Origin of the sequence: Mesorhizobium sp. B2-5-3, from assembly GCF_006441005.1 — a bacterium.
Lineage (GTDB): Bacteria > Pseudomonadota > Alphaproteobacteria > Rhizobiales > Rhizobiaceae > Mesorhizobium.
In genome coordinates this window covers 1-54,488 of sequence record NZ_VFUS01000014.1, presented here as the reverse complement: position 1 = coordinate 54,488, position 54,488 = coordinate 1, and the positions used below count along the sequence as shown (strand labels likewise).

Annotated in this window: 58 protein-coding genes and 2 pseudogenes (1 of these 60 running past the window's edge); 18 read left to right on the top strand and 42 right to left on the bottom strand. The window is 62.7% G+C overall.

What is annotated here, in order from left to right; genetic code table 11:
• Together FJ867_RS25135 and FJ867_RS25130 are read right to left on the bottom strand one after the other, a co-directional pair.
• On the bottom strand, positions 1-8 hold the 5' portion of the coding sequence (locus tag FJ867_RS25135) for a metalloregulator ArsR/SmtB family transcription factor (RefSeq protein ID WP_140520669.1). 340 nt of this gene lie to the left of the window's left edge; 8 of the gene's 348 nt are visible here — the first part of the coding sequence; the start codon lies at positions 6-8; the stop codon falls past the left edge of the window.
• 121 nt (positions 9-129) lie between these two features.
• The gene (locus FJ867_RS25130; protein ID WP_140517828.1) at positions 130-1,497 is read right to left on the bottom strand and encodes a LysM peptidoglycan-binding domain-containing protein; all 1,368 of its coding nucleotides are present in this window, start codon (positions 1,495-1,497) and stop codon (positions 130-132) included.
• 128 nt (positions 1,498-1,625) lie between these two features.
• Here FJ867_RS25130 and FJ867_RS25125 point away from each other — a divergent pair, with 128 nt between their 5' ends.
• Positions 1,626-2,237, top strand: a complete 612-nt coding sequence (locus tag FJ867_RS25125; RefSeq protein ID WP_140517827.1) for a TIGR00730 family Rossman fold protein — start codon at positions 1,626-1,628, stop codon at positions 2,235-2,237.
• Positions 2,238-2,282: 45 nt separating this feature from the next.
• Here the strand turns inward: FJ867_RS25125 and FJ867_RS25120 are convergent, their stop codons facing one another.
• Positions 2,283-3,179 (bottom strand): LysR substrate-binding domain-containing protein, encoded by an 897-nt coding sequence (locus tag FJ867_RS25120; RefSeq protein ID WP_140520670.1) that lies wholly within the window; start codon positions 3,177-3,179, stop codon positions 2,283-2,285.
• Between the two features lie 121 nt (positions 3,180-3,300).
• Between FJ867_RS25120 and FJ867_RS25115 the strand changes: the two genes are divergently transcribed.
• Both FJ867_RS25115 and FJ867_RS25110 read left to right on the top strand, forming a co-directional pair.
• Positions 3,301-3,591 carry a muconolactone Delta-isomerase family protein gene (locus tag FJ867_RS25115; RefSeq protein WP_140494522.1) on the top strand — a complete coding sequence of 97 codons (291 nt, stop codon included), beginning with the start codon at positions 3,301-3,303 and terminating at the stop codon, positions 3,589-3,591.
• A gap of 177 nt (positions 3,592-3,768) precedes the next feature.
• Positions 3,769-4,765: pseudogene (locus tag FJ867_RS25110) on the top strand (transporter).
• On the opposite strand, the gene rarD reads toward FJ867_RS25110, so the two are convergent.
• The 8 genes from rarD to cysS all read right to left on the bottom strand — a co-directional run bounded on the left by rarD (position 4,743) and on the right by cysS (position 11,938).
• Positions 4,743-5,669: an EamA family transporter RarD gene (rarD, locus tag FJ867_RS25105; RefSeq protein ID WP_140818862.1), complete on the bottom strand. Its 927-nt coding sequence runs from the start codon at positions 5,667-5,669 to the stop codon at positions 4,743-4,745. The pseudogene FJ867_RS25110 and the gene rarD overlap by 23 nt on opposite strands.
• 83 nt (positions 5,670-5,752) lie before the next feature.
• Entirely contained in the window at positions 5,753-7,369 is a 1,617-nt protein-coding gene (gene cimA, locus FJ867_RS25100; protein ID WP_140818860.1) for a citramalate synthase, read from the bottom strand.
• Between the two features lie 197 nt (positions 7,370-7,566).
• Positions 7,567-8,526, bottom strand: a complete 960-nt coding sequence (gene pip / locus FJ867_RS25090; protein WP_140818858.1) for a prolyl aminopeptidase — start codon at positions 8,524-8,526, stop codon at positions 7,567-7,569.
• On the bottom strand, positions 8,523-8,999 hold the full coding sequence (locus tag FJ867_RS25085) for a GFA family protein (RefSeq protein ID WP_140520673.1): 477 nt from the start codon (positions 8,997-8,999) through the stop codon (positions 8,523-8,525). Before FJ867_RS25085 ends, pip begins: the two co-directional genes overlap by 4 nt.
• On the bottom strand, positions 8,996-9,487 hold the full coding sequence (locus FJ867_RS25080; RefSeq protein ID WP_140818856.1) for a GFA family protein: 492 nt from the start codon (positions 9,485-9,487) through the stop codon (positions 8,996-8,998). Before FJ867_RS25080 ends, FJ867_RS25085 begins: the two co-directional genes overlap by 4 nt.
• A gap of 6 nt (positions 9,488-9,493) precedes the next feature.
• Complete coding sequence (locus FJ867_RS25075; protein ID WP_140555781.1) at positions 9,494-9,880, bottom strand: VOC family protein; 387 nt, start codon at positions 9,878-9,880, stop codon at positions 9,494-9,496.
• The gene (locus tag FJ867_RS25070) at positions 9,877-10,233 is read right to left on the bottom strand and encodes an endonuclease domain-containing protein (protein WP_140818891.1); all 357 of its coding nucleotides are present in this window, start codon (positions 10,231-10,233) and stop codon (positions 9,877-9,879) included. Before FJ867_RS25070 ends, FJ867_RS25075 begins: the two co-directional genes overlap by 4 nt.
• A 256-nt stretch (positions 10,234-10,489) precedes the next feature.
• A complete protein-coding gene (cysS, locus tag FJ867_RS25060; protein WP_140818854.1) occupies positions 10,490-11,938 on the bottom strand; it encodes a cysteine--tRNA ligase in 1,449 nt (482 codons plus the stop codon).
• 415 nt (positions 11,939-12,353) lie between these two features.
• On the opposite strand from cysS, the gene FJ867_RS25055 reads away from it, so the two are divergent.
• Complete coding sequence (locus FJ867_RS25055; RefSeq protein ID WP_140494544.1) at positions 12,354-12,509, top strand: hypothetical protein; 156 nt, start codon at positions 12,354-12,356, stop codon at positions 12,507-12,509.
• Positions 12,510-12,574: 65 nt separating this feature from the next.
• Here FJ867_RS25055 and FJ867_RS25050 read toward each other — a convergent pair whose 3' ends face one another.
• Positions 12,575-13,351 carry an SOS response-associated peptidase gene (locus FJ867_RS25050; RefSeq protein ID WP_140494546.1) on the bottom strand — a complete coding sequence of 259 codons (777 nt, stop codon included), beginning with the start codon at positions 13,349-13,351 and terminating at the stop codon, positions 12,575-12,577.
• Positions 13,352-13,474: 123 nt separating this feature from the next.
• Between FJ867_RS25050 and FJ867_RS25045 the strand changes: the two genes are divergently transcribed.
• The 4 genes from FJ867_RS25045 to FJ867_RS25030 all read left to right on the top strand — a co-directional run bounded on the left by FJ867_RS25045 (position 13,475) and on the right by FJ867_RS25030 (position 15,855).
• Positions 13,475-13,909, top strand: a complete 435-nt coding sequence (locus FJ867_RS25045; RefSeq protein ID WP_140494548.1) for an NUDIX domain-containing protein — start codon at positions 13,475-13,477, stop codon at positions 13,907-13,909.
• Positions 13,910-13,971: 62 nt separating this feature from the next.
• Positions 13,972-14,346, top strand: coding sequence for a TIGR02301 family protein (locus FJ867_RS25040; RefSeq protein WP_140559466.1), 375 nt, complete (start codon positions 13,972-13,974; stop codon positions 14,344-14,346).
• A 387-nt stretch (positions 14,347-14,733) separates the two neighbouring features.
• Positions 14,734-14,991 carry a hypothetical protein gene (locus FJ867_RS25035; RefSeq protein ID WP_008874920.1) on the top strand — a complete coding sequence of 86 codons (258 nt, stop codon included), beginning with the start codon at positions 14,734-14,736 and terminating at the stop codon, positions 14,989-14,991.
• Between the two features lie 69 nt (positions 14,992-15,060).
• Positions 15,061-15,855, top strand: a complete 795-nt coding sequence (locus FJ867_RS25030) for a hypothetical protein (RefSeq protein WP_181168440.1) — start codon at positions 15,061-15,063, stop codon at positions 15,853-15,855.
• A 19-nt stretch (positions 15,856-15,874) separates the two neighbouring features.
• Here the strand turns inward: FJ867_RS25030 and FJ867_RS25025 are convergent, their stop codons facing one another.
• From FJ867_RS25025 to FJ867_RS25015, 3 genes are all read right to left on the bottom strand, one after another.
• Positions 15,875-16,606 (bottom strand): nucleotidyl transferase AbiEii/AbiGii toxin family protein, encoded by a 732-nt coding sequence (locus tag FJ867_RS25025; protein ID WP_140633375.1) that lies wholly within the window; start codon positions 16,604-16,606, stop codon positions 15,875-15,877.
• Between the two features lie 66 nt (positions 16,607-16,672).
• Positions 16,673-16,900, bottom strand: coding sequence for a hypothetical protein (locus FJ867_RS25020; RefSeq protein WP_140580909.1), 228 nt, complete (start codon positions 16,898-16,900; stop codon positions 16,673-16,675).
• 51 nt (positions 16,901-16,951) lie between these two features.
• Entirely contained in the window at positions 16,952-18,283 is a 1,332-nt protein-coding gene (locus FJ867_RS25015) for a dihydroorotase (protein ID WP_140818852.1), read from the bottom strand.
• 82 nt (positions 18,284-18,365) lie between these two features.
• Between FJ867_RS25015 and FJ867_RS25010 the strand changes: the two genes are divergently transcribed.
• The 3 genes from FJ867_RS25010 (at position 18,366) to FJ867_RS25000 (ending at position 22,063) form a co-directional block, all read left to right on the top strand.
• Positions 18,366-19,226 (top strand): folate-binding protein YgfZ, encoded by an 861-nt coding sequence (locus FJ867_RS25010; RefSeq protein WP_140818850.1) that lies wholly within the window; start codon positions 18,366-18,368, stop codon positions 19,224-19,226.
• Positions 19,226-19,858 carry an HD family hydrolase gene (locus FJ867_RS25005; protein WP_140517817.1) on the top strand — a complete coding sequence of 211 codons (633 nt, stop codon included), beginning with the start codon at positions 19,226-19,228 and terminating at the stop codon, positions 19,856-19,858. Before FJ867_RS25010 ends, FJ867_RS25005 begins: the two co-directional genes overlap by 1 nt.
• A 63-nt stretch (positions 19,859-19,921) precedes the next feature.
• A complete protein-coding gene (locus FJ867_RS25000; protein ID WP_140580898.1) occupies positions 19,922-22,063 on the top strand; it encodes an EAL domain-containing protein in 2,142 nt (713 codons plus the stop codon).
• Positions 22,064-22,072: 9 nt separating this feature from the next.
• Here the strand turns inward: FJ867_RS25000 and FJ867_RS24995 are convergent, their stop codons facing one another.
• Complete coding sequence (locus FJ867_RS24995; RefSeq protein ID WP_140517815.1) at positions 22,073-22,963, bottom strand: fatty acid desaturase family protein; 891 nt, start codon at positions 22,961-22,963, stop codon at positions 22,073-22,075.
• 115 nt (positions 22,964-23,078) lie between these two features.
• Here FJ867_RS24995 and FJ867_RS24990 point away from each other — a divergent pair, with 115 nt between their 5' ends.
• A complete protein-coding gene (locus FJ867_RS24990; protein WP_140818848.1) occupies positions 23,079-23,996 on the top strand; it encodes a LysR substrate-binding domain-containing protein in 918 nt (305 codons plus the stop codon).
• An 18-nt stretch (positions 23,997-24,014) separates the two neighbouring features.
• Here the strand turns inward: FJ867_RS24990 and FJ867_RS24985 are convergent, their stop codons facing one another.
• The 8 genes from FJ867_RS24985 to FJ867_RS24950 form a co-directional block, all read right to left on the bottom strand.
• Positions 24,015-24,287 (bottom strand): DUF3303 family protein, encoded by a 273-nt coding sequence (locus FJ867_RS24985; protein ID WP_140517813.1) that lies wholly within the window; start codon positions 24,285-24,287, stop codon positions 24,015-24,017.
• Positions 24,288-24,307: 20 nt separating this feature from the next.
• Positions 24,308-25,771, bottom strand: a complete 1,464-nt coding sequence (locus FJ867_RS24980; protein ID WP_140494569.1) for a RimK family protein — start codon at positions 25,769-25,771, stop codon at positions 24,308-24,310.
• A gap of 5 nt (positions 25,772-25,776) precedes the next feature.
• The gene (locus tag FJ867_RS24975) at positions 25,777-26,874 is read right to left on the bottom strand and encodes a GNAT family N-acetyltransferase/peptidase C39 family protein (protein WP_140494571.1); all 1,098 of its coding nucleotides are present in this window, start codon (positions 26,872-26,874) and stop codon (positions 25,777-25,779) included.
• Between the two features lie 205 nt (positions 26,875-27,079).
• A complete protein-coding gene (locus FJ867_RS24970) occupies positions 27,080-27,871 on the bottom strand; it encodes an anti-sigma factor (protein WP_140517812.1) in 792 nt (263 codons plus the stop codon).
• Positions 27,872-27,873: 2 nt separating this feature from the next.
• Positions 27,874-28,386 (bottom strand): RNA polymerase sigma factor, encoded by a 513-nt coding sequence (locus FJ867_RS24965; RefSeq protein ID WP_140494575.1) that lies wholly within the window; start codon positions 28,384-28,386, stop codon positions 27,874-27,876.
• 157 nt (positions 28,387-28,543) lie between these two features.
• Entirely contained in the window at positions 28,544-28,960 is a 417-nt protein-coding gene (locus FJ867_RS24960) for a type II toxin-antitoxin system VapC family toxin (RefSeq protein ID WP_140494577.1), read from the bottom strand.
• Complete coding sequence (locus FJ867_RS24955) at positions 28,960-29,202, bottom strand: type II toxin-antitoxin system VapB family antitoxin (RefSeq protein ID WP_140494579.1); 243 nt, start codon at positions 29,200-29,202, stop codon at positions 28,960-28,962. The genes FJ867_RS24960 and FJ867_RS24955 overlap by 1 nt, the downstream gene beginning before the upstream one ends.
• 61 nt (positions 29,203-29,263) lie before the next feature.
• Positions 29,264-32,002 carry a DUF2339 domain-containing protein gene (locus FJ867_RS24950; protein ID WP_140818846.1) on the bottom strand — a complete coding sequence of 913 codons (2,739 nt, stop codon included), beginning with the start codon at positions 32,000-32,002 and terminating at the stop codon, positions 29,264-29,266.
• 254 nt (positions 32,003-32,256) lie between these two features.
• Here FJ867_RS24950 and FJ867_RS24945 point away from each other — a divergent pair, with 254 nt between their 5' ends.
• On the top strand, positions 32,257-32,721 hold the full coding sequence (locus FJ867_RS24945) for an NUDIX domain-containing protein (protein WP_140495041.1): 465 nt from the start codon (positions 32,257-32,259) through the stop codon (positions 32,719-32,721).
• 45 nt (positions 32,722-32,766) lie between these two features.
• On the opposite strand, the pseudogene FJ867_RS24940 reads toward FJ867_RS24945, so the two are convergent.
• The 9 genes and pseudogenes from FJ867_RS24940 to FJ867_RS24900 all read right to left on the bottom strand — a co-directional run bounded on the left by FJ867_RS24940 (position 32,767) and on the right by FJ867_RS24900 (position 40,293).
• Positions 32,767-33,283: pseudogene (locus FJ867_RS24940) on the bottom strand (PaaI family thioesterase).
• A complete protein-coding gene (gene recO / locus FJ867_RS24935; RefSeq protein ID WP_140565009.1) occupies positions 33,280-34,050 on the bottom strand; it encodes a DNA repair protein RecO in 771 nt (256 codons plus the stop codon). The pseudogene FJ867_RS24940 and the gene recO overlap by 4 nt, the downstream one beginning before the upstream one ends.
• Before the next feature lie 132 nt (positions 34,051-34,182).
• Positions 34,183-35,319, bottom strand: coding sequence for a porin (locus FJ867_RS24930; RefSeq protein WP_140818844.1), 1,137 nt, complete (start codon positions 35,317-35,319; stop codon positions 34,183-34,185).
• Positions 35,320-35,901: 582 nt separating this feature from the next.
• Positions 35,902-36,792: an aminoglycoside phosphotransferase family protein gene (locus tag FJ867_RS24925; RefSeq protein WP_140818842.1), complete on the bottom strand. Its 891-nt coding sequence runs from the start codon at positions 36,790-36,792 to the stop codon at positions 35,902-35,904.
• A 5-nt stretch (positions 36,793-36,797) separates the two neighbouring features.
• Positions 36,798-37,730: a GTPase Era gene (gene era, locus FJ867_RS24920; protein ID WP_140494591.1), complete on the bottom strand. Its 933-nt coding sequence runs from the start codon at positions 37,728-37,730 to the stop codon at positions 36,798-36,800.
• On the bottom strand, positions 37,727-38,452 hold the full coding sequence (gene rnc / locus FJ867_RS24915; protein WP_140494593.1) for a ribonuclease III: 726 nt from the start codon (positions 38,450-38,452) through the stop codon (positions 37,727-37,729). The genes era and rnc overlap by 4 nt, the downstream gene beginning before the upstream one ends.
• 4 nt (positions 38,453-38,456) lie before the next feature.
• Entirely contained in the window at positions 38,457-39,206 is a 750-nt protein-coding gene (gene lepB, locus FJ867_RS24910) for a signal peptidase I (RefSeq protein ID WP_140494595.1), read from the bottom strand.
• A gap of 77 nt (positions 39,207-39,283) precedes the next feature.
• Positions 39,284-39,697 carry a holo-ACP synthase gene (acpS, locus tag FJ867_RS24905; protein ID WP_140494597.1) on the bottom strand — a complete coding sequence of 138 codons (414 nt, stop codon included), beginning with the start codon at positions 39,695-39,697 and terminating at the stop codon, positions 39,284-39,286.
• On the bottom strand, positions 39,694-40,293 hold the full coding sequence (locus tag FJ867_RS24900; protein WP_140494599.1) for a DUF2062 domain-containing protein: 600 nt from the start codon (positions 40,291-40,293) through the stop codon (positions 39,694-39,696). Before FJ867_RS24900 ends, acpS begins: the two co-directional genes overlap by 4 nt.
• A gap of 216 nt (positions 40,294-40,509) precedes the next feature.
• Between FJ867_RS24900 and FJ867_RS24895 the strand changes: the two genes are divergently transcribed.
• Positions 40,510-41,031, top strand: coding sequence for a GNAT family N-acetyltransferase (locus FJ867_RS24895; RefSeq protein ID WP_140818841.1), 522 nt, complete (start codon positions 40,510-40,512; stop codon positions 41,029-41,031).
• Positions 41,032-41,037: 6 nt separating this feature from the next.
• On the opposite strand, the gene FJ867_RS24890 is transcribed toward FJ867_RS24895, so the two are convergent.
• The 4 genes from FJ867_RS24890 to rpoZ form a co-directional block, all read right to left on the bottom strand.
• Positions 41,038-41,418 carry a VOC family protein gene (locus FJ867_RS24890; RefSeq protein WP_140559458.1) on the bottom strand — a complete coding sequence of 127 codons (381 nt, stop codon included), beginning with the start codon at positions 41,416-41,418 and terminating at the stop codon, positions 41,038-41,040.
• Between the two features lie 10 nt (positions 41,419-41,428).
• Complete coding sequence (pyrE, locus tag FJ867_RS24885) at positions 41,429-42,007, bottom strand: orotate phosphoribosyltransferase (RefSeq protein WP_140520690.1); 579 nt, start codon at positions 42,005-42,007, stop codon at positions 41,429-41,431.
• A gap of 28 nt (positions 42,008-42,035) precedes the next feature.
• On the bottom strand, positions 42,036-44,264 hold the full coding sequence (locus FJ867_RS24880; RefSeq protein WP_140494607.1) for a bifunctional (p)ppGpp synthetase/guanosine-3',5'-bis(diphosphate) 3'-pyrophosphohydrolase: 2,229 nt from the start codon (positions 44,262-44,264) through the stop codon (positions 42,036-42,038).
• 128 nt (positions 44,265-44,392) lie between these two features.
• Positions 44,393-44,794, bottom strand: a complete 402-nt coding sequence (rpoZ, locus tag FJ867_RS24875; protein ID WP_140494610.1) for a DNA-directed RNA polymerase subunit omega — start codon at positions 44,792-44,794, stop codon at positions 44,393-44,395.
• A gap of 332 nt (positions 44,795-45,126) precedes the next feature.
• Between rpoZ and FJ867_RS24870 the strand changes: the two genes are divergently transcribed.
• Both FJ867_RS24870 and FJ867_RS24865 read left to right on the top strand, forming a co-directional pair.
• A complete protein-coding gene (locus tag FJ867_RS24870; protein WP_140494612.1) occupies positions 45,127-45,708 on the top strand; it encodes an NYN domain-containing protein in 582 nt (193 codons plus the stop codon).
• A gap of 11 nt (positions 45,709-45,719) precedes the next feature.
• Positions 45,720-46,382 carry a uracil-DNA glycosylase gene (locus FJ867_RS24865; protein ID WP_224646739.1) on the top strand — a complete coding sequence of 221 codons (663 nt, stop codon included), beginning with the start codon at positions 45,720-45,722 and terminating at the stop codon, positions 46,380-46,382.
• A gap of 14 nt (positions 46,383-46,396) precedes the next feature.
• On the opposite strand, the gene FJ867_RS24860 is transcribed toward FJ867_RS24865, so the two are convergent.
• From FJ867_RS24860 to dapA, 3 genes are all read right to left on the bottom strand, one after another.
• Entirely contained in the window at positions 46,397-47,107 is a 711-nt protein-coding gene (locus FJ867_RS24860; RefSeq protein WP_140494614.1) for a GH25 family lysozyme, read from the bottom strand.
• 83 nt (positions 47,108-47,190) lie between these two features.
• Positions 47,191-47,670, bottom strand: coding sequence for an SsrA-binding protein SmpB (smpB, locus tag FJ867_RS24855; RefSeq protein WP_006202221.1), 480 nt, complete (start codon positions 47,668-47,670; stop codon positions 47,191-47,193).
• Positions 47,671-47,695: 25 nt separating this feature from the next.
• Positions 47,696-48,577 carry a 4-hydroxy-tetrahydrodipicolinate synthase gene (gene dapA / locus FJ867_RS24850; protein ID WP_140494617.1) on the bottom strand — a complete coding sequence of 294 codons (882 nt, stop codon included), beginning with the start codon at positions 48,575-48,577 and terminating at the stop codon, positions 47,696-47,698.
• 303 nt (positions 48,578-48,880) lie between these two features.
• Between dapA and FJ867_RS24845 the strand changes: the two genes are divergently transcribed.
• Complete coding sequence (locus tag FJ867_RS24845; protein ID WP_140818839.1) at positions 48,881-50,926, top strand: lytic transglycosylase domain-containing protein; 2,046 nt, start codon at positions 48,881-48,883, stop codon at positions 50,924-50,926.
• A gap of 176 nt (positions 50,927-51,102) precedes the next feature.
• Positions 51,103-51,999: an alpha/beta hydrolase gene (locus FJ867_RS24840; protein ID WP_140657973.1), complete on the top strand. Its 897-nt coding sequence runs from the start codon at positions 51,103-51,105 to the stop codon at positions 51,997-51,999.
• A gap of 134 nt (positions 52,000-52,133) precedes the next feature.
• Here FJ867_RS24840 and FJ867_RS24835 read toward each other — a convergent pair whose 3' ends face one another.
• Together FJ867_RS24835 and FJ867_RS24830 are read right to left on the bottom strand one after the other, a co-directional pair.
• Positions 52,134-53,201 (bottom strand): site-specific integrase, encoded by a 1,068-nt coding sequence (locus tag FJ867_RS24835; RefSeq protein WP_140818837.1) that lies wholly within the window; start codon positions 53,199-53,201, stop codon positions 52,134-52,136.
• 241 nt (positions 53,202-53,442) lie between these two features.
• Positions 53,443-54,488: porin (locus tag FJ867_RS24830; RefSeq protein WP_140818835.1), on the bottom strand; the 1,046-nt coding region annotated here is incomplete at its 5' end.

The following is a 54,488-nucleotide window of genomic DNA, read 5'->3' as shown; positions in this document are numbered from 1 at the left end:
TCGGTCATCGTTCATCGGCGATAGACGATGAACAGTGACGAGGCAAGCTGGCCGGATGGGGAGATTGCAGGCGGAGGGCTGCGAAGGATCGGCTTCGGAACGGCTTGCAGCCGCCCCGCTGACGCTTGCCTACTCCGTCTTCGCCGAATGCGTCGTCATCTGGTCACCCATCGCCTTGAGGTCGGCGGCCTCGCCTTCCTTAGACCGTGGCGGGACCTTGAACACCTGTCCCGGCCAGATGCGGTCGGGATTGCGGATCTGGTCCTGGTTGGCGAGATAGATGGTCGAGTAGCGCATGCCATAGCCGTAAACGCGCCGCGAAATCCGCCACAGCGTGTCGTGACGGCGGATGATCACGGCGCCGTTGGCATGTTCGAGCTTAGGTGAAACAGTCTCGGCCACATCGGAAGGCGGCGTGGCCACTGCATCGGCCGGAGCCGGTTCCGCCGGGTTGGCGGGCGCTTCAGCGGCAGCCGACGGTTCGGCAGACTTTGCATCGGCCGCCTTGGATCCAGCAGGCGCCACGGCGGCGACCGCCTCGCCCGGTTCGCGCTCGAACGGTACGGCGGCGCGGGCCACCACCTTCACCCCGTCGGCATCGAGGCCATCGACACGGATGGTGTAACTGCCGACCGGTACGTCGCGCCTCGCCTCAACCAGGAAATGGCCATTCGGCGATGTCTGCGCTTCGCCAAGCAGGATGTCGTTGGCATAGGCGCGCACCTTGCGGCCCGGGTCGGCGAGGCCGGCGACAAAAATCTTGCTGCCGTCAATCTCGACCGCTTCGACGACGATCTTGGGTTCGGCCACGGATGGCGCGGGCGGCGTTGTCGGCGCCGCAGGAGCAGGCGTTGCTTCGATGGCGGCGGACGCGCCTGGCGCCGGAGCCGCGGCTGCAGGCGCTTCCGGTGTTGTCTGCGGCTGGGGCACGGTCAGCAGTTCGGCCGGCTTGCCCGGTTCCTCGACCATGGCCAGCACCTGACCGCTCGCATTGGCGGGAATGGAGACGACGGCCGTCTGGGCCGAAGCGGTCACCACATCGCCGGCGGTGGAGCGCAAGGCAATCGTATAGTCACCGGGCTTCAGCGGATCATCGAGCACGATGACGAAGGCGCCATCCGGACCAGCGACCGTCGAGCCGATCACGGTCGAACCGTTGAGGATCTCGACCTTTGAATTGGGCGCGGCATTGCCGGCGACGACGATCGAACCATCGCCTTCAACGCGCACCACGTCGAAGGTCGGGGCGATCGGACCCGCGACGGCAGGCGCGGTTGCCTCAGAGGTGGGAGCGGACGGTGCCGCAGCCTGCGGCAGCCGCGCTTCCGTGCCCGGATTGGCCGGCTTCGGCGCCACAGGCGGAGCCTGCGCCGCGACGTCCGCCGGCGGCGTGCGATTGAAATATGGGTCGAGCGCGCCCGACACATAGGCGGTTCCCGCGACCGCAACGGTCCCACCCGCCGCGAACAGAAACGCCTTCAACGGATTGATCGCCATCTACTTCCCTGCCCCTTAGCCACCTAACGCCGGTCTAGCCTGTTTTACCATCACCGACAAGAAAAAGCCCGGACTTCTCGGCCCTTAGGGCTTGACCGCGCTTTCAGACCCAATCACCAATCATCGGCATGAATACGATTCGATCCGTCTGCGTGTATTGCGGCTCGTCTCCGGGCCGTGATGAAACCTATGTCAAGGCTGGTCACCTGCTCGGGCGATCGCTTGCGCGCTCCGGCCTCAGGCTGATCTATGGCGGCGGCACCAAAGGCATCATGGGCGCCGTCGCTGAAGGCGCGCTCAAGGCCGGCGGCAAGGTCACCGGCATCATTCCCCGCTTCCTGATCAACAGGGAAGCAACCGAAACCGCGCTAGACCGGCTCGACGAGCTCGTGATCACCGAAAACATGCACGAGCGCAAACATAAGATGTTCGAGAAATCCGACGCCTTTGTGGCGCTGCCGGGCGGCATCGGCACAGTCGAGGAGATCGTCGAGGTCATGACCTGGGCGCAACTTGGCCATCACCGCAAGCCGATCGTCTTCGGCAATGTCGGCGGATTCTGGGATCCGATGCTGGCGCTTATCGACCATATGGCAACCGAAGGCTTCATTCACACCGCACAGCGGGTCAAGCCGCTGGTCGTCAATGACCCCGAGGCAATCGTCGCCGCCATCATGGTGGCAGGCTCCTCGGTCGATGCGCCGACGGAGGGCGTGCAGTCGGTGATAGACAAGATGTAAGGCAGTAGCTGAAGACAGAACCTACTGCCCTACTGCCCTACTGCCCTACTGCCCTACTGCCCTACTGCCGGCCAGCCGCAGATCATCGATTACCGCCCGCCGATCCTGGCGCCGCCAGGCGAGATGGATCGAGACCTTGCGCTCAAACCATGGCAGGTCCCGAAACAGGATCCCGGGCGGCGCGGCGATGCGCAGGCTCGACTGGACGGTGGCAAGGCCGAGGCCGGCGCTGACAAGGCCGAGCGAGGTCAACGGGTCCGCCGTCTCATAGGCGATATCGGGCAGGAAACCCGCCTTGGCGCAGGCGGCCAGGAACTGGCCGCGATTGGTGTCGTCGGGCTGGCGCACGACGGTGATCCAGACGCGGCCGTCGAGATGGTGCGGCTGGATATCGGCCACTTCGGCGAGCGGATCGCCTTCGGGCATCGCCAGCGCCAGCGGCTCGTGGCGCAGCGGCGTGCTGGCGATATCGGGATCGTCTGCGGCGGGCGGCGAATAGACCAGGCCCAGATCCAGCGACCGCTGCCGCAGCTCCTCGATCTGCGCCGCCGAGCGCAGGCTTCTCAACTGGAGATGAAAATCCGGCCGGTCGCGGCGGAATTGGCGCAGCATCGCGGCGACAAGCCCGGCGTGCACGGCGCCTTCGACATAGCCGATGGCAAGACGCCCGACAGACCCGCTGGCAAGGTTTCGACCAAGTTCCTCCAGCCGGCGCGCGTTCGACAGCAGCGCGCGGGCCTCGGCGAGAAAGGCGCGGCCCTCGGCATTGAGATGGACGCGCTGTTTTACCCGTTCGAACAGGGTTACGCCAAGCTGCTGTTCAAGCTGCATGATCTGCCGGCTCAGCGGCGACTGCGAAATATGCAGCAGCTCGGCGGCGCGACCGACATTGCCGGTTTCCGCGACGGCGACGAAATATCGGATCTGGCGCAAGTCGAACATTTTTTGCTCCGCGCGGCATCAAGTCTTCAAAAGTCTCAACTTTAGCCTAATCAGTCTTGGACAGTCTGACTATCCAGCGCGATACCTGCCGTCACCTACCGCTGACAAACAGGAGACCGACATGCAGTTCTTTGCCCTCCTCACCCGCAACACCGAAAAATTCGCCGATGCCGATTTCGCGCCGCTGCTGCCCGGCGAGGCCGAGCAGCGGCGCACGCTCTACGCCCAGGGCGCGGTTCGCCAGGTCTGGAACCGTGGCGACATTCCCGGGAGCGGCATGATGTTCGAGGCGGCCAGCGATGCTGACGTGCGCAATCATCTCGGCAGCTTGCCGCTGGTCAAGGCCGGCATGATGGACATTGCCGCAATCGTGCCGCTGAACCCTTATCCCGGTTTCGGTCCGAAGCGCTAAGTGCGGCAGTCGCAATGCGGTGGCGGCGAAAGGCGCCGCCGCACTGACGCGGCCGCTCGAGAGAGTGTGATCGGCTGTCAAGGAACCGTCACACGAAACCCCGCCGCCCATGCTAGATGTTGCAATCACGCGCCGCCAAGCGGTGCGATGCTCGAAATATGCATCCGGCACTACACCATGGATACTGCTCTCGCCCCGGAAGGCACCGACCTGTCGCCCTACCTGCCAGACGAGCATGGGCTGTTCTTCATCTATCATTTCACCGCCGACGGCCTGCGCACCAAGGATGCCGCCGGCGCGCAATGGACGTGGCGCAGCTACCAGCTTTCCGACATGCGCGCACGCCACGAGATCGCCGCCGAACAGGCCCTGCCGGCGCCAGTGCGCGAGGCCTTCCTGTCCGCCAGCCATGGCTGCCATATCGACCTCGAGGATGACTGGCTTTACGGCGACCTGCCGGACCTGCGTCACGACTATTCGGCGGAAGCCGGCGGGCTCGGCCATTTCCGTTTCGCCCTCAACGACACCATGCTGGTCGGCGCCCGCAAGCAGCCCTTGCAGTCGGTCGACAATATCCGCAAGGCGATCGAGAACGGCTCGCGCAAGTTTCGCTCGCCGGCCGAGCTGATCGAGGCGGTCGTGGGCCAGTCGTTCGACGGCATGGCGGTGGAACTCGCTGCACTTGGCGACAGTCTCGACGGCATCGAGGACCGCATCGTCTGCGACGCATGGCACAATGAGCGGCAGGCGCTCGTCGATGCGCGCCGGCACCTGGTGGTGATTCACCGGCAGATGGCGACCCTGACCAATCTGTTTCGCCATCTCGACCATTCGCACCGCAACGACCTGCCCGATTCGATCAACGACATGGCAGCACGGCTTTCGCACCGCGCGCAGACGCTGCACTATGATGGCGAGCAGTTGCAGGCGCGCGCCAGGCTTTTGCAGGACGAGCTGATGGCCAAGCTGACGACACAGTCGAACCGGCTGCTTTACGCGCTGTCGGTGATGACCGCGGTGTTGTTGCCAATGACGATCATCTCGGGCCTGTTCGGCATGAATGTCGGCGGCTTGCCGCTGGTCAATACGCCCATAGGCTTCTGGGTGGTGACCGCGGTTTCGATCCTGATCGCCGGAGCGACCTCTCTTCGTCAGGCGGCTCGGGCAGATGTAGCCCGGCGCGCCGTCGCCAGCATCGACCAGGAATACATGGCCAACGCCGCCCAGATCAGGGCAAAGGCGACAGCCTGGGTGGTGTCGAACGGCTCTTTGAAGATCAGCACGGCGATCAGGAACACGATGGTCGGCGCAATATATTGCATGATGCCTATGGTGGAGAGACGCAAAAGCCTGGCGCCGAATGCGAACAGCAGCAGCGGCACCGCAGTCACCGGCCCGCAACCGGCCAGCAACGCCGTATCGACGCCGTTGCCGGAAACGAAATGGTCCTGTCCGGTGGCGATCAGCCAGGCGATATAACCCAAGGCCGGCACCGACAACAGAAGCACTTCGAGCAGAAAACCCTGGCTGGGGCCGATCGGCAGCGTCTTGCGGAAAAAACCGTAGGCGGCGAAGGAAAAGGCCAGCGCCAGCGATACCCAGGGCAACTTGCCAGCCTCGATCGTCAGCACGGCGACCGCGATCGCCGCAAGCACCACGGCCGCGATCTGCAGCCGGTCGAGCCGCTCGCCGAGCAGCAGGGCGCCGACCACGACGCTGACCAGAGGATTGATGTAGTAGCCAAGGGCGGTCTCGACGGTGCGGTCGACGGCGATCGCCCAGACGTAGACCCCCCAATTGACCGAGATCAGCGCCGCCGTGAGCGCCGCCATGGCTATGGTGCGGGGCGAACGGATTGCCGCCTTGAAATCCGCGGTGCGGCCGGCCCAGACCAGAACCGCGGCGGCGATCGGCACCGACCAGACGATGCGGTGGGCAATCACCTCGGCAAGCGGCAGGTGCGCAACCGCTTTCATGTAGAAAGGCAGCAAACCCCACAGGAAATAGGCACCCAGCGCCAGCAGGAAGCCGCGGCGGGCTTTTGAAACTGCGTCCTGGGTAATTGCTTCAGCGGCCATGGCCCAACGCTATGGCCCAGTAACCTTGGCAAGACCATCGCAAAGTTCTGATGGATCAATGGACTTTCGCTGATGGTTCAAACTTACTCCGCCGCCACCAGACCCGCCATGTCCCGGTTCTTCATCAGCTTGTAGATGATGGAATCCATCAGCGCCTGGAACGAGGCGTCGATGATGTTTTCGGAAACGCCGACCGTCCACCAGCGGGCACCGGTCGCATCATGCGATTCGATCAGAACGCGAGTGATCGCCTCGGTGCCGCCATTGAGGATACGCACCTTGAAGTCGGCGAGTTCCAGATCGGCGATTTCGCCCTGGTATTTGCCGAGATCCTTGCGCAGTGCGATGTCGAGCGCATTGACGGGGCCGTGCCCCTCGGCCACCGACATCTTCTCCTCGCCCTCGACCAGCACCTTGACCACCGCTTCCGACACCGTCTTCAACTGGCCATTGGCATCGAAGCGGCGTTCGATCATGCAGCGGAACGAGGTGACATGGAAGAACTCGGGCAAACCGTGCAGCATCTTGCGTGCCAGAAGCTCGAAGGAGGCGTCGGCGCCCTCATAGGCATAGCCGGAGGCCTCACGCTCCTTGACCACCGATATCAATGCGTCGAGCCGGTGATCGTCCTTCGGCACATCGATGCCGCGCCGCTTCAGCTCGGCCAGGAAATTGGCCTTGCCGCCCTGGTCGGAAACCATGACGCGGCGGCGGTTGCCAACCGCTTCCGGCGGCACATGCTCGTAGGTCGCAGGTTCCTTGGCGAGCGCCGAAGCGTGGATGCCGGCCTTGGTGGCGAAGGCGGAAGCGCCGACATAGGGCGCCTGCGCCTCCGGAGCGCGGTTCAAGAGTTCGTCGAAGGCGCGCGACAAGCGCGAAATGCCGGTAAGCGCCTCGGCGGAAATCCCCGTCTCGAAACGGTCGGCGAAGGCCGGCTTCAACGCCAGCGTCGGCACGATGGAGATCAGATTGGCGTTGCCGCAGCGTTCGCCAATGCCGTTCAGCGTGCCCTGGATCTGGCGCACGCCCGCTTCGACCGCGGCCAGCGAATTCGCCACCGCCTGACCGGTGTCGTCATGGGCATGGATGCCGAGATGGTCGCCGGGAATGCCCGCGGCGACGACCCTTTCGACGGTTGCGCGTAGTTCCGAGGGCTGCGTGCCGCCATTGGTGTCGCACAGCACCACCCAGCGCGCGCCGGCATCATAAGCGGTCTTGGCGCACGCCAGCGCATAATCCGGATTGGCCTTGAACCCGTCGAAGAAATGCTCGCAATCGACCATCGCCTCCTTCCCCGCGGCAATGGCGGCTTCCACCGAGGCCTTGATGGACTCCAGATTCTCCTCATTGGTGCAGCCGAGCGCCACACGGACATGATAGTCCCAGCTCTTGGCGACAAAGCAGATGGCGTCCGACCGCGACTGGACGAGCGCGGCAAGCCCAGGATCGTTGGAAGCCGACACCCCCGCCCGCTTGGTCATGCCGAAGGCGACGAACTTTGCCTGCGCGGTGCGCTTCTCCCTAAAGAAGGCCGTGTCGGTCGGGTTGGCGCCGGGGTAACCGCCCTCGACATAGTCGAGGCCGAATTCGTCGAGCAGCTTGGCGATGGCGATCTTGTCCTCGACCGAGAAGTCGATACCGGGCGTCTGCTGGCCATCGCGAAGTGTTGTGTCGAAGAGAAACAATCTTTGTTTTTTCATGATGGCAAGGCGCTTGAGCACCCCCCTCTGGCCTGCCGGCCATCTCCCCCGCAAGGGGGGAGATCAGCAGCTTTGCCGACAGCGCTGATACGGCAACGTCGGCGATTGGCGAAAGCGAAAGCGACATCCAATCTCCCCGCTTGCGGGGGAGATGTCCGGCAGGACAGAGGGAGGTGTGACGGAACGCCGTACATAGACTAATTCTTCCCCACAAACCGATCCGTCGCCCGGATCAGCCGGTCCAATATCCCTGGCTCGGAATAGGCATGGCCGGCACCCTCGATCAGGTGAAAATCCGCCTTCGGCCAGGCCTTGTGCAGCGCCCAGGCGTAGCGTGCCGGGCACGGCATGTCGTAGCGGCCGTGGACGATGGTGCCGGGAATGTCCTTCAACTTCCAGGCATCGCGCAGCAACTGTCCCTCCTCCAGCCAACCGGCATGGACGAAGTAGTGGTTCTCTATGCGGGCGAAGGCGACGGCGTAGTCGTCCTCACCAAACGGTCCGCTGGTCTCCGGCTCGGGCAAAAGCGTGATCGTCTCGCCTTCCCACAGGCTCCAGGCGCGGGCCGCCTCGATCTGCGCGTTTCTGTCGGACCCCACCAGCCGCTTGCGATAGGCGGCCATCATGTCGCCGCGCTCGGCCTCGGGGATCGGCGCCAGGAAGCGCTCCCACTTGTCGGGAAACATCTCGGAGACGCCGAACTGATAGTACCATTCGAGTTCGGGGCGGGTCAGCGTATATATGCCCCGTACGACGAGCTCACTGACGCGTTGCGGGTGCGTCTCGGCATAGGCGAGCGCCAGCGTCGAACCCCAGGAACCGCCGAAGACCAGCCATTTGTCGAAGCCGGCCATTTCGCGCAGGCGCTCGATATCGGCGACCAGGTGCCATGTGGTGTTGGCCTCCAGCGAGGCATTCGGTGTCGACTTGCCGCAACCGCGCTGGTCGAACAGGATGACGTCGTAGAGATCGGGATCGAACAGCCGCCGATGCTTTGGCGAGATGGTTCCGCCCGGCCCGCCATGCAGGAACACCGCCGGTTTGGCGCCTTTGGTGCCGGAGCGTTCCCAATAGACCTGGTGGCCGTCGCCGACGTCGAGCATACCGCTCTCGAAAGCTTCGATCTCGGGATAAAGCGTGCGCAGTTCAGAGCTCATAGTTGCAAACCTTTGGACGGCCAGTCCGTCGTTTCATGGTCGGGATGCTGGAAGGAGATGATCTCCTCCTGCCTAGCGTAATAGTCTGGATCCTGGTGGACGGGCTGGTCGAAGATCGTCTCCACCCAAGGCAGCCGCCCGGCGTAATTGACCTGGATCTGCGGCGCCAGGTCGGAGCGATCGTCGAAGGCGCCGATGGCGATCTCCAAGCCGCCGGGCTGGCGGTAGGTCAGCGGCGTGCCGCAGCGGGCGCAGAAACCGCGATCGATGTTGACCGAGGACTGGAAATAGCTCGGCTCCTCACGTGTCCATTCGACGCCGTCCTTCGGCGCTGTCACCAGGGCGCCGAAAAAGGAACCGAACTGTTTCTGGCACATGCGACAGTGGCAGATGGACGGGCGTCCAAGCTTGCCCTTGATGCGGAAGCGCACGGCGCCGCACTGGCAGCCGCCGGTTCGAATGGTCTCGCTCATGATGTTTTCTCCGGCGGCCATTGCTCGGTGTCGTGGTCGGGATGCTGGTAGGAGACAAGCTCTGCCAGATAGGGGGCCGAACCCATGTCCGCCATCGTATCCTCGCCCGGCAATTCTGGAATGGAATCGACGTAAGGCAGCTTTGCCTCCGTGCCCCACTGGATGGTCGGCGCGATATCAGCCGGATCGTCGAAGGCCGCAATCGCCAGCGCCATGCCGTCCGGCGCCTCGAACGTCAGCGGCGTTCCGCATTCGGCGCAGAAGCCGCGCCAGGCAGCGTTCGACGAGCGGAAGCGCTTGGGCTCGCCGCGCGTCCAGTCCACCTTGGCGCCGCGCACCGAGACCAGCGGAAGGTAGAAATTGCCGCTCGCCTTCTGGCACATGCGGCAATGGCAGACCGAGGCATCGCCGAGTGCGCCCTCGACGCGAAAGCGCACGGCGCCGCACTGGCAGCCGCCGGTGTAGATCGGCCGGTTGTCGAGGCTCATGGCAGGTCACTCCGCATCATGGCACACGGCCTCGACATTGTTGCCGTCGGGATCGAAGACGAAGGCGCCATAGTAGTCCGCATGATAGTGCGGGCGCAGGCCCGGCCCGCCATTGTCCTTGCCGCCCGCGGCAAGAGCGGCAGCATGGAAAGCATCAACCTCGGCGCGGCTGCGCGCGGTGAAGGCGACGTGCTGGCGGGCCTTTTGCCCCTCCTTGCCTTCCTGGAGCCAGAACACCGGCCGATCGCGGCCGTAGCCACCGACCTTGGCGCCGCCGGTGTATTCCAGCGGCACCATATAGAGCAGCGAGGCGCCAAGCGGCGCCATCGCCTTGTCATAGAAAGCCTTCGAAGCGTCAAAGTCGGCAACGTCGATGCCGAGATGGTCGATCATGGAACGAACTCCTCCGTTGCTGGTTCCGGCACTTCCGCGCCAGCCAGGCCGGCCGCAATCACGATGTGCTGACAGACATTGTCGATATCGCGGATCACGTCATCATTCCAGAAGCGCAGGGCGGTCCAGCCGAGCGCTGTGAGCTTGGCTGTTCGCGCGGCGTCAGACGCCGAGACCTCATGAGAGGCGTGCTGAGAACCATCCAGCTCAACGATCAGCTTCCTGTTAGGGCAAGCAAAATCGACGATGTAGCCCGCTATTGGCATTTGACGTCGAAACGCCAGCCCCATGAGTCGGTGTGCGCGTATCTCATTCCAAAGCTTCAGTTCGGCGTCGGTCATAGCCTTGCGCATCTTGCGCGCATTGCCTCGATTGACAGGAGACACACGATAATGGATCACGGCGAGGCGCCCCCCTCTGTCCTGCCGGACATCTCCCCCTCAAGGGGGGAGATCGGCAGTTTCGCTGACGGTACCCAACCTCCAACGTCAGCGATTGGCGAAAGCCTCGGTGATATCCAATCTCCCCCCTTGAGGGGGAGATGTCCGGCAGGACAGAGGGGGGTGCTTCGCGCCAACCTCTCCATTCCCGCCACAAGAACAGTCGCCCTCACCGCTTTACCTCCCACGTCGTCACACGTTCGCCGGTGACCGGGTCCTTGCCGTCCTTCAACTGCACGCCTTGCGCCAACAACTCGTCGCGGATGCGGTCGGCTTCGGCCCAGTTCTTGGCGGCGATCAATTCCAGGCGCCTGGCGATCGCCTTGGCGACCGCGGCTTCGTCGACCTTGGCCGCCCCCACATCGAAACCCAGGAAGGCAAGCGCACCCTTCAGCGAGGCCGCTGCGGCGTTTTCGCCATCGCCGCCGAAGTCGACCGCCTCGCCGGCCAACTGGGTCAAAACCTGGAAGGCGGCGTAGGTGGCGAGATCATCCGACAACGCCTGCACGACCTCGGCCGGCAATTGCCCGACCGCCGGCGCCAGATCGGCCGCGCGTTTCCACTTGCGCAGCGTGTTCTCCGCTTCCTCGAGCTTGCGCACGGAAAAGTCGATCGGTTCGCGATAATGGGTCATCAGCATAGCCAGCTTGAGCACCTCGCCGGGCCATTTGCGGCCGCCGAACGTTTCGGTCTCCAGCAGCTCGTTGATCGAGTAAAAATTGCCGAGGCTCTTCGACATCTTCTGCCCTTCGACCTGCAGGAAGCCGTTGTGCATCCAGATGTTGGCCATCACATCGGTGCCGTGCGCGCAGCGTGACTGGGCGATCTCGTTCTCGTGGTGCGGGAAGATCAGGTCGAGACCGCCGCCATGAATATCGAAGACCTCGCCCAGATAGGCGGCGGACATGGCCGAGCATTCGATGTGCCAGCCCGGCCGGCCCCTGCCCCACGGGCTCTGCCAGCCCGGCTCCTCCGGGGACGACAACTTCCACAGCACGAAGTCGCCAGGATTTCTCTTGTGCGCGTCGACTGCAACGCGAGCACCGGCCTGCTGCTCGTCGAGATTTCGCTTCGACAACTGGCCGTAGTCGGGCATCGAAGCGGTGTCGAACAGCACTTCGCCTGCGGCAACATAGGCATGGCCGCGTTTGATCAGGCTTTGAATCAAGGTGATCATGTCTGCCTTGCCGTCGGCGCGGGGCTCGACGAACTCGGTGGCGCGCGGCTCGACTGTCGGCTCCAGGCAGCCGAGCGTCGCGACGTCCTTGTGGAATTGGCCCGCGGTCTTCTCCGTCACCCGCCTTATCGCCTCGTTGAGCGACAGTCTGCCGGCTGATATCTCGCTGCCGAAATCCCGCAGTGCGCGTGCGTTGATCTTGTCGTCGACATCCGTGATGTTGCGCACATAGGTGACGTGCGTCTCGCCATAGAGATGGCGCAGCAGCCGGAACAGCACGTCGAAGACGATCACCGGCCTGGCATTGCCGATATGGGCGAAGTCGTAGACGGTCGGACCGCAGACATACATGCGCACGTTCAGCGCGTCGATCGGGACGAAATCCTGCTTCGCGCGCGTCAGCGTGTTGTAGAGGCGCAGGCCCTTCGATGCGTCAGACATTCCATGCCTTTCCGGTTCAGAACTTTTGCCTGGATGAAGCCAGCTCCGCGCCGAGGCGCAAAACGGACTCCAGCCTGCTGGCCGGGGCGTTTGTCCAATCTAGGGAAGATGAGGCGAAAACGTCCGGACCAGCGCGAAGCTAGCCAATAATGCAAATGCCACAAATGGCGAAAGACGTTTTCATAGGCGGCTTTATCGCCTTGGCCAGTGTTGCCGTCAAGTCGCTTATCCCGAGAAAAACGACGCCAGAACTGGCAAATGCGTCGCCCGATCACACGGAATCAGCCACTGAAACATTTTATTAAACATGTCGGCACAGTCATGAAACATACGCCGGCTAGATCAACCTGCGTCACGATTTGGTCGGATTCGGCCGCCAAACGCAGACACGGAAACGTTATCTGGGAAGAGACACATGCCTCGAAGCAAGCAGGAAGCCAACCGCGCCAAGCAACCAGCGCTGGCAAACCATTATCGCGCAATCGGCCCGGCCGCGATCGTCGCCGCCCTGCTCCACACCGCGAAGAAGAAAAAGCCGGTGCAGAAAATCGTATCGCCCCGCGCTGCCTGAAGCAGTGCGCGATCGGCCCAAGGGTCGGACCGAGGCGCCAAACCGCACCTCGAACAGAGTTCCTGCTAAAACAGCGTCATCTGACTGTCGTCCGCGCCGGGTTTCCGGCGCTTGACCTTCTCGGGCTCGGGCCCGATCTCCCCCTTCTCCTGAATCTCCGGCCCGGTGTTGGCGACCTTGTTGACGAGGTCGGAGACCGGAATCGCTTCGAAGAAGTCGCGTTGCGCCGGCCGCAACAGGTCGGCGACGTCGCGCGGCTCAAGTCCGCGGCAATCGAGCCAGCGGGTGAAGTCTTCAGGTGCGATCACCACGGGCATGCGGTCATGGATATGCGCGATGTCGGCATTGGCCTCGACCGTTAGAATGGCGCCGGTGTCCAACTCCGAGCCGCCCGGTTCCGCATAGGTTTCAACCAGCCCGGCAAAGGCGACCAACCCGCCATGCCGCGGCCTGATCCAGTAAGGCTGCCCCTTCCTGCCGCCCGCCTCTCCGGGCCGCGCCTGGCGCCATTCGTAAAAACCTGATGCCGGCACCAGCGCCCGGCGATGGCGCATGGCGGCTTTGAACGAGGCCTTTTCGATCACGCCTTCGGAGCGTGCGTTGAACAGCAGCGGAAATTCGCCGACATCCTTTACCCAGGCGGGGATCAGGCCCCAGCGCACCAGCATCGGCCGGCGGTCCGGCAGGTTGGAACCCGGCGCCCGCGGCGGGCCTGAGATCGCCATCAGCACCGGCTGCGTCGGCGCTATATTGTAGCGCGTAGGAAACTGCTCCACCTCCGCCAGCCCGAGGAAAGCGGCTGTCTGGTCCGGTGTCGCGGTCAAGGCAAAACGTCCGCACATGTCTATTGGTCCTGATGTCCGGTTTCGAAAGTGGCGATGGAACAGCAGCACTGCAACCGTTAAAGCTGTCCGGCGTCGGCCGGTCCACAACAGGCTGCCGTAAATCAGGGCGATCGGATATCCATGGACGAAGTGCGAAAAGTCATTCCCGCGGTCTCGGTCGCCGTTGTGCGCGGCGACGCCGTGCTTCTGGTCAAGCGGGCGCGACAACCCTCGCAAGGGTTCTATGCATTCCCGGGCGGCAAGGTCGAAGCCGGTGAGACGCTGGAACAGGCGGCACGGCGCGAGTTGCTGGAGGAGACGCAATTGCAGGCCGAAAACTACCGACGGCTGCGCGAAATCCTCATCGACGGCACGCTCGACGGGCATCCGGTCGATTACCTGCTGACGGTATTCGGTGCGGCCCATGCCGGCGGCGAGGCCGTGGCCAGCGACGACGCCGAGACCGCCGCCTTCTACACGCTGGCCGAAATGGCTGATCTGCCGCTTGCCGGTTCGGTGCTCGCGGTCGCCGAGGAACTGCTCGGACGGCCGTCGCAAACCCCTGAGCGACCCTGAAATCCGGAATTCGCCCGGCACAATCGCCTTGCAGGCGGCAAATTGTTTGGCCAGATTGACTTATGCGTTGCCTTCCTCTCCTTCTCGCGACATGCCTTGCCGTCAGCCCTGTGGCGGCACGACCGGCGTTCAGCGCCGAGGCACCCTTCGAACCGGGGCTGATGCGGCTGGCGGAGGTTCTGGGGTCGCTGCATTTCCTGCGCAATCTGTGCGGCGAAAAGGGCGACCAGTGGCGCGGCGAGATGCAGAAGCTGCTCGAATCGGAGAACCCGGATCCGCAACGGCGCGCCCGCTTCATCGCCAGCTTCAATCGCGGCTACCGCTCATTCGACGGCACCTACACGCAATGCACCGCGTCGGCGACCGAAGCCATCGGCCGCTACATGAAGGAAGGCGAGACCCTGTCGCGCGACATCGCCTCGCGCTACGGAAACTAGCCCATATCGCCCAAAGTGCCCTCGCAAGAGCGCATCCGGCCTTCATCAACAGATATCCGGTCCATTGGCGGCGACTGCGGGCATATCCAGCTTGTGTCGAGAACTGTCATGGTGCAATCCTTTTGTTGCGCTTATGCAACAGCGTTAATGAAACGTTAGCGCGCGGATGTGGAATTAACTCAAACTGAAGGTTTTCACCCCGCAGGCACGCCTAATCGGCTAAGTTTGACCAGGATTGAATGCAGCTTCGCAAGCGCAACCGGCCTCCTGTAAAGAACGATCAAAAAAATGTCGTATTTACAAAGACTTATTTGCGGCTGCGTGTAAACGGAACAGATCAAGCCTGATCCATCGAAGGATCGCTGCTTGCAAGGGTGGACATCGCTTATGGAACATGGTGTCAACGACATCGACGCGCTGGTCAGGGAAGAAAAGCGCCTGACCGCGGTGGAGAGCCACAGCGAGGCCTGGGCCGAAGGTCTTTCGGCAGGCATAGAACCCGAGATCATCGCCGAAGCGGCGCTTGAAACCGCGTTCGGCGAAATGCTGCGCGCCAACGGCGAGACATCGGCCCTTGCCCTGCTCGACCGCATGCGTGAAAAGGTGATTGCTGGCGCCTTCGAACCCGAACGGCTGCGGCACTGAACCGACGTCCGGTTCTTTGACGGCAAATGCCGCTCGGGCATCATGCCCGGAAGCAGGGAGAAACGGGCAGTGAATTTTTCGATGTCAGGCGAGCCGCGCGGCTTGGTCCTTTGCATCTGTTTCGCCGCGTGCAGTGCCGCGATCCCCTTGGTTGCGTGTCTGACAAGCAGTCCCGCTTATGCGCTGAGCGAGATCAAGCGCGAAGAATTCCCCTCGCCGGCCCAACCGATGGTGGACGACGACGTGTCGCCGCCGGGAAGCACCGTGCCGATACCCGATCCGGTCGGAACGCCATCTTCGACCAGCCAGCCAACCACTCCGGACAAGGCCGAGCCGGTCACCCCGCCGAACGGCGACGGTGCCACCAACAGGCCGCGCGTCGATCCCGACGCGCCCACGCCGGAGGTCGTCTACGACCTCGGCAAGCTGCCTGAACCGGTGCGGCGCATGCATGACCTGATCATCGAAGCCTGCGAGAGCGGCGACGTCGAAAGACTGAGGCCTTTGATCGGCAAGGGCGACGGCATGACCCAATTGTCACTGACCGACATAGATGGCGACGCCATTACCTTCCTCAAGGGGCTCTCCGGCGACCAGGATGGCCAGGAGATTCTTGCCATACTGGAGGAGGTGCTCAATGCCGGCTATGTCCATGTCGATGCCGGGACGCCACAAGAGCTCTATGTCTGGCCGTATTTCTTCGCTCTACCCCTGGACAAGCTCGACGCCAGGCAACGGGTCGAGCTGTTCAAGATCGTCACCGCGAGCGACTTCGACGACATGAAGCAGTTCGGCGCCTACATCTTCTACCGCGTCGGCATCACGCCCGCTGGGCAATGGACGTTTTTCGTCGCAGGGGACTGAAACTCGGACACGCGAGTGCCTATTCGTGCGGATCGTCTCGGCGAATGCCTGCATCGGGCCATAGGCGGATAGCTTCATCCCGAAGAGCCGAGATCGCCTTTGTGGCCATGTCGGGATTCATTTGCAGGACTTCGGCAGCGTTGCGTAGCTCGTCCTGGTCCTGAAGCTTGTTTGCGACCCAGGCAACCTTGTTCTGGATATCAGGGCCGTAGGCGGTCTGCGCCTTGACGCGAGCCTGCGCCGGGATGCGTCCATAGATGCCAATCAAGATCCCAAGATCGATGGCATCGCGATATGCGGTCGCGCGATCCTGACACCGATCGGCATTGGCCAGCAGCTTCTCGGCAAACATGTCCGCTGCAACGAGGACGGGCACCTTTAGATCATTGTCGACATGACCTTGAAGTTGGATGCGCCCTTCGCGGATCACTTCGAATTTGATCGGTTGGCCCTGCAATCTTACGATTGTCCTCAAACCATACTGATCGATCTGGAAATCTCGGACGGCTTCGACGGGTTCGGGGAAAAATGCCCTGATCCCTCGTTGGACCGCATGGGTCCGCAATTCACGATAACCATCGGCATCGGCACACAGGAAATCAACATCCAGGGATCGTCGGTACTCGCCGAATTTCATGACAATCGCCGTCCCACCCCCAAACCAGCATTTGTTCGCGGTCAGGAGATGGTGGTCCATCAAGCCGAGAGCCTCAGCGATGATCCGGTGTTCGGGCTTCTTGAATTCCTTCATGATTTCCGCTCGCGTATGTTCTTGTGAATATTCCAGTTGCGGAGAAATCAGGAAGGAAACGAAACTTCAGCCAGTGGTCAAAAGAATGCCCTGGCCGAATTTTTCCGCCAGGTTCTGGATAAGCAGCCTTTCAGATGTTGTAAGGCGCTCTTGATCGACAAACCGCCAGTTGCGCTCGTAGATGGCGAAAGCTTCCTCGGCAGGAATCGGGCGCGTTGCATCGCGGCTCCAGACGAGTGCGTGTAGCTCCGGAAACTCAGCGGGGACAATCATTGGCGTGATATCTGTGCGCATAACCACTCAATTTAGTAGATCGTGCCTAAGAAATCCAATGATGTGAAATAGCTACGCGGAGGGCGCTTCGGAGAACTCCACTGCCCTGCCCTGGCCCGGCGTCACGATCTCGCCCTCCCACATGATGCGCTGGCCTCGAATGACAGTGCCGACCGGCCAGCCGGTGACTTCCTTGCCGTCATAAGGCGTCCAGCCGGCCTTCGAGCCGGCTTGTGCATTGGTGATGGTCTCGCGCCGCTTCATGTCGACAATTGTGAAATCGGCATCATAGCCGGCGGCGATACGGCCTTTCCTGGCCATGCCGAAGATGCGCTGCGGGCCGTGGCTTGAAAGATCGACGAAGCGCTGCAAGGTCAGCCTGCCGGCGTTGACGTGGTCAAGCATGATCGGCACCAGCGCCTGCACCCCGGTCATGCCCGAGGGCGATGCCGGATATGGTTTTGCTTTTTCGGCCAATGTGTGCGGGGCATGGTCGGAACCGAGTACGTCGACAATGCCTTGCGCGATTCCGTGCCAGACGCCGTCGCGATGGCGCGGGGCACGGACGGGCGGGTTCATCTGGATCAGCGTGCCGAGCCGTTTGTAGTCGTCCGCCGACAGTGTCAAATGGTGCGGTGTCGCCTCGCAGGTGGCGACATCCTTGTGCTGTTCGAGGAACAATATCTCCTCGGCCGTGGAGATGTGCAGGACGTGGATGCGGGCACGGGCGGCCCGCGCGACGCGCACCAGCCGCTCGGTGCAGCGCAAGGCGGCGATCTCGTCGCGCCAGACCGGATGCGATGAAGGATCGCCCCCGATGCGCTCGCCAAGGCGTTCGCGCAGCCGGAACTCGTCTTCCGAATGGAAAGCGGCGCGGCGGCGGGTGTTCCTGAGGATCGAGGCGACGCCTTCATCGTCCTCGACCAGCAGGTCGCCGGTGGACGAGCCCATGAAAACCTTTATCCCGGCCGCGCCCGGCAGGCGCTCGAGCTCGGCGACATCGTTGGCGTTGTCGCGGGTGCCGCCGACCCAGAAGGCGAAGTCGCAGTGCATACGGCCGGTGCCGCGTCGGACCTTGTCGGCAAGCGTTTCTTCGCTGGTGGTCAATGGATTGGTGTTGGGCATTTCGAACACGGCGGTGACGCCACCGAGCACCGCCGCCCGAGATCCAGTCTCCAGATCCTCCTTGTGCTCCAGTCCCGGCTCGCGGAAATGCACCTGGCTGTCGACGACGCCCGGAAGGATATGCAGGCCCCGGCAGTCGATCGTCTCGCCGGCCGAGGCCTGGCGCAGATCGCCGATGGCGGCGATGCGCCCATTCTTCACGCCGACATCGCGTTGCCCCTCGCCGTCATGGTTGACCATCATGCCGCCTGTCAGGATGAGGTCGTAGGTGTTGGCCATGCTGATCGATCTCTTGCGGGGGGAGTGTCAGCGGCTTACGTAATGGCCAACCGTTTTGCAAGATCAGGCTTTTATTCGCCCCATGCCCTTTGCCCTGCTGAAAGACCGCGCGCTCATCTCCATCTCCGGCCCTGATGCCGAACACTTCCTGCAGAACATCCTGACCACCGACCTCGACGCGCTCGGCGCCGGCGAGGCAAAACCGGGCGCGCTTTTGACACCGCAAGGCAAGATCCTGTTTGACTTCCTGATCTCACGGGCCGGCGAAAACGCGTTCCGCCTCGAATGCCGCGCCGACATCGCTGACGATTTCGTACGCCGGCTGATGCTGTACAAGTTGCGCGCCAAGGTCGAGATTGCCAAATCCGAACAGACGCTTGTCTCCATTGCCTGGGGAAATGAGTCAACTCCCTCACAAAAGGATTCAACCGTGCTGGCCGACCGGCGCTTTCGCGATGAAAGCGTCACCCGCTCCTATGGCAGCGCTCAAGAGACTGACGACGGTGCCGCATGGCAGGCCTTGCGCATCGCGCATGGCATTGCCGAGAGCGGCACCGACTACCAGCTCGGCGACGCCTTCCCGCATGACGTGCTGCTCGACGAGACCGGTGGCGTCGGCTTCAGGAAAGGCTGCTATGTCGGCCAGGAGGTCGTCTCGCGCATGCAGCATCGTGGCACGGCAAGGCGGCGGGTGCTGATCGTCAGGGCCGAACGGGCCTTGCCTGAGGCCGGCGCCGAATTGACCGTCGACGGGCGATCGGTGGGCACTCTCGGCTCGAATGCCGGCACGATCGGCCTCGGCATCGCCCGTATCGACAGGGTCAAGACAGCGCTCGACGCCGGCCAGCCGATCCTGGCCGGAGACGTGCCGGTTACGGTTGCCATTCCACCTTTCGCCAAATTCAGCTTTCCCCAGGAAGCCGCCGGCACGGAGGAGGCCTGATGGCGGCCGACCGCATCGGTGCGCCGCCACGCGCCTGGCAGCGCATGCTGTCCGGCCGCCGGCTCGACTTGCTCGACCCCTCACCCCTCGATATCGAGATTTCGGACATCGCCCACGGGCTCGCCCGCGTCGCGCGCTGGAACGGCCAAACCCGCGGCGAGCACGCCTTCTCGGTCGCCCAGCATTCGTTGCTGGTGGAAGCGCTGTTTTGCGACCTGATGCCCGATGCGCCGGCGGACGCCCGGCTTATGGCATTGCTGCACGATGCGCCCGAATATGTCATCGGCGACATGATCTCGCCGTTCAAATCGGTGATGGGCGGCAGTTATAAGGACTGTGAACTGCGCTTGCAGCGCGCCATCCATCTGCGCTTCTCGCTACCGCCGGAACCAGGCGCCGGCCTGCGCAAGGAGATCAAGCGCGCGGACCAGATCGCCGCCTATTTCGAGGCCACGCTGCTCGCCGGCTTTTCGACCGCGGAGGCGACCGAGTTCTTCGGTCGTCCACGCGGCTTCAGTGCCGAGCGCTTCGATTTCACGCCGCGCTCGGTAACCTGGGCACAGAACGCCTTCCTGAAGCGTTTTTCCGCGATCGAGAAGTCGCGGCGCAAGGTAGCTACGGCGGTAGGATAGAAAACGCTAAATTAACCGGAACGGCTGACACTGCGGTGTTCGATCACGTCCGCAGGCGCGCCCATGCCCGTCGGTGACATCAAGGATGGTCCGGCCGTCCCGAAACGGGAGGCCGGAGGCATGGACCGCTCGCGCCGCATGGAAGACGAGCTGCGTGCGCAGAACGAACGCTTTTCAGCTGCCGTCGAGAACATGTCGCATGGTCTTTGCATGTTCGACGCCGACGAGCGCATGATCATCTGCAACGGCAACTATATCAACATCTTCTGCCTCGACGCCAACGTGGCGCAGCCGGGGATCCGTTTCATCGACATCCTGCGGCACAGCGTCGATGTCGGCATCGCCTCGCAAAGCGCCGAAGAACTTTACGCCATCCGCAAGCCCTATATCGATGGAGCGAAACCCTCGACCTATGAGGAGGCGCTCTCTGATGGACGCATCATCAGCATCTCGCACCGGCCATTGGCATCGGGCGGCTGGGTTTCGATCTACGAAGACATCACCGAACAACGGCGCGCCGAACAGGATCTCAAGGAACAGCATCGCCGCTTCGACGCGGCGCTCGCGAACATGTCGCAGGGCCTGCTGATGTATGACGCCGGCGGCAGGCTGATCGTGCGCAATCAGCGCATCCTGGAGCTTTATGGTGTGACCGAGGCGGATCTGCCGCTCGGCACGACTCACCGCGAACTCCTTGAACGGCTGGTGCGCCTTGGCGTCTATGCGCCCATAGATGTCGAGGACGAGGTTTCGAGGACCGAGGCTCGCGTGCTGGCCGGCCAGACGCGGTCGACCCCCCGCCGGCTCGCCGACGGACGAACGCTGATGGTTGCCCGCCGGCCGATGAGCGGCGGCGGCTGGGTCGCCACTTTCGATGACGTGACCGAGAGCAGGCTTGCCGAGGAGCGCATGACCCATCTTGCGCATCACGACGTGCTGACCGGGTTGCCCAATCGCTCGGTGTTTCGCGACCGGCTCGACCGGGCACTGGAGGATGCGGCCGCGGGACCGCTGGCAATCTTCTCGCTCGACCTCGACCGCTTCAAGGTCGTCAACGATACGCTGGGACATCCGGCTGGCGACCGGCTGCTGAAAGGCGTGGCCGCAAGACTGCTGCGCTGCGTGGACAACGACGCAGATATCGTCGCCCGTTTTGGCGGCGACGAGTTCGTGATCGTCCAATTCAACGTCGAGGGCCTGGCGAGCGCGGAAAAACTGGCGAAACGCATTGTCGAGGCCATCGCCAAACCATTTCACGACAAGAGCCGGGACATGCATGTTGGCGTCAGCGTTGGCATCGCGCTTTCTCCCGGCGATGGCAGGGACGCCGATACATTGCTGACAAACGCCGACATGGCGCTCTACCGGGCAAAAAGCGAAGGGCGCAACCTGTACCGTTTCTTCGAGCCCGGCATGGATGCCACGGTGCGCGCGCGCCGGGCGCTCGAAGCCGATCTCGATACGGCGCTGCCGAGCCGGGAATTCGATCTCGATTTCCAACCGATCATGGCCATAGCTTCGGGCGAGATTGTCGGCGCCGAGGCCCTGATGCGCTGGCATTCGCCGTCGCGCGGCACTGTGGCGCCGGACGAATTCATTCCGGTCGCCGAGGAAACCGGGCTGATCGTGCCGCTTGGCGAATGGGCGCTGCGAAAGGCCTGTGCGACGGCGGCAGCCTGGCCACCTGGCCTGCGCATTGCGGTCAATGTCTCCGCCGTGCAGCTCAAAAGCGGCGGCTTTGCTCGCAGCGTCATCTCCGCCCTGGCCTTTTCGGGCGTGCCGGCCAGACGACTGGAACTGGAGATCACCGAAACCGTGCTGATGGACGAGAGCAAAGCCGTCCTGAAGACGCTGCGACAGTTGCGTGAACTCGGCATCCGCATCGCGCTCGACGACTTTGGCACCGGCTATTCCTCACTCGGCTATCTCAGGCGCTTTCCCGTCGACAAGATCAAGATCGATCGTTCCTTCATCTCCGATATCGGCAATCTCGACACCGCAGCGATCGTGCGCACCATCATCGGACTGGGCGCCGAACTGGGCATCACCGTCACCGCCGAAGGCGTAGAAACCGAAGCACAGCTCGACATGCTGCGCCGAAACGGCTGCGTGGAGGCGCAAGGCTATCTGATCGGCGTGCCGTCAAAGGCGGCGGAGATTCAGCACCTGTTGAAATCGAGCGCGGTGCGCAGCCAGACCGGCTGACGCCATAAATCAGCGCAGCGTCTCGATGTATTTTTCATGGAAGCCGATATAACCCGGCTCGACAACCTTCAGATGCCGCTCGATCAGCGCATGAAACTCCGGCAACCGGTGGAAGGGCACGCCCGGATAGGCGTGATGCTCGGCATGGAAGGGCATGTTCCAGGCAAGCTTGCGCACAGCCCAGTTGGTCAGCGTCGTCCTGGTATTCTCCAGCATGTTTGCGACGAAGGGGCAGCGGCCATGCTCGGCCAGCAGATAGAGCCGCAGGAACGGCTGGCCGAGCAGCGCGGGAAAGATCCAGACATGGAGCAGCACCGTCGCCTTGAACCACAGCGCGAGCATCAGCACGACGGCGTAGAAGGCAATCATCGCGCGCGCCTCGGCGCGTACCTTCGGACGCCCCTTGGGGGGCACGTAGCTGTCCTGGCAACGTCCCACGGCATTGGCGTAGAGCGTCTTCAAATGCCCCAACCACACTGGAAGTCCGGCAACGTGGACCAGGTACTGCCGCCAGGTTTCCGGCTTCGGGAAAGCCAGCTCCGGATCGCGTTCGGGATCCTGTGTGAAACGGTGATGGGCGAAATGGAAATAGCGGAACCAGTCGGCCGGCAGCGCGATCGCCAGGCTGCAGACACGCGCGACTGCGTCGTTCAGCCATTGCCTTTCGAAAGCCGTGCGATGCACCGTCTCATGCAGCAGCGTGAACAGGAACACGATCAGTATGCCTTGCGGCAGCATCAGCAGCGGCCAGAACGGCACCTTGGCGGCGATCAACGATCCGAGGAGCAGGATCGCGCCGAGGTGGAAAGCGAGCTGAACAAGGCCGGGCCCATCCGACTTGCCGGTTAGCCGGCTGCGCTCCTCATTCGTCAGCGAGGCGATCACGTCACGATGATCCATAGGGGCATCCCGGCTGATTGAATTCATTCGGTCAGCATACCCCAGCAAGAAACCTTTCTAACAACGAGGATTTCTGCAATATAGATAAGCTGAACTTATCTTTTTGGTCACCGCCATGGTTGCAATGCCATCGTTGCGAGGTCTTCAGGCCTTCGAGGCGGCGGCGCGCACCGGCAGCTTCGCCGCGGCGGCGGAAGAGCTTTCGGTCTCGGCCGCCGCAGTCAGCCAGCTCATCCGCATGGTCGAGGAGCAAGTCGGCCGCAAGCTCTTCCACCGCGCCAACCGGCGTGTCGTCCTGAGCGAGGCTGGCGTCGAGATGCTGCCTCGATTGACCATGGCCTTCCAGGAAATCGGCAGCGTCTCGCGCCAGCTTGCAGGCGATGCGTTCCGCCCGCGGCTCGTCGTCTCGGTCCCGCCGTCCATGGCCATGGGCTGGCTTTCCGAGCGCCTTGCCGGCTTCATCGCCATCCACGGTGCCGTCGACATATCTCTCAGGGGCGATGACGACCCGGTGTCGTTCGACCGCGACCTGATCGACCTCAGGCTCTCCTACGGTCCGCACTATCGTGAGCACCCGATCGAGGACATTGTCCAGGACGCGGTCTATCCCGTCTGCGCGCCAAAGCTCGCCAGCGTGCTGGAGGCGGATGGCGGTCCGCTCGCCGGGCTGCCCCTGATCCACACCGACTGGGGACCGACCGGCGCATCCTTTCCCTCATGGCGCAGTTGGTTCGAGGCGGCCGGCATAGCGCCTGGGCGCGGCATTCAGCGCGGCCTGTCGGCAAACTCCTCGCGCGCGGCGCTCGACCTCGCCATTTCGGGACTGGGCGTGGCGCTGGCGCAAGGGATCTATTGCGCCGAGGCCGTGGAGGACGGCCGGCTGGTCCGGCCTGTCGCCAAGGCGATTGCGCTGCGCCAGCCCTATTGCCTGACAATTCCGCAGCGGAGCGCAAGAAGGGACGTCGTGGCGGCGTTCCGTGACTGGCTGGTCGATGAATGCCAGCGCGTGGTGAACTCGCCGGCGCTCCGCTGAGCCAGCAAGCGGCGATGGTCAGAGGTGCCCGCTCAATGCCTCGACCATGTCCTTGTTCGCCGCCACGGGCACGATCTCGAACTCCACCAGATCCGCCCACTCGATCACCCAGCGCTGCAGCAGCGTGACGTCGTCGGTCTCCACCAGCAGGAAACAGCGGCTCATGTCCGCCGCGATCCAGCTATGGTGCACCAGAAGCTCCTCGGGCTTCAGGCGACCGTAATCGCGGAAGCGGCGGTAGATCTCCTTGCGGTCGCAGCCGCGAAAATCCTCGGTCACCAAAAACAGCATCTCTGCCCCCGATTGGATGATTATCGGCCCGGCCGCTCCAAACGTTCCAGGAACCATTGCGTCAGCCGTACCCAGACCTCGTCCTTCTCGCCGGAGTCCTCCCAGCCATGATCGAGGTTGGGATTGTCGTTGACCTCGATGACGAAGACGCCGTCCTTGGTCTCCTTGAGGTCGACGCCGTAGAGGCCGTCGCCGATGCAGCGCGCCGCCTTGACTGCCGTCTCGACGACATGGGGCGGCGTCTCCTTCAGCGTGAAGGTCTTGATGCCGCCCTGGTCGGGCTTGCCGCTGGCCTTGTGGTTGACGATCTGCCAGTGCTTCTTGGCCATTAGGTAATGTACGGCAAACAGCGGTTGGCCGCCGAGCACGCCGACACGCCAGTCATATTCGGTCGGGATGAATTTCTGCGCGATCAGAAGATCGGAATCCTCCAGCCATTCGGTGGCGAGTGTCTTCAATTCCTCGAAATTGGCGCATTTCTTGACGCCGCGCGAGAAGGAGGAATCCGGGATCTTCAGCACCAGCGGAAAACCCAGCGTCTGCGCCGCGAGTTCAAGGTCGGAAGTGCCGGCTATCATCACGGTCGGCGGAACCGGCACCTTGTTGTAGGCCATCAGCTCGTTGAGATAGACCTTGTTGGTGCAGCGGATCATCGACAGCGGGTCGTCGATGACCGGCATGCCTTCCTGCTGGGCGCGGCGCGCGAAACGATAGGTATGGTTGGAGATCGAGGTGGTCTCGCGGATGAACAGCGCGTCGTAATTGGCGAGCTTGGCGAGGTCCCTCTTGGTGATCGGCTCGATTTCGACGCCCATCTTTTCGGCGATCCTGGCCCAGTAGCGCAGCGAGGAGATTTCCGAGGGCGGCAATTCCTCATGCGGATCGACCAGCGTGGCGAAAGTGTAGCGCGCCGGCGTGCGGCCCTTGGTGTCGCGCCATTCGCGATTGGTATAGGTGTCCAGGCATTGCAGGAAGAAGCTCTCCTCCTCCTCGGTCATGCGCGCCAGGGGATGAAAGCCGATCTTGCGGATCGAAGCCCATTCGGCACTATCCTTGATGTGGACCTCGAGCGCCGGCGCGCGGAACCAGTCGAACAGGAGCTTGGCGAATCGGTCCCACACCTTGGACGGGCCAATGCCGAAGAAGATGCAGACCTTCGCAGGAAAAGCGCCGCCAAGATCCTTGCGGCACTTGTTGAGCGCCAGCTCCAGTTCGGGCAGCGCATGTTCGTAAAGCTTGCGCTCCGACAGATCGATCATGGTTTCGACGGTCGGGATGACCTTGTGACCGCGCGAACCCGCCAGCAGCGAGGCATAATAGCCGCGGCTCTGGTAGCCGTAATTGTTCGACAGGTTGATGACCTTGGGACGCTGGCCGCGAAACAGCGCCGGATGCGCGAGATAGTCGCGGTTGGTGATAATCTTGTGCGGTGTCGCCACCTGGTCGAGATCGCTCTGCCGGCCAGTTAAGATAACCCAGGTCATTGTTATCAGCGCTTCCCCAGAGTGATGGCGGCGCGCAGTCCGTCGCGGCCGAACTGCGCCATGTTCATAAAGATGCCGTAAGGCACGGGAATGTTGGCGGCATCAAGGATGGTCTCCTGCCTCTCGTCCTCAACCCAGGGATCGTGGATCAGGATATGGTCACCGTCGTCGCCGATGGCCAACACCCAGTGCGGCACCTTCTTGCCGAACATCAGGAAGCCGCTGATCAGCACCAGCACCAATTTTCCTTTCGCGATCGCGGCGCGAATGTCGTCGATGGTGAATGAACGGTAATTCACCGGGATGCCGTAAAGTTCCGCGCGTCGGCGAAAGTCGACCTGGGCCAGTTCCATCACCCGGCGCTTGTCCGCGCTGCGCACCGACTGGAGGAACAACGCGCCGTAGAACGACACGTAAATCTCGGCCGCAAGGCCGCTCTCATAGCCGGCGACCGCGAGGCCGAACGGCTCGCAGCCACCCGGGCCCGACATCATGAAGACGGTCGTCGCTTCGCGCCAAAGACGAATTTCCCTGACCGGGTCCGGTACGAAGTCGTGATCGAAATTGCCCATGGCCATCATCAGGCAGCAGGGACCGCAAGTGAATTCGCAGGTCTGCTGGTAGAACGGCACGCTGGTGGCGGCCGGAAGTTCGCCGCGCAAGGTCTTCTCGTAGCGCAGCGCCGTGGCGCCGTCCTCGTAGTAATCGGGTTCGCGGCCGATCTTGCGGTAGCCGGCCCGCTCGTAGATGCTGATGGCGCGGGCATTATCCTCCCGCACTTCTAGGCGCAGCATCATGCGATCGTGTTCGAAGGCCGCCTCCTCCGCCGCCACTAGCAACCGGCGGCCGATGCCGAGGGCGCCAAAAAAGGGACTGGTGGCGATCGAATAAAGGCGCGCCACGCCGCTGCCCTTGCGAAACAGCACAATCGCATAACCGGCGACGCGGCCATCTCTTTCGGCGACCAGCGTCTCGGCGGTCTCGCGCTCGATGAACTGTCGGAAGGAGCGACGGGAAATGCGGTCGCTGGAGAAAACAGCTTTCTCGATGGCGGCGAGATCATCGACGTCAGTCGCGCGGGCCGTGCGAATCTCGGCAGGCATGCGGGCTTGGAAAACCTCGATTGGGTTGTGATGAAGGCCCTATTCGAAACGTCCAGACACCAGCCCAAAACGGCAGCGCCCATCCAGCGCTATCGCACCTCGATTAGGGCCGAATTGTGACAGATTGGCGCCAGCCCGGGAGGACAAAGGCTTTGAACCAGGTCACCGTTTTCGAGTAGGCGGCGGCGCCAAAAAACGATGCTGTTCAACTCGCCAGGCCGGCCAGAAGCTGGCTGTAGGCGCTCTTGGCCACGATGGCCAATTGCTCGCGCGGCACTGAGCCGACGACAGCGCAGCCATAGCCCTTGTCCAGCCAGTAGACGGCCTGCGGGCCGGCTTGCGCCGAAGCGTAGGTCCCCCTGGCGTTCTCCACCGATTCGGCCGTTACAAAGAGCGATATGCGCTCGCCCTTGTCGTCTTCATAGAGCAGCATTGCCGCCTTGCTCTCGCCAGCCGGCAGCAACCTGCCACCGACCAGTTGGAACCCGCTGCCGGTCAAGTCCGGCGCAACCAGCTTCAATCCGACCCGGTTGGACAGCCAGGTCAGCAGATGATCCTTGTCGCTTGCCGGCACTTCCACCGCATGCCGCTTCTCGGCGGCATAGATGACATGCGCGGCGATCGCCTGCTCGGCCAACTGATCCTCGGCCTGATCTTCCCGGCCAATACCGTCGCTGCCGGCAAAGTAGCCGCCAAGCCCGCCCGCGGCCAGTAGACCGGCAGCGGCGGCGGCAAGCCACCAGCGCGAGCGTGGCATTGGCGTCCTGGCTGGCGTCTCGCCAAGCACCACCTTGCGCAACCGCACCGGCACCGGCTCGTCGATCACGCCAGCGAAGGCATCTCGCAATGCCGTCCTGTCGGCGATGAAACGGGCGCTTTTCGCCTTCATCTCGGGAGTGGCGTCGAGCCATGCGTCATAGGCGGCGCGCTCATCGGCCGGCAACTCGCCGTCGAGTGCCATGTGGATGTCGCGTTCGGAGAAATCGCGGCGGATCATTTCTAGACGATCCTTATCGAACGGCGGCGTGCCGTGTCGTCCAGCAGTCCGCGCAACTCCTCGCGCCCGCGCGCGATGCGCGACATCAGCGTTCCCGCCGGCACTCCCAGGATGTTGGCGGCCTCGGCATAGGAAAAGCCTTCGATCGCGACCATGACGAGTGCGGCACGGCGGTCGGGGCTGATCGCCTGCAATGCGTCGACGATCTCGCGCGAGGCGATGCTTTCCACCTGCTCGGCCGGCTGTGCAACCGCCTCGCCCGCTTCCAGCGACAGCATCGCGGCTTCGCCGCGCCGGTTCACTTTGCGCATCTGGTCAATGAACAAATGATGCATGATCGTAAACAGCCACCTCCTGGGGCTTTCTCCCGTCTGCCAGTTGTCGAGCCGCATGAGGGCCCGTTCGAGACAGTCCTGGACGAGATCGTCGGCGGCGTCGCGGTCGCGCAACAACGAGCGTGCGTAGCGGCGCAGGCGCGGTATTTCGCCGAGGATTGCTGCCTTCTTTTCGTCCATGACCGCTGGTTTCGGAATTGCCCTATTCATCAGATTGAACGCGCCTTCGCGGCGCGACGCAAGCAGCCAGTGCGAAGCGGTCCACCGCCCCGGTCACCCAAGCAATGATGTAACGATGGAAGCGGCGGGTTTATTCCCGCAATCAATAGGAGGCCAACTACGCCAAATCGGTCTTGAGAAAGTCATTGCCTTTAAAGAGCAACGGAACATCAAGAGCCTTGGCGCAGGCGTAGGAAAAGCAATCACCAAAATTAAGGTCAGCCGGATGACCGACCGCTTTGCCGTACCGGATGCTGGCATCAATGGCGCGCCCCCCGATATCCTCGTTGATGGCTACATTGCGAGCGTCGATCTCAACAATGAACGCATCGACCAGATCGCGCGCCGCAGACAGCATTTCGGGAGTCGGCTTTTTGGCACCGGCATTCACTCGCCCGAGGGCAAGCGTAGCTTCGAGCCGAACAAGCGCTGAAATGTACAGCTGACCGTCGACGTCGGCGATCCGCTTCAGCAATTCCTCCCAACCCGATTCCTTGGCGAGAATTGCAACGACAACCGATGCGTCGACAAACATCAGTCTTCCCACATCTCGTCCATGAATGCCTTGATGTCGAAGGTGGTGTCGGACGGCCCCAACGCCGCTGCTTGCGCTTGAAGAACGGCAATCCTCTCCCGCAGCGGTTTGCGGGCGCGGCTTCGTTCAAGTTCGTGCAAAAGCGCGGTTCGCACGGCTTCCGTTTTGCTCGGCGCATTCGTCTCGCGCTGCAATTTCGTCGCCAGAGCATCTACCTCATCGTCGCGGATATAGAGCGGCATTTGAATATCTCCCGTGGAATATTCATATATTCCATTTTGAATATTCAAACAATGCTAACCCTCAAGTCTCTTTCGCCGCCCTGGTCAAAAGCCGCTGGTAAAACAGGCCGATGCCGATCAGCACGGCGCCAAGGCCGATGAAGGACAGTGCGCGAAGCACACCCTCCAGCTCCGACATGTCGAAGAGGAACACCTTCAGTACGGCGACCGCGATCAATGCGGCCGAGGCGATGCGCAGCACCTGTGATTTCAGCCAGACGCCGGCGGTCAGCAGCGCCACGCCGATGATCAGCCAGAGTGCCGAATAGGTGTAGGTTTCCAACTGGCCAAGGCCGCTCCACAAGCCGATGAACTCGCCCTTGAACAGGCGCCGCACCGACAACGTGGCATAGGCGAAGGCAAGCAGTGCCGCCACCAGCGCCAGCATGGCGGCATACCATTTCGGCCGCTTGTTGCGGGCATAGAGCGCAAGCCCTCCGGCCGCGACCGCCGGCAGCAGATAAGCGAGGAACAACAGGTTGAAGACCGGGATCTGCCCGGTCGACTCGTCGGTGAAAAGCGGGTTCAGCACCAGGAAATGCTGCACGACGATGAAGGCGACCGAAATCACGCCCGCCGCCATGGACCCGTAGCGTAGCACGGAACTTGGCGAGCGCCTGTCGATGGCCACGAGTATGGCGCCGGCGCCGATCGCGATCAGCGTGTAGATGGCCTGTTCGGCAAGTGTGGGCGCATCGCTGTTGAGGACACCGCCATGCATGGCGTGGCGCACCAGCATGGCAAGCGTCAGCAGTGCAAACAGCGCCGCCGAAGCTTCCATGGCCAGGCGCGGCCGGCCGTCGGTGGTGCGGGCCAGTTGCCAGGCGGCGAAAGCGAAGGCGAGCGCCGGCACGCCATAGCCCGGCAGCAGCCAGTTGAAAACCGGGGTCGTCGACAGGAACCCGGCACCGACGACGGTCGGATCGAAGATGACACGTCCAAGCACCGCCGCGACCGCGCCGACCGAAATCCAGCCGAGCACCGGATAGGAACGCCAGCGTGTGGCCAGCGCCGGCACGATTGCGGCCGCACCAAGCAGGATGGTTGTCCAGCCGGAACTGAAGGCCATATGCAGCATCAGCAGGCCTGCGAGCGCGGCTCCGCCGAGCGCGAAGGATACGGCCGCCCTGCCCTGCAACGGCGGTTGCTCGCCGCGCGCGATCCACTCGCCGCCGGCAGCGAAAACCACGACCAGCAGCGCCGCCACGGCGGCGTAGGCAAGATCGCGGTCGAGATTGCCGAACGTGAACCAGAGTGCCTGCAGGACGACCAACGGCACGATGACGCCCCACGCCGCCCATGACGCAGCGCGGAAGTGGGTCGCGGCGGCAAATTTGCGGGCGGCCCAGAAACCGGCGCCGATGAAGACAAGGCCAAGCGCAACACCGATGCGCAAGGTCAGTGCGTTCGATGTCGCCAGGGGCACGGCATCGATGCCCAAGACGTCGCCTGAAAAATCGGAAGCGATCGAAGTCGGCGGGATGATGCCGAGATAGATCAGCACCGTCACCAGTCCCGCCGCATAGAGCAGTGGCAGCGCTGGGGGGCGGTAGAGCGCGACGGCCACCATCGCGGCGAGCACGACGGCTCCCGGCAAGGCATCGCCGGCAGCGACGAAGGCCGGATCGACCGAAAGGCCCAGCGCCGAGAGGGCAACAAACAGGCCCGGCGCGACGGAGGGCCAGTCGAAAGCCCTGGCTGATCCGCTTTCGTCGCTGCGGCGGCCGAGCCAGACGAAGGCGAGCACGGCCAGCGTGACGGTGTTCACGAACAGGATCACGGATAAATTCGCGCCCGGCGCATCGGTCATGTAGAGGATCGTCCAGATGCCGGTACCGACAAAGGCCGCCGTCATCAGCAACTTCCAATCGCGCATGCGGGCAATGACGCCGCTGGCGGCAAGCACGATCGCCAGATAGCCGAACAGGGCCCAGGGATTGGGCGCCTGAGAGGCAATCAGCATCGGCGTCACCATGGCGCCGACGAGGCCGATACCAGCCAGCGCCTGGCCGTGGACAAGGGCGGCGGCAATCGTCGCTATGCCGATGGCGCCGAGCAGCGTGAAGGCGAGCGCCGGCCCGATAAATTCGTAGATGCCATGTGCGGCATAGACGGCGCCGAACAGGATGAAGGCGCCCGCCGCAGTCAGGATCGCCGGGATGTAGGCGCCTGCGGCGCCTTGCACGGGCACCCTGAAGCCGGTGCGGCGAATGAATTCGCCGGCTGCAATCAGCACAAGGCCGAGCAGCCCGGCCATGGTCAGCCGCACACCGGGGCCGAAAATTCCGGCTTCGATCGTGTAGCGGATGAGAAACAGGCCGCCCAGCGCCAATGCCAGGCCGCCAACCCAGACCGCCCAGCGGGTGCCGAGCGCCGTTTCGATATCGGGTTTGCCGGGCGCTTTCACCGCTGCGACAGGCTCGGATTCTGCCGCCTTGGACGCCGCCTCGCCTGGTGTCCATGGTCCCGGCTTGACCTCGTCCGTCACGGCGTCGGTTTCCAGAGCCGGCGGCGCCTGCCCGGTGGCTGCCTCGCTGGCCGTTGGCGAAACGACCACGGCCGCAGCAACAACGGCTTCGGCCGGCTGGCCATCGGCAGCCGCCGGTTCGGACTGCTTGGCGAGAGGCGGCACGGCGCCGGAAAGGACGAGGCTTCGCAGCGCGCCTAGCTCACGCTCGATCAGTCCGATGCGGCTCTGCTGGCGCGAAACGATGACGAACAGCGCGATGATGGCGACAAGGCCGATCAGGCTTTCAAACATGGCGGCTCCCCCAAACCAGACCAGTTGCTACTGACAATCAAATGTGGCCTGCAAACGACCAGCCAACGGCGTCGGATCGGCGGCTGGAAAGATCGAGCATGTTTCGGCGTCGAAAGCCAGCGGCTTGCGCCCATTGGCCCTCGGCATCGCTTGCGAATGGCCGGTTCCCGGAACATTGCCTGCCAAACCCGCAGCCGGTGGCCTATGATACCTTGGCCGCAAAGGGTTCTCCAAGCGATGTCATGGGAATACGTATGCCGCAACGAAGCGCAGGACTGCTGATCTACCGGCGAAACGCCGGGGCCCTCCAGTTCCTGCTCGTCCATCCGGGTGGACCGTTCTGGGCAAGAAAAGACGAGGGGGCATGGTCTATCCCCAAAGGGCTCGTCGACGAAGGCGAGGACGAGTTGAAAGCCGCCCGACGTGAGGCGGAAGAAGAACTCGGCGTCGCCATCAACGGCGACTTCCAGCCTGTCGGCAGTTATCGGCAGCCTGGCGGCAAGATCGTGAGTGCGTGGAGCGTCGAGGCCGACGTCGACACCGATGCCATCAAAAGCAACATGTTCACCATGGAGTGGCCGCCAAGGTCGGGATCCATGAAGGCATTTCCCGAAGTTGACCGGGCCGGTTGGTTTTCAGAGTTGGAGGCCGGTCTCAAGATACTCAAAGGCCAGCGCGCGATCCTGGACGATTTCGTGGAACGGCAAAATGCCGGATAACATCCGCTGTTATCACCGCTCGCCCAGTGCGCCTTAGGACGATTCCTATGGTGCCGCCAGATTGGAGGCCGGGAAGATCGAGCATGTCTCGGTGCCGAAAGCCAGCAGCTTGCCGCCGGCGTCCTTCAGCGTCGCTTCCGAAACGGCCAGCGTGCGGCCCTTGTGAATGACCTTGCCCTCACAGACCACCTCTCCGGTCCTGGGCGTGATCGGCCGCGTCAGGTTCACCTTGAATTCCGCCGTCGTATAGGCCTCGCCCTTTGCGAGCAGCGTCTGCACGGCGCAGGCAAGCGCCGAATCGAGCAGTGTCGCCGCCCAGCCGCCATGCACGCCCCAACGGGTTCAGATGGCGCTCGTTCGGCACGCCTCGGAACACGGCACGGCCTTCCGAGACTTCGGTCAGCGCGAAGCTGAGCTGGAAGGAAATCGGCGGCGCCGGATATTTGCCATCGATGATGCGCTGCAAAAGTTCCAGGCCGGTGTAGGCAAGCATGTCGGCATGCGGAATGGTGCCGAGGCCGAGCGGCGAGACCCGGCCTGGATAAAGTTCCACTTCGCTCATGTGATGATTTCTCTCGCGGCGGTTTCTCCGGACAGGCCTTTTGTCGTGTGGTGCTTGCGCAGCGCGGCAAGGAAGCCGGCGCGCGCGTCTGGTTGCTCGATGCCGCGCGGCTCGTAGACATGACGGGTGAAGAAGAAGCCGGTGAGCCGGAAGGCATCCTGGATCGCCGCCGGATCGGCGCGCAGGCCGGAGCCACGCAGGAAGGCCGGCAGTGCCAGCATCTTGTCGCGCCAGGGCGCGCCGGCTTCCCGCGACACCGCTCGGCCCGATTTCGGCGAGACATAGGCAAGATCCTGCCGCGTGCCGGTCGCGGCGCACTGGCTGAGATCGAGACCGAAACCCAGTTCGTCGAGGATCAGGAGCTCGAAGCGCGCCACCAGTTCGCCGGCTGCATCGACGTCATCGAGATGCACGATCATCACCGACAGCGCCTCGTAGAGGCCGCCATGGGCGTCGCGCTCGGGCAACAGGCGCAGATGCGCGGCCATGGTCTGCAGGCCATACACGGCGACGGCACTCTCCATCAACCTGGCCGCATTCATCTCGATCGCTTCGGCCTGGAACGTGCCGAGGTGCTCATCCAGGCGCGCCCGCCAAAGCAGGTCGACACGGTTGCCGGGCTGGAGAACAGGCTGCTGCTTGCGCGAGCGCCCGCCGCGCACGAGGCCGAGATGGCGGCCATGCGCACGCGTCATCACCTCGAGGATGGCGCTGGTTTCGCCATGCTTGCGGGTGCCGAGAATGATTCCCTCGTCGCGCCATTCCATGCCTGGAGCATTTCACCGATCGGGTGGCGAAATCAAGGTACGGGCTTGGTGCCTGGGCTGGCTCTCGCAAGGGTGCATAAAAAGCCGCCCGCAGCATAGCTGCGGGCGGGTCTGGTGGGGTCAGTCGATCCGTTAGAACGAGCGCTGGAAGCGGAGGATGCCGCCGACGCTGCTCTTCTTGTCGGCCTTGGTCCAGTTGTTGAAGTCGGCGTCGTCGAATTTTCCTGCATTGAGGTAATCGACTTCAGCCGTGATCGTGTAACCGGGCACAATCGTGTATGCGACGTTGGCAGCGACGCCGAGGTTCTTCCAGTCGTCATAGGAGATCTGGGCGTTGAACGAGGTCTTGTCGTTGAACTTGTAGGTGCCGCCACCCCAGATCGCCCAGTTTCCACCCCACGGCTTGTATTGGGTGCGGCCCGTGCCGAAGTCGTTGATGTTGTCGTTGGTGCCGTAGCCGCCCATGACGAACAGCGTCAGTTCCTTGCCGACATTGACGTCCAAGCGAACCTTGCCGGCCACTTCCTCGTAATTGCTGTCATAGGCGACGACGCCGGTGACCGCACCCCAGTCGCCCTTGTACTTCAAGCCGCCGACGACATGCGGAACATAGCTGTCGATCGTGTTGACGCCGGTACCTTCTTCGAGCGAGACCACGGCCGAGAAGCCGCTGCCAGCGTCGAAATAGTACTGCACGACGTTGGTATCCTTGATACCGTACGGGATGATCGTGTCCTGGATGACGTTGCCGGCATAGCCGATAAACGAATCGTATGCCGTTTCATCCTTACCGACGCGCAGGCCGCCGAGCTGAATCCAGGCGAAGTTGAGGGTGGTCGCCTTGTTGCCGGCCTGCCAGCCAGTGCCGCCGGTCTCATAGTCGCCGCTGCTGTTGCCAAATTGAAAGCGAGTCTCGGTGTAGGTCTTCAACGTACCGAGCTCGGTTTCCTGGCCGGTCCAGGTCTTCAGCGAGAAGCGCATGTTCTTGTAGTAGGTGTCGTGGCTATCGCCGTCCATGTGATCGGCAACGTTGTTGACGCCGTCCAGCGTGCCGCTGTCGCCGACGCCTATGTCATAGCGGAGATAGCCGCCGATGCGCAGGCAGGTCTCGGTGCCGGGAATATAGAAGTAGCCGGCGCCGTAGACGTCGCAGATCCTGACGTATTCAGCGGGTTCCGGCTCGGCGACGACGACAGCGTCAGCGGCGCGAGCGCCGGAGACCGCGATCAGTGCCGCGGCTGAGCCGAGAAGAAGGCTCTTGATGTTCATTTTCTGACCTCTCCAGTCAAAGTTAAAAATGGCTTCGGATTTTGGTTGGCGGATATATTTTCCCGCCTCACCCACAACGAAAAAGGCCCGCACCGCGTCCCCTTTTCGCGGCGAACATACCCATCAATCTTCCGCCTTCAATGACAATTCCACAAACATTCGGGATTGATGACATAGATTAAATCTGTGTTGCAGAAATAGCACTGGAGAATTCACTTCAAATTACGGCACCGCACAAGTGGAACATTGTCATATTTCCGTAATAATTCCCTGTATGTTCCAATTTTATGATGATATTCTACGAACACCAATTGTTTGAGAAACTTCGCGTAAATAAACCCACTTCCATGGTCGTTTCTACCTAGCCATTCCCCAGCCACGTGAAACCGAAGCCGATCCCCTCGAAGGAGTCTTTTCAGCGGGTCACGGGCACGCCGGAACGGACCACAGGCCATGATGGGAAGATCAATCCGACGTCGGCGGACTCGTCTGCAAGAATCCGCGCTGGCCAACTGAGAAGTCGACCCAACGGAACCTCGGCGTCCCTGGTCGATAGCCACCAGCCAACGGTTTGGGTCATTATTACCGGCGCTTGTGGTCGGCCAGCACCGCGTCGATCACGCGCCAGGATTGTTCGATCTCGGCCGAGTTGACGTCTATCTCGCCGGCGGCGGTGATCAGCGCCTTCCACAGTGCCCAGCCGCGGCCGCGCGCCCAGGTCGCGTCGTCGACGCCGAGGCCAGCGCGGAAGGCCCCCCTGCTCTTTCCCTCGAACAATGTCCAGGCAATCGCCAGATCGCATGAGGGCTCGCCGATGCCGGAGGTGCCGAAGTCGATCACCGCGCTTAGCCTGCCGTGTTCAACCAGAAGATTGCCCCAGCTGACATCGCCGTGGAACCAGACGGGCGGGCCTTGCCAAGGGGCGGCAAGAGCCGTTTCCCAGACAGCGCTTGCCGCGCCGGCGTCGATACGGGTGTCGAGCGCCGCGATCGCTTGTCTCGTCTCCCCGTCATAGACGTTCAGCGGCCCGCCGCGAAAGAAATTGTGTTGGCCCGGCCCCGGTCCGCCAGCCGGGTCGATCCGCTTCAGCGCAATCAGAAAGCCGGCCAGGTCCGCCGCGAATTCCGACAGGTTGGCGATACGCTCGCGCTTTGCAGTCTCACCTTCGATCCACCTGTAGACGGACCAATGCCACGGATAGCCTTCGGCCGGGGCTCCCATCGCCAGCGGTATAGGGATGGGCAGCGGCAACAGCGGCGCCAGCCTCGGCAGCCAGCGATGTTCCTTCTCCACTTGCAGGGAATAGGCGGCGGCACTGGGCAACCGAACGGTCATCTCGTCGCCGAGACGAAAGCTTCTGTTGTCCCATCCGCCAGGTTCAATCGGCCGAACCGCAAGATCCCTCCAGCGAGGAAATTGCGCCGCGATCAACCGGCTGACCAAAGCTGCGTCGATGTTCGACTTGCTATCCATCCATCCTAGTGCGGAAACTCGAGCCCCATCTCGCGGTAGCGCTCGGGATCGTCGCCCCAGTTCTCGCGCACCTTGACGAACAGGAACAGATGCACCTTTTGCTCGAGGATGCCGGCGATTTCCATACGCGCCGCCTGGCCGATGGCGCGGATGGTCTCGCCCTTGTGGCCGAGCACGATCTTCTTCTGGCTGTCGCGTTCGACATAGATGACCTGCTCGATGCGCACCGAGCCGTCCTTCTTCTCTTCCCATTTCTCGGTTTCGATGTGCGAGGAATAGGGCAGTTCCTGATGCAGCCTGAGATAGAGCTTCTCGCGAGTGATCTCGGCGGCGAGCTGGCGCATCGGCAGATCGGAGATCTGGTCTTCCGGATAATACCAGGGCCCCACCGGGAGCGCCTCGGCAAGGTAATCGAGAAGGTCCTTGCAGCCAGAGCCGGTCAGCGCCGAAACCATGAAGGTGCGCTTGAACGGCACTCTTTCGTTCGCTGCTGCCGCCAGCGCCAACAAGGCCTCCGGCTTGACGCGGTCGACCTTGTTGAGGATCAGCGCCATCGGCTGGCGCACATCCTTCAGGCGTTCGAGAATGGCGTCGGCATCACCTCTAATGCCACGCTCGGCATCGATCAGGAGCAACACGATATCGGCATCCTTGGCGCCGCCCCAGGCTGTCGTCACCATTGCCGTGTCGAGACGCCGCTTTGGCTTGAAGATGCCCGGCGTATCGACGAAGACGATCTGCGCGTTGTCGTGCGTGGCGATGCCTCTGACGATGGCACGCGTCGTCTGCACCTTGTGGGTGACGATTGACACCTTGGCGCCGACAAGCTGGTTGACCAGCGTCGACTTGCCGGCATTGGGCGCACCGATCAGCGCTACGAAGCCGGAATGCGTAACGGCCGCAGGCGCGGCCGGAACCGTGTCTTCCGTGGCTGTCATGCCGCGTCTCCCTGATCGATCCAGACACCTTCACGAATGAGAAGGGCGGCGGCGGCGGCCTGCTCGGCCTCGCGTTTGGAGCGGCCGCTGCCGACAGCCGGCTGAAACCCACCAACCATGACACTGACGGTGAACAGCGGATCGTGATCCGGCCCCTCGCGGCTATCGATGCGGTAGACGGGCACGGCGCTTGCCGCCTGATGCGCCCATTCCTGCAACTCGGTCTTGGCGTCGCGTCGGCCGGCACCCGACGCCTGCGAGCGCGGCTGCCAATATTTGTGGATGAAAGCGCGCGCCGCTTCCAGCCCTCCGTCGAGGTAGAGCACGGCGATCAGTGATTCCAGCGCGTCGGCGCGCAGATTGACGCGCTTGCGTCCCTCGAGCCCTTGAACGTCGGATCCGGCGCGGATCAGCTCCGGCAGACCAATATGTTCGGCGATCTCCGACAGCGCCTCGGCATTGACCAGCGCGTTGAACCGCAGCGACAATTCGCCTTCCGCCGCATCGGGAAACGCGGCCAGCAGCATATCGGCCACCACGAGGCCGAGAACCCGGTCGCCCAGGAACTCAAAGCGCTCATAGTCGGTGCCGGCATTGGCGCCGCGGGCGCTGGCATGGGTCAAGGCACGCTGCAGGCGCCGGCGGTCGGCAAAGGCATGGCCCGTGCGCTCCACCAGCGCTTCGGCGAGCGCGTCGGCGGTCAGCCGTCTTGTCGCCGCCATGACCCTAATTAACGAAGTGGAAGAGGCGCGAAGCACGCATAAGCGACGGCCACTTCCAGATTTCGAGCGGGCTCGCCTTGCCGGCGATCGAGAAGAAAACAAGGTTGGCCCGGCCAACCAGGTTTTCGGCCGGAACGTAGCCGACGGAGAATCGGCTGTCGGCGGAGTTGTCCCTGTTGTCGCCCATCATGAAATAGTGACCGGGCGGAACATCGAACTCGCGCGTGTTGTCGCCGATCGAGTTCGGCGACAGATCCAGCGTATCGTAGCTGACGCCGTTGGGCAGCGTCTCACGATAGACGTCGATCGGATAATCCTTTTCGGTGATGTCGGGATTGTCGATCTGTCCGGTCTTCACGCGCGGCACGCCGACGCCGTTGATGAACAGCTGGCCGTCCTTCACCTGGATCTTGTCGCCAGGCAGGCCCACCACACGTTTGATATAGTCGACGGACGGGTCCGGCGGGAACTTGAACACAGCCACATCGCCGCGCTTCGGCTCGGAGCCCCAGATGCGGCCCGAGAAGATGTCCGGGCCGAAGGGCAGCGAATAACGGGAATAGCCGTAGGACCATTTGGTGACGAAGAGATAGTCGCCCTCGAGCAGCGTCGGCCGCATCGAACCCGACGGGATGGAAAAGGGTTGGAACAAGAGCGTGCGAATGACCAAGGCAAGCAAGAGCGCCTGGACGATGACGCTGACGGTTTCGCCAAGCCCGCCGGATTTCTTCTGGGGTTTTTCAGCCACGCTCATGTCGTCCTCGATTGTGCGTTGGATGGTATAGAGTCTCGGCGCGCGCTGGGCAACGTCATGCCGGTGGTCAGATGCAATCAATGTGGCGCTTGTTCGACGGGCAACGCTTCGATGATCACAAAGGCTTGAGCAAGCGGAAAATCATCCGTGATGGTGAGATGGATCATCGCCCGATGGCCCTTTGGCAGAATCGCGTTCAGCCGCGCCTCGGCGCCACCGGTCAGTGCCATGGTGGGCGCGCCGCTCGGAAGATTGACGACACCCATGTCGCGCCAGAACACGCCCTGCGCCAGGCCGGTGCCCAGTGCTTTGGCGCAGGCCTCCTTGGCTGCGAAGCGCTTGGCGTAGGAGGCCGCCCGCGCCCGACGGTTTTCGGAGCGGGCTTGCTCGACTTCGGTGTAGATTCTCTGGATAAAGCGCTGGCCATGGCGCTCCAAGGACTTTTCAATGCGTCTGATATCGATCAGATCGCTGCCGATGCCGATGATCATCGCGCGGTGGAACCGATGCTTGCGTTTGGGTGAGACGATTGCTCATGGCGGGCCGCGCGCTCTGCCAGCCGTTTGCGCCGCTGCTCGCGAAAGGCGTTCATGCCCCAGCGCGTGATGGCGTAGAACAGAACCCCAAAGGCCAGTCCAAGCGGTATCGCACCGATCAGCATCGGCTTCAGCACCGGGGCCCACAATTGCGCGAAGGAAAGGTTGTGCAGCATCTCGCCCAGATGTGCTGGCGGGCCGTGCGCCGGCAGGCGGCTGTGCAGGATCAGCTTGCCGGTCTCCCAGGAGGCGCCCCACAGCAGCGGGAACGTCAGTGGATTGCCGAAGAATACGGCGCCAAGTGCGGCCGCCACCAGATTGCCGGCTATGAGCCAGCACAGCACCGCGGCAATGGCGAAATGGAAACCCACCGGAAAGAACGAAGCAAAGACGCCAGCGGCGACGCCGGCCGCCACCGCATGCGGCGTGGCCTTCAGCCGCAGGATGCGCTTGGAGAAGTACTGCAGCGAGCGCGAAAACGACCGGCGCGGCCATAGATAGGTACGCACCCGCTCCAAGAGGCCATCAGGCTCGCGGCGTCGAAAAAGCACTCTATTCCAATTCCTGATCTACCAATACCCGCCGTCCTGCCACCCAAGCCAGGTCACAGCAACTTATCTTGCGCTTCCGGGGCGCAGAAAGGCAACAACGACTTTGATATAGCGACAGGCTGCCTTCGGAACAACGAAACGCTGCCGCGATGGTCTGCCGCAGGGGGTAACAAGATCGCCATTGAGGCGAAACTGAGGAAAAGAAGGACGGCCGGCATGGCCACCACTCGACCAGCGCGCGACGACGAGGCGAAAGAGTTGCCCGATATCGAGCAATCCGCCGGGCTGGCGTTTCGTTCCATACCGGACCTCGCCTGGATCGCCGAAGACGGCAATATGAGCGTCGAGCGGCACCGCGCGCTGACCACGGAGGGCACATGCTGGGTCGCCACGGACAAGCGCGACCGCGCCATCGCCTTCTTGAGCGCCAGCGTTGAGGACGATGCATTGCATATCCTGGAATTCGACGTTCGTTTTGAGTGGCAAGGCTCGGGCATCGGCCGAGCCCTGCTGGAGACCGTCATCGAGGAGTCCAGGCGGCGCGGCCTTGCAACGATCACGCTGACGACATTTCGCGATGTTGCTTGGAACGTGCCGTTCTACCGAAAGTTCGGATTCCGCGTCCTGGAGGATGCGCAGATCGATGCGCGGCTCGCCGGGTGGCTGAGACAGGAAGCCGCGCACGGCATGCCGGTGAGCCGGCGCTGCGCAATGCTGCTCGATCTCGCGCGGATTTAACGGCGGCTATTCCAGATATTCACTGACCTCGATCAGATTGTCGTCGGGATCGCGGAAATAGACAGACATCATGCGGCCGCGTGCGCCGATCCGCTCTACTGGTCCAAGTTCCACCGCCACACGATCGGCTTCGAGACTGGCGAGGAGTTCGCCGAGCGGCCGATCGGTGATCAGGCAGAAATCACCGGCTCCGGGCGTCGGCGACTTCGCCTTCGGCTCGAAGGTGCGGCCGACCTCGTGGACATTGATCTTTTGGTTGCCGAAAGCCAGGGCTGTCGGCAGGCCCGGCGTATCGATGCGCTTAAAGCCCAGAACGCGCTGGTAAAAGGCGCAGGTCGCCTCGAGTGAGGCCACCGTCAGCACGAAATGATCGATACTGATGATCATCCCGCCCCTCTCAGATATTGCGACTGCCCGGCTTGATCGCCGGTATGGCGGCGAGTTCCGGCGGCAGCCGATCGGCCGGATAGGCCGGCACCTCGTACTCGGCGAGGGCGATCAGCGGCACGCCGACATCGGTCTTGCCCGCCGAGCGGTCGATGATGCAGGCCGCCGCCGTGACCTCGGCGCCAAGTTCGCGCAGGCAGTCGATGGTCTCGCGGATAGACAATCCAGTGGTGACGATGTCCTCGACAATGACGACACGCGCGCCGAGCGCGATCTCGAAGCGGCGCAGCCGGAACTCGCCCCCTTCCCGCTCGACCCAGATCGCCGGCACGCCAAGATGGCGCGAAGTCTCGTAGGCCGGGATCAGCCCGCCGATGGCCGGGCCGACGACATAGTCGATTTTACCCGGCACGGCGGCGCGGATCTTTTCGGCCAGCGCCTTGCACAGCCGCTCGGTCTTATCGGCATGCATGAACACGCGCGCCTTCTGCAGGAAGACCGGGCTGCGCAGACCCGACGTCAGGATGAAATGCCCCTCCAGGACAGCACCAGCCTGGCGAAAAATATCCAGCACTTCGTCCGTATTCATCCGTCTATCCCCGTGTAGATCAGCCGAGTTAGCCATTGACACGCCGTGCATCGCTGACGCTCGAATTGTCCTTGAGCTGCGACAGCAGCCGGTTGAGATGCTTCAGATCCCAGACTTCGAGATCGATCAGCATTTCGGTGAAATCGGGCGCGGTGCGCACCATTGACAGCGTATGGATGTTGGCATCGTTCGAGGCAACGACCTGGGCGATGTCGGCGAGCGATCCCGGTGCATTGATGGCGGTGACGGAAACACGCGCGGGGAAGCGTTCCTTGGTGCGCTCGTCGATGTCCCAGCGCACGTCAATCCAGCGCTCGGGCTGGTCGTCGAAAGCCTGCAGCGCCGGCGACTGGATCGGATAGATGGTAATGCCGGTGCCCGGCTGCACGATGCCGACGATGCGGTCGCCAGGCACCGCCCCTTCCGGCGCGAAACGCACCGGCAGGTCACCGCGCACGCCACGGATCGGCACCGCGCCGTCGCGCGGCTGGTCCTTGTCCTTGCGCGCGGCACGGCCCGGGATCTGGAACAGCATGCCGGCGGCGTTGCGGATCTTCGACCAGCCTTCCTCGCGCTGCTTGGGCGCCGCCGGCGTGACGCGCTCGTCCTTGTAATCTGGGAAGACGGCTTTCATGACGTCGGTGGACGCCAATTCGCCGCGGCCGACGGACGCCAGCACGTCCTCGATGTCCTTGCGCGCCAGCCGGTGCAGGACGGGCTTCAGGTTTTCCTTGGTGAAATTCTTGCCGGCCCGCTCGAAAGCCCGTTCGAGAATGCGCGCGCCGAGACCCGAATACTGCTTGCGGATGGCGTTCTTGGTGGCGCGGCGAATGGCGGCGCGCGCCTTGCCAGTGATGACGACGGATTCCCACGCGGCCGGCGGCACCTGCGCCTTGGAGCGGATGATCTCCACCTCGTCGCCATTCTTCAGCTCCGTCATCAGCGGCATGATGCGGCCGTTGACCTTGGCGCCGACGCAGGTGTCGCCGACATCGGTGTGAACCGCATAGGCGAAGTCGATCGGCGTGGCACCTTTCGGCAGCGCGATCAGCATGCCCTTGGGGGTGAAGCAGAACACCTGGTCCTGGAACAGTTCCAGCTTGGTGTTCTCGAGGAAATCCTCGGGATTGTCGCCCTCGGCGAGCTGTTCGATCGTGCGCCTCAGCCAGGCATAGGCATTGGTTTCCTTCGAGATCGAATGGGCCGTGCCGTTCGCCTTGCCGCCGGTATCCTTGTAGATCGAATGGGCGGCGACGCCATATTCGGCGATCTTGTTCATCTCGCGGGTGCGGATCTGAAGCTCGACGCGCTGGCGCGACGGCCCGACGATGGTGGTGTGGATCGAGCGGTAATCGTTCTGCTTCGGTGTTGAGATGTAGTCCTTGAAACGGCCGGGCACCATCGACCAGGCGGTGTGGATGGCGCCAAGCGCGCGATAGCAGTCCTCGACATTGTCGACGACGACGCGAAAGCCGAAAATGTCGGACAATTGCTCGAAGGAGAGCGCCTTGGCCTCCATCTTGCGGAACACCGACCACGGCTTCTTCTGCCGGCTTTTGACGCCTGCATTGATCGCATGCTTCTCGAACAGAGCCGACAGCGCTTTCTCGATCTCGGACAGCACGCCCTTGTTGCGCTCGAAAATCTCGGCGAGCCTGGCGGTGACGGCGCGATAGGCTTCCGGATTGATGTAGCGGAAGGCGATCTCCTCCAGCTCCTCGCGCATGCCCTGCATGCCCATGCGCCCGGCCAGCGGCGCATAGATATCCATCGTCTCCTCGGCGATGCGCAGGCGCTTGGCTTCCGGCACATGGTCGAGGGTGCGCATATTGTGCAAGCGGTCGGCGAGCTTGACCAGAAGCACGCGCACATCTTCCGAGATTGCCAGCAGAAGCTTGCGCAAATTCTCGGCCTGCTCGGCCTTCTTGGAGACGAGGTCGAGTTTCTTGAGCTTGGTCAGGCCCTCGACCAGCTTGCCCATCTCGGGCCCGAACAGTTCGTCGATCTCGGCCCTGGTCGCCGTGGTGTCCTCGATCGTGTCATGCAGCAGGGCGACGGCGATCGTCGCCTCGTCCATGTGCATTTCGGTGAGGATGGCGGCGACTTCGAGCGGATGCGAGAAATAGGGGTCGCCGGAAGCGCGCTTCTGGTGGCCATGCTTCTGCATGGCATAGACATAGGCCTTGTTGAGCAACGCCTCGTTGACGTCAGGCTTGTAGCGCTGGACGCGCTCGACAAGCTCATACTGACGCATCATGGGCGGAATCTCTCGGCGATGAAATGAATCATGCGCCGCACTGCTGCACGGCGCATGTCATAGATAGCCACGAAACTGCCGGGACGGAAGTGCCGGAAGATTGTTCCAGGCGCCTCCGCAAAGCAGTCTTAGTAGTCGTCGCTCTTTTCCGGCGGCACCAGGCCTTCGATGCCGGCCAGCAGGTCTTCCTCGGTCATGCGATCGAAGGCGATGTTGTCCTCAGCATCATCGGTATCGGCGGCCGTGACGGCTGCGCCGGTCTGATCGGCGATCGCCTCGCCATCGGCTTCGGGCTCGTCGACTTCGACATGCTTCTGCAGCGAATGGATCAGGTCTTCCTTGAGGTCGTCGGGCGACAACGTCTCGTCGGCGATCTCGCGCAGTGCGATGACCGGGTTCTTGTCATTGTCGCGCGGGACGGTGATCTGCGCGCCCTGGCTGATCTGACGAGCACGGTGGCCGGCCAGAAGCACCAGCTCGAAGCGGTTGTCGACCTTGTCGATGCAATCTTCAACGGTTACGCGGGCCATGGATTGCCCCTTTCATGCCTGGATTTAATGGAAAACAGGCGCGGTCAATAACCCGAACGCCGCGGAAATACAAGCATTATGGAATGCCGAGGCCGGAGAACGGCCGATCTGTCATTGCTTTGTCGGATTTCCCCCGAAGCCGGTTTCGGTCGAGCTCCGGTGCGCCGGTACCAACCCGGCGATCACAATTGCTTGCAGTGCGGCAACGAACCCTTGGATTGCCACAAAACTGGCGTTATTTCGAAAAGCGTAAGGTCAGCCGGTTTATTGCGAACCCTACTGATAGTCGCATTTCGTTTTGACGGCCGCTTATTTCGAAAAGGAATTTTTCCATGTTCGACCCCCGTGAAAAGATCGCCCTGTTCATCGACGGCGCCAATCTCTACGCCACGTCGCGCGCGCTCGGTTTCGACATCGATTATCGCAAGCTCCTGTCGAGCTTCCAGAAACGCGGCTACCTGCTGCGCGCCTACTATTACACCGCCCTGGTCGAGGATCAGGAATATTCCTCGATCCGGCCGCTGATCGACTGGCTCGACTATAACGGCTTCAAGGTCGTCACCAAGCCGGCCAAGGAATTCACCGACTCGACCGGCCGCCGCAAGATCAAGGGCAACATGGACATCGAATTGACCGTCGATGCGCTGGAACTGGCCGATGTCGTCGACCACTATGTCATCTTCTCCGGGGACGGCGATTTCCGCACGCTGGTCGAGGCGCTGCAGCGGCGCGGGCGCAAGGTGTCGATCGTCTCGACCATGGCCTCGCAGCCGCCGATGATCTCTGACGATCTGCGTCGCCAGGCCGACCATTTCATCGACCTGATGACGTTGAAGAACGAGGTGGGCCGCGATCCCTCCGAAAGGCCGGTGCGCCGACCCGAACCGGCCGAGACGGAAGAGGACGAGTACTGAGGGCGGCTGCGTTGGCCGCACATCTGGCCGCCTCCCCGGAACCCGATCGCGATTGCCCGCTCTGTCCGCGGCTGCACGGTTTCATTGCCGAGTGGCGGCAACGCGAGCCATCGTGGTTCAACGCGCCGGTTCCGACCTTCCTGCCGCCCGAAGGCGACGATTCGGTCCGGCTGCTGATCGTCGGGCTTGCGCCCGGCCTGCGCGGAGCGAACCGCACGGGCCGGCCTTTCACGGGCGACTATGCCGGCGACCTGCTCTACGGCACGTTGATCGCGCACGGCTTGGCGCGCGGCGAGTTCAAGGCGCGGCCTGACGATGGGTTGGAGCTCGTTGGAACGGCAATCACCAACGCCGTCCGCTGCGTGCCTCCCGAGAACAAGCCTGTGGGCGCCGAGATCGCCACCTGCCGGACTTTCCTTGTGCCGACGATCACACGGTTTCCCAATTTGCGGGCCGTGCTGACACTTGGTTCGATCGCGCACCAGTCGACCGTGCGGGCACTGGGCCAGCGCGTCGCCGCCTATCCCTTCAAGCATGGCGGGCGGCAGGAGGCCGGGGGCATCACGCTGTTTTCCAGCTATCACTGCTCGCGCTACAACACCAACACCGGCGTGCTGACCGAAGCGATGTTCGTCAGCGTTTTCAGGGAAATTGCGGCGTTCCTGGATTCGTAGGGTCTGGAATTGGCTTACAACGCCGGCGCGAACAATGCGGACAGTTTCTCCTGACCGCCTTGCAGGACGTTCAGGTCGACGTCACCGACGATGCCCTCGACGCGGCCCCTGTTGTGGTACTGCCAGTAGACCCAATCGTCGCGACCCGGCTCGAGCAGCAGTGAGCGAAGCCAGAGCGGACGGGCGGCGATCTGTCCTGCATAGGCCGTTGCTGCATCGTCGGTCAGATAGATGATGGCTTTCTTGCCAAAGGCGGCTTCAACGGGACCGAGGAAGGCCTGGAGTTCGGTGTCGAGTTGTTCGGGCGAAGGACGCTGCGGGCAATTGCCGCCGAACTCGATGTCGACAACCGGCGGCAGCAAAGGCTGGTCGTGCGGCACCACGGCGATGAAATTCTTCGCCTGGTCGGCGCCCGGCCGGCAGAAGGTGAAAAAGTGATAGGCGCCGACAGCGAGCCCGGCAGCACGAGCCTCGCGCAGATTGATGGCAAAGGCATCGTCGACATGATCGCCGCCCTCGGTCGCCTTGATGACCGCAAAGGCGACATCGGCGGCGGCAACGCGTCGCCAGTCGATCCGGCCCTGATGATGCGAAACGTCGATGCCCCTGACAGGATATTTGCCGCGATCCGGAGAAAACGCATGGAAATAGAAGAAGCCGCCAGCGACCATGAGCATTGCAAAAACCAGGCTGACCGATCCCCAGAGGATGATCCGGTTCTTCAAGACTGTCCCCTCCGGTATTCTGGCTCCTTGGCTAGAACCCTGAAAGCCAAACACTTATCCGCTTGGCTACCGCCTGGTGGCGGTCACCCGCGCTCTTTCAAGAGCCTGCCCTTCTCACGCGACCAGTCGCGCTGCTTTTCCGTCTCGCGCTTGTCATGCAGCTTCTTGCCGCGACCGACGGCGAGCAGCAGCTTGGCCCGGCCCTGGTCGTTGAAATAGATCTTCAGCGGCACCAGGGTCATGCCTTCGCGGTCGACGCTCTGCGACAGCTTGGCCATCTCGCGCTTGTTGAGCAGCAGTTTGCGGCGCCGGCGCGGCTCGTGGTTGAAGCGGTTGGCCTGCAGATATTCCGGTAGATAGGAGTTGATCAGCCAAATCTCGCCGCCCTCGACCGAGGCATAGCTGTCCTGGATGTTGGCCTGGCCCTGGCGCAGCGACTTGACCTCGGTGCCGGTCAGCACCAGGCCGGCCTCGATCGTGTCGAGCACCTCATAGGAAAACCGCGCCTTGCGGTTTTCCGCAACGGTCTTGTTGTTGGGATCGGCTTTTCTGACTTGATTCATAATGCGGAGAGGTGGCGCCTCATCCCTAATTTATCAAGCCGGCGTGCTTCATCGCCGCGTCGATCTTTTCGGCCGTCGATTGTTCGACCGTGACCAGCGGCGAGCGCAGCACGTTCTCGACCTTGCCGAGCTTTGAAAGCGCATATTTGGCGCCGGACACGCCGGGTTCGATAAAGATCGCCTTGTGCAGCGGCAGCAAGCGATCCTGCAATTCCAGCGCCTTGGCGCTGTCGCCGGACAGCGTCGCCTCCTGGAATTCGGCACAAAGCCGCGGCGCGACGTTGGCCGTCACCGAGATACAGCCGACACCGCCATGCGCGTTGAAGCCGAGCGCGGATGCATCTTCGCCGGAAAGCTGGATGAAATCCTTGCCGCAGGTCATACGCTGCTCGGAAACCCGTTCGACCTTGCCGGTCGCGTCCTTGACGCCGACGATATTCTTGAAGTCGTGCGCCAGCCGGCCCATCGTCTCCGGCATCATGTCGATGACCGAGCGCGGCGGGATGTTGTAGATGATGATCGGCAGCTTGGTTGCCCTGGCGACGGCGGCGAAGTGCTCATAGAGGCCGCGCTGCGTCGGCTTGTTGTAGTAGGGAGTGACGACAAGTGCAGCATCGGCGCCTGCCTGTTCGGCATATTGGACCAGGCCGATCGCTTCCGCGGTGTTGTTGGAGCCAGCGCCGGCGACGACCGGGGCGCGGCCCCTGGCCGCCTCGATGCAGACCTTGACCACCTGACGATGCTCGTCATGCGACAGCGTCGGCGACTCGCCGGTGGTGCCAACGGGAACAAGGCCTGTCGTGCCCTCCGCAAGTTGCCAGTCGACAAAGGCGCGAAAGGCTTTCTCGTCGAAACGCCCGCTCTTTTCGAACGGTGTCACGAGCGCGGTCAGCGAGCCTCTCAGCATGTTCGTCCAACTCCTTGGGACTTCTTGTTCACGCATATCGTTATCCCAAAACCGGTAGCCACTTTTGGGCGATAGGCATGGGTGTTTTCGTCTCTGGTCTTAATGTCGCGCCTTCTAACCGAAAGCGAGGCGGCGCACCATAGTCTCGACATGGTTGCGCGGCAAGCATTGCCATGCTGCCAGCAAACGCAATTCGAACGGCCTCGATAACCTTTTGTTAACTGGCCCTTCATGACCTAAGTTTACGGTCTGGTCCAGGTCGCGAAGCTTCCGCGCCTGCTGGTGATGTGTAAAGGCTGAACGATGCCGACTAGGCGGCCTCATCTTTTCGCGCTCCTGGGCGCGGTCGTCGCGCTGATGCCCGAGATGGCGATCGGCGGCAGCGTCGACGTGCAGTTGACATCGGCCATTCCGATGCCCGGCATGCAAAGCTCGCAAGATGCGGGTCCACGCGATACGGCCCCCTCTGCCAGCATCGTGCAGTTGAAGAGCGGTCTGGACGCACTGGCGGCGGGCGACATTCCCGGTGCCCGCGCCGCGCGCGATGCCCTTTCCGCCGGTTCGCTCGACCAGCACATCCTTGCCTGGGCAATCGCGCTTTATGGCGGCGACAAGGTGCCGAGCGGCGACATTGCGGCCGCAGCGAAGATGTTGCCCAACTGGCCGGGGACAACCGCGCTGCGCAAGAACAGCGAACGCGCACTCTATCGCGAGAACCCCGCCCCCGACATCGTTGTGCAGGCGTTCGACGGCAGCCAGCCGCAGACATTCGAAGGCGTGATGCTTCTTGCCCGCGCCTATGTGGCCCTGGGCAAGGCAGAGGCGGCGCGTTCGGTGCTGGTGCCGTTCTGGCGCACCGCGATCCTGGAGGCCAAGGACGAGACAGCGCTGATCAAGGAGTTCGGCGGGCTGATCCCGGCCGCCGATCACCGATTCCGCATGGAGCGCATGTTCTACGCCGACCGGGTCGGCGCGGCGCAGCGCGTCGCCGGCCCGGCGCAAGCGGAGCAACTGGCCACCGCCTGGGCGGCGGCCGACAAGGGCGACAAGAACACCCCCAAGCTGCTCAAGGCGGTGCCGGCTTCACAGCGTTCGGCCGGCTATTTCTTCGCGCAAGCCGAATATCTGCGCAAGCAAGACAATATTGCCGACGCCGCCGCCATCGTGATGAAGGCGCCGACGGATCGCGAAGCGCTGGTCGACCCGGATGCCTGGTGGGTGGAGCGCCGGGTACTGTCGCGCGAGCTGGTCGACAAGGGTGACATGAAAGCCGCCTACAGGATCGTCGCCATGCATGCGGCCGAAAGCACAGCGAACGCCGCCGAAGCCGAATTCCATGCCGGCTGGTACGCGCTGCGCGGTCTGAACGATCCCAGGCTTGCCGCAACACATTTCGCGCGCATCGCCGACCTTGCGCAGGGGCCGATGACATTGTCGCGCGCCTATTACTGGCTCGGCCGCGCCGCCGAAGTTGGTGGTCCAGGTAACGCAAAGGACTATTTTGCGCGCGCGGCGGCCTATGGCACGACATTCTACGGCCAGCTCGCCGCCGAGCGCATTGGTCGCCCGGCGCTGAACATCGTCTATCCCACACCGAGTGCCGCCGACCGCCAGAGTTTTGCCGGTCGCGAAGCCGTCGCCGCCATCAAGCGGCTGCAGGAGGCGGGCTACGACCGTTATGCCGAAACGCTCTATCGTGACCTTGCGGGACAGTTGACCAGCCCGGGCGAACTGGCGCTCCTGGCCGTGCTGGCGGAAAAGCAGGGCAACCACTTCATGTCGCTCAAGATCGGCAAGATCGCCGGCGCGCGTGGCATCGATGTCGGCGCGCTGTCGCATCCTTTGGGGGTCATCCCCGATAGCGCCGATATTTCCGGTTCGGGCAAGGCGCTGGCCTATGCCATCGCCCGCCAGGAAAGCGAATTCAACATCGGCGCCATATCGAGCGCCGGCGCGCGCGGGCTGCTGCAGCTGATGCCGGCAACCGCCAAGCAACTGGCGAAGAAGGCCGGGCTGCAATTCTCGCAGGCACGCCTGACCACCGACGCCGGCTACAATGCGACGCTGGGCTCGGCCTTCCTCGGCCAGCAGCTCGACCGCTTCAACGGCTCCTATGTGCTGACCTTCGCCGGCTACAATGCCGGCCCCAGCCGCGCTGCCCAATGGGTGGCGAAATACGGCGATCCGCGCGGCAAGGACATCGACGCCGTCGTTGACTGGATCGAGCGGATTCCTTACACGGAAACAAGGAGTTATGTGCAGCGCGTGATGGAGAACTACGAGGTGTACAAGATGCGCATTTCCGGCAAGTATGACATTGTGGGAGATCTTGTGAACGGGCGGAGTTGACGGCTTTCATTCCTCCCTACGAGAGGAGTTGGCCTCGCGCGGATCCGCCCGCCTTGGCTGAGTGAAGGGCCTAGCCACCTTCGGCCCGCAAGAGGAGAAGTAACTGCCCCATTTGACCATCCCTTCCCTCGCCTGTAGCAGACGGACCATCCGGCGAGAGCAAGGGCAGCATTCCAATGGCGAGCGAAGGTTTCTCCGATTTCTTCTACGCGGGACCCGATGGGCTGAAGCTCCATGCCCGGATCTATGGCGACGCAAATTCGCGACATTGGCCAGTCGTCTGTCTGCCCGGGCTCACCCGCAATGCACGCGACTTCCACGAACTCGCGCTCTATTTGGCCGGCAAAGCGGGAAGCCCGCGCAAGGTCGTCGCCTTTGACTATCGCGGCCGCGGGCAGTCCGATTATGATCCCGATGTCAGCCGTTATAATGTCGGCGTCGAAGCCGGCGACACTCTTGCCGGACTTGCGGCCTTGGGAATCGAGGAAGCCGCCTTCATCGGCACCTCGCGCGGCGGCCTGATCATTCATGTCCTGGGTGCGCTGCGGCCGGCCATATTGAAAGCGATCGTGCTGAACGATATCGGACCGGTGATCGAGCCGGCCGGCCTTGCCCACATCCAGTCGTATCTCGAACGCAAACCGAAGCCGAAGACCTTCGCCGAAGCAGTGGCAGCCCAGCGCCGCGTTCACGGCCGGGATTTTTCAGCGCTCGCCGATGTGGACTGGGAGCGCATGGTGCTGGCGCTCTACCGCGAAACGGATCAGGGCCTGCTGCCGGATTTCGACCCGAAGCTGGTCGACACGGTTGCAAATCTCGACCTGACGCAGCCGCTGCCGGCGCTGTGGCCGCAATTCGACGCCCTATCGGCCCTTCCCATGCTCGCCTTACGCGGCGCCAATTCGAGTTTGCTGTCGGTGGACACACAGCGGCAGATGCGGGAGCGCCATCCGGCAATGCAGACGATCACCGTCGAAGGCCAGGGTCACGCCCCTTTTCTCGAAACCGGAACCTTGCCGGGCGACATCGCCGCTTTCCTCGACAGAGCCGAGCGGCTGCCGACTCGCCTTTAAAAACCGTTGCCGGCGAGGCAAACGACAGCAGGGCGACCAAGGTAGGTTCCGAAGCCGGAATAGCATGCCTGAAATAACCCGCAGATCGGGGGATCCACGGAATTGGTTGTCCACAGCGTCTTCAAAGCGTGAACTTATCGGGACTTTGAGGCCTTCTTCATTGCCTTAGCCGTGGTCTTCACGGCTGCCGGCTGGTCTGCCGCACCGCGCGCGGCAGCGCGCGGGGACGGTTCGGGCGCTGCCTTCACGCTGTCGGCGCCGCCAGACCGGGGTACTTCCAGCACGGTGACGCAGCCGTCGAGGTCATTGGTGGCCAGATGCGCATAGCGCATCGTCATCGACAGGGTCTGGTGGCCGAGCCACATCTGCACGCGCCTGATGTCGATACCGCCCTGAACAAGACGCGAGGCGCAGGTATGGCGCAGAATGTGCGGCACCACCTGGTCGTCGGCGGCCAGACCGACTTCGGCCTTCGCATCGTTCCAGATGGCACGGTATTGAGCCTGGCTGAATGTGGTGAACGGGCCCTTCGGCCGGCGACCTTCGCCGGGAGGCAGCTTGATCACTTCCTTGACACGCTCGGTCATCGGAATGGTGCGGCTGCGGCCGGACTTGGTGATCCAGAAGGAGACGCGATGCTCCTGGATGTCGTTCCAGATCAGCCCGAGCGCCTCGCCAAGGCGGCAGCCAGTGTCGACCAGGAAGACGGAAAGCCGGTAGGCATCCTCGCTGCGGCTCCTGATGGCAGCAAACAGCCTAGCCTCCTCGTCCCTTTCAAGGAAACGAATCCGTCCCGACCGCTCCTTCTGGCGGCGGAACTCGGGCAGGCTGTGGATATCTCCCATCTTGTAGGCCTTGCGCAGCAGTTTGCTGAGGGCAGCCATCTTTCGATTGATGGTTGCGTTGCTGTTGCCGCGCTGGCGCAAGGTGCCGATAAGGTTGTCCAGGGTACTCTGGTCAAAGGCGCTGAAACGCTCCCCGAGCAGAATCTCGTCTATCTCGCCGATGAACGAGCTGACATTGTATTTATGTCGCCCATCATCCCACAATATATCTCGATATGCTGAAAAAAGATCTCCAACCCTATGCGATTTTACTTCTCGTATCTTATTGTAGGTGTAGTTAAACTTGGAATTCTGAGAAGAAAACATCGAAAAATGATCGGAGGGCTCGCCCTCTTGAATCGCTTCGGTCGTCATCATTTGCCACACCCCCGAGTGGGATAGATTCAGCCCTATCCGCTTGGGAGCGTCCTTTCAAGAGATTTGAATCACGCAGTTGTGATTTCATCCGCCATCAGCGGATCCCACGAAACCATCCCACAGACTCTATTCAGCTACCGTTACCCCCTGTTCCTTCTGTTTGCCTTGATCCAGTCACGAAACAAAAACAGCCCGGGCGTTGATGCGCCCGGGCTGGATTTCACCTGTATGGAACCAGCCCTTAGAACGAGCGCTGGAAGCGGAGGATACCGCCGATGCTGCTCTTCTTGTCGGCGCCGGTCCAGTTGGAGAAGTCGGCGTCGTCGAACCTGCCTGCATTGAGGTAGTCGACTTCGGCCGTGACCGTGAAGCCCGGGACGACGTCGTAGGCGATGTTCGCCGCGATGCCCAGGTTCTTCCAATCGTCATACGACACCTGCGCGTTGAACGAGGTCTTCTCGTTGAACTTGTAGGTACCGCCGCCCCAGACAGCCCAGTTGCCGCCCCACTGCTTGTAGAAACCGCGACCATGGGCGTCGACAAAATTGCCGGCGTCGTCGTTGAGGTTGTCATCGGTGCCGTAACCGCCCATGACCCACAGCGACAGTGCGTCGTTGACGTTCACGTCCAAGCGAACCTTGCCGGCAACTTCTTCGTAGTTGCTGTCATAAGCGACGACGCCGGTGATGGCGCCCCAGCCCTGCGTCCACTTCAGACCGCCGACGACATGCGGAACGTAGCTGTCGATCGTGCCGACAACGCCCGCGCCTTCTTCGAGCGAGACCACGGCCGAGAAGCCGTTGCCAGCGTCGAAGTAGTACTGAACGACGTTGGTGTCGAAGTCGCCGTAAGGAACCAGCGTATCCTGGATCACGTTGCCGGCGTAGCCGACGAACGTATCGAAGGCCGATTCGTCCTTACCGACGCGGAGACCACCGAGCTGGATCCAGGCGAAGTTCAGCGAGACGTCCTTGTTATGGGCGGTGTTGAACGGCTCGATTGCGTTGTCGTTGCCGAAGTTGAAGCGGGTCTCGGTGTAGGTTTTCAACGTGCCGAGCTCGGTTTCCTGGCCGGTCCAGGTCTTCAGCGTGAAGCGGGCATTTTTGTGCCAGGCATCATTTACCGAGCCGTCCTGGTGGTCCGCAGTCTTCGAACCGTTGAACGTGCCGACGTCGCCGCCGCCGATGTCATAACGGATGTAGCCGCCGATGCGCAGGCAGGTCTCGGTGCCGGGGATGTAGAAGTAGCCAGCGCCGTAGACGTCGCAAATCTTGACGTATTCAGCGG

What these genes read in the sequence shown, in the direction of transcription:
- FJ867_RS25130 (WP_140517828.1), bottom strand. Translation starts at nt 1,497, where the DNA reads ATGGCGATCAATCCGTTGAAGGCGTTTCTGTTCGCGGCGGGTGGGACC.
- FJ867_RS25125 (WP_140517827.1), top strand. Translation starts at nt 1,626, where the DNA reads ATGAATACGATTCGATCCGTCTGCGTGTATTGCGGCTCGTCTCCGGGC.
- FJ867_RS25120 (WP_140520670.1), bottom strand. Translation starts at nt 3,179, where the DNA reads ATGTTCGACTTGCGCCAGATCCGATATTTCGTCGCCGTCGCGGAAACC.
- FJ867_RS25115 (WP_140494522.1), top strand. Translation starts at nt 3,301, where the DNA reads ATGCAGTTCTTTGCCCTCCTCACCCGCAACACCGAAAAATTCGCCGAT.
- rarD (WP_140818862.1), bottom strand. Translation starts at nt 5,669, where the DNA reads ATGGCCGCTGAAGCAATTACCCAGGACGCAGTTTCAAAAGCCCGCCGC.
- cimA (WP_140818860.1), bottom strand. Translation starts at nt 7,369, where the DNA reads ATGAAAAAACAAAGATTGTTTCTCTTCGACACAACACTTCGCGATGGC.
- pip (WP_140818858.1), bottom strand. Translation starts at nt 8,526, where the DNA reads ATGAGCTCTGAACTGCGCACGCTTTATCCCGAGATCGAAGCTTTCGAG.
- FJ867_RS25085 (WP_140520673.1), bottom strand. Translation starts at nt 8,999, where the DNA reads ATGAGCGAGACCATTCGAACCGGCGGCTGCCAGTGCGGCGCCGTGCGC.
- FJ867_RS25080 (WP_140818856.1), bottom strand. Translation starts at nt 9,487, where the DNA reads ATGAGCCTCGACAACCGGCCGATCTACACCGGCGGCTGCCAGTGCGGC.
- FJ867_RS25075 (WP_140555781.1), bottom strand. Translation starts at nt 9,880, where the DNA reads ATGATCGACCATCTCGGCATCGACGTTGCCGACTTTGACGCTTCGAAG.
- FJ867_RS25070 (WP_140818891.1), bottom strand. Translation starts at nt 10,233, where the DNA reads ATGCGCAAGGCTATGACCGACGCCGAACTGAAGCTTTGGAATGAGATA.
- cysS (WP_140818854.1), bottom strand. Translation starts at nt 11,938, where the DNA reads ATGTCTGACGCATCGAAGGGCCTGCGCCTCTACAACACGCTGACGCGC.
- FJ867_RS25055 (WP_140494544.1), top strand. Translation starts at nt 12,354, where the DNA reads ATGCCTCGAAGCAAGCAGGAAGCCAACCGCGCCAAGCAACCAGCGCTG.
- FJ867_RS25050 (WP_140494546.1), bottom strand. Translation starts at nt 13,351, where the DNA reads ATGTGCGGACGTTTTGCCTTGACCGCGACACCGGACCAGACAGCCGCT.
- FJ867_RS25045 (WP_140494548.1), top strand. Translation starts at nt 13,475, where the DNA reads ATGGACGAAGTGCGAAAAGTCATTCCCGCGGTCTCGGTCGCCGTTGTG.
- FJ867_RS25040 (WP_140559466.1), top strand. Translation starts at nt 13,972, where the DNA reads ATGCGTTGCCTTCCTCTCCTTCTCGCGACATGCCTTGCCGTCAGCCCT.
- FJ867_RS25035 (WP_008874920.1), top strand. Translation starts at nt 14,734, where the DNA reads ATGGAACATGGTGTCAACGACATCGACGCGCTGGTCAGGGAAGAAAAG.
- FJ867_RS25025 (WP_140633375.1), bottom strand. Translation starts at nt 16,606, where the DNA reads ATGAAGGAATTCAAGAAGCCCGAACACCGGATCATCGCTGAGGCTCTC.
- FJ867_RS25020 (WP_140580909.1), bottom strand. Translation starts at nt 16,900, where the DNA reads ATGCGCACAGATATCACGCCAATGATTGTCCCCGCTGAGTTTCCGGAG.
- FJ867_RS25015 (WP_140818852.1), bottom strand. Translation starts at nt 18,283, where the DNA reads ATGGCCAACACCTACGACCTCATCCTGACAGGCGGCATGATGGTCAAC.
- FJ867_RS25010 (WP_140818850.1), top strand. Translation starts at nt 18,366, where the DNA reads ATGCCCTTTGCCCTGCTGAAAGACCGCGCGCTCATCTCCATCTCCGGC.
- FJ867_RS25005 (WP_140517817.1), top strand. Translation starts at nt 19,226, where the DNA reads ATGGCGGCCGACCGCATCGGTGCGCCGCCACGCGCCTGGCAGCGCATG.
- FJ867_RS25000 (WP_140580898.1), top strand. Translation starts at nt 19,922, where the DNA reads ATGCCCGTCGGTGACATCAAGGATGGTCCGGCCGTCCCGAAACGGGAG.
- FJ867_RS24995 (WP_140517815.1), bottom strand. Translation starts at nt 22,963, where the DNA reads ATGGATCATCGTGACGTGATCGCCTCGCTGACGAATGAGGAGCGCAGC.
- FJ867_RS24990 (WP_140818848.1), top strand. Translation starts at nt 23,079, where the DNA reads ATGGTTGCAATGCCATCGTTGCGAGGTCTTCAGGCCTTCGAGGCGGCG.
- FJ867_RS24985 (WP_140517813.1), bottom strand. Translation starts at nt 24,287, where the DNA reads ATGCTGTTTTTGGTGACCGAGGATTTTCGCGGCTGCGACCGCAAGGAG.
- FJ867_RS24980 (WP_140494569.1), bottom strand. Translation starts at nt 25,771, where the DNA reads ATGACCTGGGTTATCTTAACTGGCCGGCAGAGCGATCTCGACCAGGTG.
- FJ867_RS24975 (WP_140494571.1), bottom strand. Translation starts at nt 26,874, where the DNA reads ATGCCTGCCGAGATTCGCACGGCCCGCGCGACTGACGTCGATGATCTC.
- FJ867_RS24970 (WP_140517812.1), bottom strand. Translation starts at nt 27,871, where the DNA reads ATGATCCGCCGCGATTTCTCCGAACGCGACATCCACATGGCACTCGAC.
- FJ867_RS24965 (WP_140494575.1), bottom strand. Translation starts at nt 28,386, where the DNA reads ATGGACGAAAAGAAGGCAGCAATCCTCGGCGAAATACCGCGCCTGCGC.
- FJ867_RS24960 (WP_140494577.1), bottom strand. Translation starts at nt 28,960, where the DNA reads ATGTTTGTCGACGCATCGGTTGTCGTTGCAATTCTCGCCAAGGAATCG.
- FJ867_RS24955 (WP_140494579.1), bottom strand. Translation starts at nt 29,202, where the DNA reads ATGCCGCTCTATATCCGCGACGATGAGGTAGATGCTCTGGCGACGAAA.
- FJ867_RS24950 (WP_140818846.1), bottom strand. Translation starts at nt 32,002, where the DNA reads ATGTTTGAAAGCCTGATCGGCCTTGTCGCCATCATCGCGCTGTTCGTC.
- FJ867_RS24945 (WP_140495041.1), top strand. Translation starts at nt 32,257, where the DNA reads ATGCCGCAACGAAGCGCAGGACTGCTGATCTACCGGCGAAACGCCGGG.
- recO (WP_140565009.1), bottom strand. Translation starts at nt 34,050, where the DNA reads ATGGAATGGCGCGACGAGGGAATCATTCTCGGCACCCGCAAGCATGGC.
- FJ867_RS24930 (WP_140818844.1), bottom strand. Translation starts at nt 35,319, where the DNA reads ATGAACATCAAGAGCCTTCTTCTCGGCTCAGCCGCGGCACTGATCGCG.
- FJ867_RS24925 (WP_140818842.1), bottom strand. Translation starts at nt 36,792, where the DNA reads ATGGATAGCAAGTCGAACATCGACGCAGCTTTGGTCAGCCGGTTGATC.
- era (WP_140494591.1), bottom strand. Translation starts at nt 37,730, where the DNA reads ATGACAGCCACGGAAGACACGGTTCCGGCCGCGCCTGCGGCCGTTACG.
- rnc (WP_140494593.1), bottom strand. Translation starts at nt 38,452, where the DNA reads ATGGCGGCGACAAGACGGCTGACCGCCGACGCGCTCGCCGAAGCGCTG.
- lepB (WP_140494595.1), bottom strand. Translation starts at nt 39,206, where the DNA reads ATGAGCGTGGCTGAAAAACCCCAGAAGAAATCCGGCGGGCTTGGCGAA.
- acpS (WP_140494597.1), bottom strand. Translation starts at nt 39,697, where the DNA reads ATGATCATCGGCATCGGCAGCGATCTGATCGATATCAGACGCATTGAA.
- FJ867_RS24895 (WP_140818841.1), top strand. Translation starts at nt 40,510, where the DNA reads ATGGCCACCACTCGACCAGCGCGCGACGACGAGGCGAAAGAGTTGCCC.
- FJ867_RS24890 (WP_140559458.1), bottom strand. Translation starts at nt 41,418, where the DNA reads ATGATCATCAGTATCGATCATTTCGTGCTGACGGTGGCCTCACTCGAG.
- pyrE (WP_140520690.1), bottom strand. Translation starts at nt 42,007, where the DNA reads ATGAATACGGACGAAGTGCTGGATATTTTTCGCCAGGCTGGTGCTGTC.
- FJ867_RS24880 (WP_140494607.1), bottom strand. Translation starts at nt 44,264, where the DNA reads ATGATGCGTCAGTATGAGCTTGTCGAGCGCGTCCAGCGCTACAAGCCT.
- rpoZ (WP_140494610.1), bottom strand. Translation starts at nt 44,794, where the DNA reads ATGGCCCGCGTAACCGTTGAAGATTGCATCGACAAGGTCGACAACCGC.
- FJ867_RS24870 (WP_140494612.1), top strand. Translation starts at nt 45,127, where the DNA reads ATGTTCGACCCCCGTGAAAAGATCGCCCTGTTCATCGACGGCGCCAAT.
- smpB (WP_006202221.1), bottom strand. Translation starts at nt 47,670, where the DNA reads ATGAATCAAGTCAGAAAAGCCGATCCCAACAACAAGACCGTTGCGGAA.
- dapA (WP_140494617.1), bottom strand. Translation starts at nt 48,577, where the DNA reads ATGCTGAGAGGCTCGCTGACCGCGCTCGTGACACCGTTCGAAAAGAGC.
- FJ867_RS24845 (WP_140818839.1), top strand. Translation starts at nt 48,881, where the DNA reads ATGCCGACTAGGCGGCCTCATCTTTTCGCGCTCCTGGGCGCGGTCGTC.
- FJ867_RS24840 (WP_140657973.1), top strand. Translation starts at nt 51,103, where the DNA reads ATGGCGAGCGAAGGTTTCTCCGATTTCTTCTACGCGGGACCCGATGGG.
- FJ867_RS24835 (WP_140818837.1), bottom strand. Translation starts at nt 53,201, where the DNA reads ATGATGACGACCGAAGCGATTCAAGAGGGCGAGCCCTCCGATCATTTT.